Annotated in this window: 41 protein-coding genes and 1 tRNA gene (2 of these 42 running past the window's edge); 41 read left to right on the top strand and 1 reads right to left on the bottom strand. The window is 40.1% G+C overall.

Going from position 1 to position 57,671, the window contains the following annotated elements:
- The 23 genes from RYH73_RS13170 to RYH73_RS13065 form a co-directional block, all read left to right on the top strand.
- Nucleotides 1-1,244 carry the 3' portion of a ComEA family DNA-binding protein gene (locus tag RYH73_RS13170; protein ID WP_335313899.1) on the top strand. The gene continues 796 nt to the left of window position 1, outside the view, so only the last 1,244 of its 2,040 coding nucleotides appear in the window; the start codon falls outside the window, past its left edge; its stop codon occupies nt 1,242-1,244.
- 5 nt (nt 1,245-1,249) lie between these two features.
- Complete coding sequence (locus tag RYH73_RS13165; RefSeq protein WP_335313898.1) at nt 1,250-3,358, top strand: ComEC/Rec2 family competence protein; 2,109 nt, start codon at nt 1,250-1,252, stop codon at nt 3,356-3,358.
- Nucleotides 3,359-3,369: 11 nt separating this feature from the next.
- Nucleotides 3,370-5,274, top strand: a complete 1,905-nt coding sequence (locus tag RYH73_RS13160) for a RecQ family ATP-dependent DNA helicase (protein WP_335313897.1) — start codon at nt 3,370-3,372, stop codon at nt 5,272-5,274.
- Nucleotides 5,275-5,387: 113 nt separating this feature from the next.
- Nucleotides 5,388-5,969 carry an RNA polymerase sigma factor gene (locus RYH73_RS13155; protein ID WP_335313896.1) on the top strand — a complete coding sequence of 194 codons (582 nt, stop codon included), beginning with the start codon at nt 5,388-5,390 and terminating at the stop codon, nt 5,967-5,969.
- 149 nt (nt 5,970-6,118) lie between these two features.
- Nucleotides 6,119-7,141 (top strand): FecR family protein, encoded by a 1,023-nt coding sequence (locus RYH73_RS13150; RefSeq protein ID WP_335313895.1) that lies wholly within the window; start codon nt 6,119-6,121, stop codon nt 7,139-7,141.
- A 163-nt stretch (nt 7,142-7,304) separates the two neighbouring features.
- Nucleotides 7,305-10,820 (top strand): SusC/RagA family TonB-linked outer membrane protein, encoded by a 3,516-nt coding sequence (locus RYH73_RS13145; protein WP_335313894.1) that lies wholly within the window; start codon nt 7,305-7,307, stop codon nt 10,818-10,820.
- Nucleotides 10,821-10,830: 10 nt separating this feature from the next.
- A complete protein-coding gene (locus RYH73_RS13140; protein WP_335313893.1) occupies nt 10,831-12,549 on the top strand; it encodes a RagB/SusD family nutrient uptake outer membrane protein in 1,719 nt (572 codons plus the stop codon).
- A 123-nt stretch (nt 12,550-12,672) separates the two neighbouring features.
- Nucleotides 12,673-13,977, top strand: a complete 1,305-nt coding sequence (locus RYH73_RS13135; protein WP_335313892.1) for an MFS transporter — start codon at nt 12,673-12,675, stop codon at nt 13,975-13,977.
- A 153-nt stretch (nt 13,978-14,130) separates the two neighbouring features.
- The gene (locus RYH73_RS13130; protein WP_335313891.1) at nt 14,131-14,859 is read left to right on the top strand and encodes a (Fe-S)-binding protein; all 729 of its coding nucleotides are present in this window, start codon (nt 14,131-14,133) and stop codon (nt 14,857-14,859) included.
- Between the two features lie 92 nt (nt 14,860-14,951).
- A tRNA-Thr gene (locus RYH73_RS13125) sits at nt 14,952-15,024 on the top strand.
- A 125-nt stretch (nt 15,025-15,149) separates the two neighbouring features.
- Complete coding sequence (locus RYH73_RS13120; RefSeq protein ID WP_335313890.1) at nt 15,150-16,052, top strand: sugar phosphate isomerase/epimerase family protein; 903 nt, start codon at nt 15,150-15,152, stop codon at nt 16,050-16,052.
- A 229-nt stretch (nt 16,053-16,281) separates the two neighbouring features.
- Entirely contained in the window at nt 16,282-16,710 is a 429-nt protein-coding gene (locus tag RYH73_RS13115) for an RNA polymerase sigma factor (RefSeq protein ID WP_335313889.1), read from the top strand.
- On the top strand, nt 16,698-16,877 hold the full coding sequence (locus RYH73_RS26685; RefSeq protein ID WP_442946086.1) for an RNA polymerase sigma factor: 180 nt from the start codon (nt 16,698-16,700) through the stop codon (nt 16,875-16,877). The genes RYH73_RS13115 and RYH73_RS26685 overlap by 13 nt, the downstream gene beginning before the upstream one ends.
- Nucleotides 16,878-17,372: 495 nt before the next feature.
- Nucleotides 17,373-18,068 (top strand): FecR family protein, encoded by a 696-nt coding sequence (locus tag RYH73_RS13110; protein ID WP_335313888.1) that lies wholly within the window; start codon nt 17,373-17,375, stop codon nt 18,066-18,068.
- Nucleotides 18,069-18,387: 319 nt separating this feature from the next.
- On the top strand, nt 18,388-18,615 hold the full coding sequence (locus tag RYH73_RS13105; protein WP_335313887.1) for a hypothetical protein: 228 nt from the start codon (nt 18,388-18,390) through the stop codon (nt 18,613-18,615).
- A gap of 85 nt (nt 18,616-18,700) precedes the next feature.
- On the top strand, nt 18,701-20,128 hold the full coding sequence (locus RYH73_RS13100) for a TlpA family protein disulfide reductase (RefSeq protein ID WP_335313886.1): 1,428 nt from the start codon (nt 18,701-18,703) through the stop codon (nt 20,126-20,128).
- 75 nt (nt 20,129-20,203) lie between these two features.
- Nucleotides 20,204-20,644, top strand: coding sequence for an adenylyltransferase/cytidyltransferase family protein (locus RYH73_RS13095; RefSeq protein ID WP_335313885.1), 441 nt, complete (start codon nt 20,204-20,206; stop codon nt 20,642-20,644).
- Nucleotides 20,645-20,775: 131 nt separating this feature from the next.
- Complete coding sequence (locus RYH73_RS13090) at nt 20,776-21,885, top strand: LicD family protein (RefSeq protein WP_335313884.1); 1,110 nt, start codon at nt 20,776-20,778, stop codon at nt 21,883-21,885.
- A 41-nt stretch (nt 21,886-21,926) separates the two neighbouring features.
- The gene (locus RYH73_RS13085; protein ID WP_335313883.1) at nt 21,927-22,586 is read left to right on the top strand and encodes a hypothetical protein; all 660 of its coding nucleotides are present in this window, start codon (nt 21,927-21,929) and stop codon (nt 22,584-22,586) included.
- The gene (locus RYH73_RS13080; RefSeq protein ID WP_335313882.1) at nt 22,573-23,196 is read left to right on the top strand and encodes a hypothetical protein; all 624 of its coding nucleotides are present in this window, start codon (nt 22,573-22,575) and stop codon (nt 23,194-23,196) included. Before RYH73_RS13085 ends, RYH73_RS13080 begins: the two co-directional genes overlap by 14 nt.
- 73 nt (nt 23,197-23,269) lie before the next feature.
- Entirely contained in the window at nt 23,270-24,898 is a 1,629-nt protein-coding gene (locus tag RYH73_RS13075; RefSeq protein ID WP_335313881.1) for a vitamin K epoxide reductase family protein, read from the top strand.
- A gap of 679 nt (nt 24,899-25,577) precedes the next feature.
- On the top strand, nt 25,578-27,770 hold the full coding sequence (locus RYH73_RS13070) for a peptidase domain-containing ABC transporter (RefSeq protein ID WP_335313880.1): 2,193 nt from the start codon (nt 25,578-25,580) through the stop codon (nt 27,768-27,770).
- Between the two features lie 11 nt (nt 27,771-27,781).
- Entirely contained in the window at nt 27,782-29,056 is a 1,275-nt protein-coding gene (locus RYH73_RS13065; protein ID WP_335313879.1) for an HlyD family secretion protein, read from the top strand.
- Nucleotides 29,057-29,555: 499 nt separating this feature from the next.
- Here the strand turns inward: RYH73_RS13065 and RYH73_RS13060 are convergent, their stop codons facing one another.
- The gene (locus RYH73_RS13060; protein WP_335313878.1) at nt 29,556-29,786 is read right to left on the bottom strand and encodes a hypothetical protein; all 231 of its coding nucleotides are present in this window, start codon (nt 29,784-29,786) and stop codon (nt 29,556-29,558) included.
- A gap of 515 nt (nt 29,787-30,301) precedes the next feature.
- Here RYH73_RS13060 and RYH73_RS13055 point away from each other — a divergent pair.
- From RYH73_RS13055 to rplT, 18 genes are all read left to right on the top strand, one after another.
- Nucleotides 30,302-33,574, top strand: coding sequence for a SusC/RagA family TonB-linked outer membrane protein (locus tag RYH73_RS13055; protein ID WP_335313877.1), 3,273 nt, complete (start codon nt 30,302-30,304; stop codon nt 33,572-33,574).
- Between the two features lie 19 nt (nt 33,575-33,593).
- Nucleotides 33,594-35,258 carry a RagB/SusD family nutrient uptake outer membrane protein gene (locus RYH73_RS13050; RefSeq protein WP_335313876.1) on the top strand — a complete coding sequence of 555 codons (1,665 nt, stop codon included), beginning with the start codon at nt 33,594-33,596 and terminating at the stop codon, nt 35,256-35,258.
- A gap of 64 nt (nt 35,259-35,322) precedes the next feature.
- Nucleotides 35,323-36,282, top strand: a complete 960-nt coding sequence (locus RYH73_RS13045) for a sugar phosphate isomerase/epimerase family protein (protein WP_335313875.1) — start codon at nt 35,323-35,325, stop codon at nt 36,280-36,282.
- 378 nt (nt 36,283-36,660) lie between these two features.
- Complete coding sequence (locus RYH73_RS13040) at nt 36,661-37,932, top strand: Gfo/Idh/MocA family oxidoreductase (RefSeq protein ID WP_335313874.1); 1,272 nt, start codon at nt 36,661-36,663, stop codon at nt 37,930-37,932.
- Nucleotides 37,933-37,966: 34 nt separating this feature from the next.
- Nucleotides 37,967-41,362 carry a DUF1080 domain-containing protein gene (locus RYH73_RS13035; protein ID WP_335313873.1) on the top strand — a complete coding sequence of 1,132 codons (3,396 nt, stop codon included), beginning with the start codon at nt 37,967-37,969 and terminating at the stop codon, nt 41,360-41,362.
- Nucleotides 41,363-42,471: 1,109 nt separating this feature from the next.
- Nucleotides 42,472-43,056, top strand: coding sequence for an RNA polymerase sigma factor (locus RYH73_RS13030; RefSeq protein ID WP_335313872.1), 585 nt, complete (start codon nt 42,472-42,474; stop codon nt 43,054-43,056).
- 116 nt (nt 43,057-43,172) lie between these two features.
- On the top strand, nt 43,173-44,201 hold the full coding sequence (locus tag RYH73_RS13025) for a FecR family protein (RefSeq protein WP_335313871.1): 1,029 nt from the start codon (nt 43,173-43,175) through the stop codon (nt 44,199-44,201).
- Nucleotides 44,202-44,375: 174 nt separating this feature from the next.
- Complete coding sequence (locus RYH73_RS13020; protein ID WP_335313870.1) at nt 44,376-47,762, top strand: SusC/RagA family TonB-linked outer membrane protein; 3,387 nt, start codon at nt 44,376-44,378, stop codon at nt 47,760-47,762.
- Between the two features lie 20 nt (nt 47,763-47,782).
- Nucleotides 47,783-49,330, top strand: a complete 1,548-nt coding sequence (locus RYH73_RS13015; protein WP_335313869.1) for a SusD/RagB family nutrient-binding outer membrane lipoprotein — start codon at nt 47,783-47,785, stop codon at nt 49,328-49,330.
- A 14-nt stretch (nt 49,331-49,344) separates the two neighbouring features.
- Entirely contained in the window at nt 49,345-50,604 is a 1,260-nt protein-coding gene (locus RYH73_RS13010) for an amidohydrolase/deacetylase family metallohydrolase (RefSeq protein ID WP_335313868.1), read from the top strand.
- A 40-nt stretch (nt 50,605-50,644) separates the two neighbouring features.
- Nucleotides 50,645-51,100 (top strand): RidA family protein, encoded by a 456-nt coding sequence (locus RYH73_RS13005; protein WP_335313867.1) that lies wholly within the window; start codon nt 50,645-50,647, stop codon nt 51,098-51,100.
- Entirely contained in the window at nt 51,093-52,037 is a 945-nt protein-coding gene (locus RYH73_RS13000; protein ID WP_335313866.1) for an RraA family protein, read from the top strand. The genes RYH73_RS13005 and RYH73_RS13000 overlap by 8 nt, the downstream gene beginning before the upstream one ends.
- A gap of 24 nt (nt 52,038-52,061) precedes the next feature.
- Nucleotides 52,062-53,183: a bile acid:sodium symporter family protein gene (locus tag RYH73_RS12995; protein WP_335313865.1), complete on the top strand. Its 1,122-nt coding sequence runs from the start codon at nt 52,062-52,064 to the stop codon at nt 53,181-53,183.
- Between the two features lie 10 nt (nt 53,184-53,193).
- Nucleotides 53,194-54,411: an aminotransferase class V-fold PLP-dependent enzyme gene (locus tag RYH73_RS12990; protein WP_335313864.1), complete on the top strand. Its 1,218-nt coding sequence runs from the start codon at nt 53,194-53,196 to the stop codon at nt 54,409-54,411.
- Between the two features lie 238 nt (nt 54,412-54,649).
- Entirely contained in the window at nt 54,650-56,575 is a 1,926-nt protein-coding gene (gene thrS / locus RYH73_RS12985) for a threonine--tRNA ligase (protein WP_335313863.1), read from the top strand.
- A gap of 15 nt (nt 56,576-56,590) precedes the next feature.
- Nucleotides 56,591-57,160: a translation initiation factor IF-3 gene (gene infC / locus RYH73_RS12980; RefSeq protein WP_335313862.1), complete on the top strand. Its 570-nt coding sequence runs from the start codon at nt 56,591-56,593 to the stop codon at nt 57,158-57,160.
- 91 nt (nt 57,161-57,251) lie between these two features.
- A complete protein-coding gene (rpmI, locus tag RYH73_RS12975) occupies nt 57,252-57,452 on the top strand; it encodes a 50S ribosomal protein L35 (protein ID WP_309013660.1) in 201 nt (66 codons plus the stop codon).
- Nucleotides 57,453-57,556: 104 nt separating this feature from the next.
- A protein-coding gene (gene rplT / locus RYH73_RS12970) for a 50S ribosomal protein L20 (protein ID WP_335313861.1) crosses the window boundary here: on the top strand, nt 57,557-57,671 show its start. 230 nt of this gene lie beyond the right edge of the window; 115 of the gene's 345 nt are visible here — the first part of the coding sequence; its start codon is at nt 57,557-57,559; its stop codon lies beyond the right edge, outside the window.

Raw genomic sequence — 57,671 nt, 5'->3', positions numbered from 1 at the left:
ATACATCGTCCAACGAATTTGCGTTCTTTCGGGGAATGGCAGCAAGCTATGCTGTAAGAAATTGGACCGTGACCCCTTTTATATCCTATAAAAAGCTGAGCGCTACTTTTGTAGATAGCACTTCGGGCAGATCCTACTACAGTGCGATCATTGAAAATGGTTTGCATAGAACACCAAATGAGGTGTCGAATAGGCATAACTTAACCCAGTTGCTGTTGGGAACCAATATTCAGTACCAAAAGAATGCATTCACATTAGGTGTCAATGTGCTTCATACAGAACTGTCGGGAAATATCATGCCCCGTGCTCTCCCATATAACCGCTATGCATTTGTAGGCAGTGATTTATCGAATGCGAGTATTTATTATCATACGTATATTCACAATATGTATCTCTTTGGAGAACTCGCTCATAGTTTTGGTAGCGGTTTAGCTTATACAAATGGCCTCATAGCCTCCTTATCACACAAACTATCCTTGGTTTTACAACAACGGGATTACCAAAAAAATTATCATGCATTTTATAATCAAGCACTTGCTGAAGGAAGTCATGCGGTGAACGAAAAGGGTTTCTATACCGGGCTTATTTTTCAACCCAGTAAAAAAGTGCTTTGGGTGGCTTATGCCGATTCTTTTCGATTTCCATGGTTAAGATATCGTGTGGACGCGCCATCGAGCGGCCAAGATCTGTTCAGCCAACTCAACATAACACCCAATAAAAAAGTAAGATACCTGCTTCGTTATCGCTTCCGAAACAAAGCCGAAAATGGGGATTCCATCCATCCGACAGCGATACTCGAACGGGTAAAGAGGCAACAGGTCAGGGCCGAAAGTCAATTTCAGCTCAGTTCAACACTTACCCTCCGGAATCGAATTGAGTTTGGACATTATAAAAAAGCGACAGAAGTAGAGAAAGCGTATCTGTTCTATCAAGATGTAATTTATAAATCCCGTGGTATGGTTTCAGGGAATATACGAGTCGCTTTATTTAAAACCGATGGCTACAATTCACGTATATATGCTTTTGAAAACGATGTATTGTATGCATCGTCTTTTCCTTTTTATAGCAACAAAGGAATACGATATTATCTCAATTTACGCTGTCGAATAAAAATAGGCGTGGATTTTTGGTGCCGTTATGCTGTAAGTCGCTACCCTGCACTCCATGAACTGGGGTCGGCTTTAGATAAAATTGAAGGTAACCGCAAATCGGAACTCAAATTGCAAATGCGGTTTCAATTTTAATAGCTATGTCGATACGTACCGGTTATCATACGCGAGCCCCCTTCGTTTCCTTTTTGATTGCGCTAATTACAGGAATTGGGATCGCTTACTTCGTTCCTATTTCTGTCCGTATTTATCATATTACATTGGCTATATGTCTGTTGTTAACGCTCTGTTTTTTTTGTCTCGGCATGATAACAAGGTGGAAAGTTCGACGATTCTATGGACTTGCTTTTGCTATTTTTCTGGCAATTCTTGTTTGTGTTGGGGGATTGTTAACATGGAAAAATCATCCTATCATTGAGCGAAGACATTTTAGCCATATTAAGAGTACGCATTTGCTCGGTTTTGTATCCAGCGAACCCAAATCAAAAGGGAAAGTTGTTAGTGCCGAGATGACAATTACCCATGCAAAGGTGAACGAAATCTACCGACCCGTTAAAGGGAAACTACTGTTAAAAATTAAAACGGATGAGCGTAATTTTTTCTTGAGCTACGGAGATGAACTGGGTATTGTTAGCAAATACCAGCGCATCGCCCCATCCTATAACCCATACGAATTTGACTACGCAGCTTATATGGCTAAACACCAAGTTTGGTATGAATCTTTTCTGTCTTCCCATGCATTCAAAAAAACCAGACGTAACAAGGGAAATCCGTTTATCCGATGTGCTCTTAAAACAAGGAGCAAAATGGCCGACAAATTTGATCGGTACTTTAAAAATAAAGATCCGGCTGCGCTGCTTTCCACGCTTGTTTTAGGATATCGAGCATCTTTAGATAAAGAATTGGTGAAAGCGTTCTCCGCTACGGGTACCGTGCATGTGTTAGCCGTTTCAGGTATGCATGTTGGGATTGTGTTTGCTTTTCTTGCATTCAGTTTACAATGGATGGACAAAAATGGTTGGATAAGGTACATACGTCTTTTTCTATTGTTGTTATTCGTATGGAGCTATGCATTAATTACAGGTTTTGCACCTTCGATTCTCCGAGCGGCTTTCATGATTAGCATTTTTATTGTTGGCAACACACTTCGACGCACCAACAATAGCTATAACAGCCTTGCTGTTTCGGCGTTTTTCTTATTATTATACAACCCTGGATTTCTTACAGACGTTGGTTTCCAATTATCTTATTTGGCGGTGATTGGCATCATCTGGTTGACGCCCCTTTTGTCGAAATTATTTGTATTTAAATATAAAATACTGAACAAAACCTGGTCTTTTATATCGATGTGCTGCGCCGCACAGTTGGCCAACTTTCCTCTAGTGCTCTATTATTTCCATCTTTTTCCTGTTTACTTTCTACCCGCCAACTTATTCATCACCTTTCCGGTTAGCCTCATTATTTATGCGGGTTTCTTGCTTTTGGCCTTGCCGATCAATGAATGGACATTGGGTATCGCTGCCATCCTCGAACAGTTTATTCTTTTTGTCAATAAGGTATTGATTCAAATAGAACAATGGCCTTTTGCTACGGTGCAATCGGTTTGGCTGACAAGCTATGATTACCTGATGCTGTACCTAATCATAATCAGTATGGTATTGGCTTTTCAATTTTCCCAACGATATCTGCTCTACACATCCATTTTTGGTATTCTCATTTTAGGACTCATGACCAATCAACAGGTTTGGGCTAAGTATAACGGTCGTCGACTCATTATTTTTAATGTGAGAAATCAGCTAGCTATCGGAATGATGAATCGAGCAAAACCGATTATATATAGCAGTGCTGATTCGGAACGAGAACCTTTCATTCGATATGCTGTAATTCCGGCGCTTGAGGCATATTCATCGATTCAATATTTATCTTTTATCAAAGAACCGGTGAAATTTAGCGTTCCTGAGACATACATTTCCAATCAATATATTCAATTTATGGGGAAGCATTTGCTAATTTTAGACGGTCGAAAAAAGTATTCATTTCCTGCCGTTCCCGATTGGTTACTAGTACGGAACAATCCGGAAAAATCCTTGGATCACCTGATAAGTAAGTTAAAGAAAAGTACGCTTCTCATAGTAGATGGGTCTAATAGCCAGGCTACAATTGACAAATGGCAGACGGATGCGAAACGCTTGGGGCTTGCGTTCTACTGTCTAAAGGATAATTTTGCTTATGTTTGGACCGCAAAATAGCGGTAAATGCTATGTCTATATACGAAATTTTAGAACGCTATTGGAGTTATCCGCATTTTAGACCTCTTCAAGAGGAGGTTATAAAACATGTTTTGGCGGGGCATGATACCTTAGCGCTCATGCCAACCGGTGGGGGCAAATCACTCTGCTTTCAAGTACCGGCAATGGCGATGGAAGGGATCTGTATTGTAGTAAGTCCTTTAATTGCCTTGATGAAAGATCAGGTAGAAAATTTAAAAGCACGAAATATCAAGGCGGTCGCCATCTTTGCGGGAATGTCTAAGCGCGAGGTGGATATAGCATTGGACAATTGTGTATATGGTGATATTAAATTCTTGTATCTATCACCCGAGCGCTTGATGAACGATCTTGTGAAAGAACGGATTCGTTATATGCAGGTTAATTTGTTTGCCATTGATGAAGCGCATTGTATTTCACAATGGGGTTATGATTTTAGGCCACCTTATTTACATTTGTCAGAACTACGTGATCTGCATCCGCAGGTACCATTTTTAGCGTTGACTGCTACGGCGACATCTAAAGTAGTGGATGATATTCAAGAAAAGCTTAAGTTTCGAAGAACAGCTGATCAAACGGTATTTGTTAAAAGTTTTTCACGCGAAAATCTGGCCTATATAGTGATTGAGGAGACCAATAAGACAGGACGTCTCATTAAAATCATAAAAAAAATAAAGGGAAGTGGTATTGTTTATGTTCGGAATAGAAGAGAAACACAGGAAATTGCCCGTTTCCTACTTATGCAGGGTATAAAAGCAGATTTTTACCATGCTGGTTTGTCTACACCGGAACGATCAAAAAAACAAGAGGCGTGGAAGGTTGATCAGACGCAGGTCATTGTAGCTACAAATGCCTTCGGTATGGGTATTGATAAACCGGATGTTCGCTTTGTAATTCACATGGATATTCCGGATACTTTAGAGGCTTATTATCAGGAGGCTGGTCGTGCGGGACGGGATGGAAAAAAAGCCTATGCCGTACTATTGTATCACGACGAAGATAAGGCGCGACTAAAAAGAAACTTTGAGCTAAGTTTTCCGACGATCAAGGAGATTACACAAATATACTATTACCTAGGGAACTATTTTCAGCTGGCTTATGGTGCAGGACAGTACGTCTGTTTTGATTTTGATATCGGCGCTTTTAGCAAAAGATATCAACTGGAACCTTTAAAAGTAATAAGTGCCTTGAAATTTTTGGAACGCGATGAATGGTTGTCGGTTACAGAGAATGTGTACATCCCTTCGAGATTCCGTTTCGAAATCGGCTCCCAGGATTTATACAGTTTTCAAGTAGCCCATGCTAATTTGGATGGATTCATTAAAGCAATCCTTCGGGCTTATGGGGGCGCTTTTGACTATTATGTTCCCTTTCGTGAAGCAGATTTAGCGCGCAAGGCGGGTCTCTCAACCCCGGAAACTCTTAACCATTTAAAGCAGCTCGAACAATATCAGATAATCAGTTATTTATCGCAAACCGATAAACCGCAAATACAATTCCTACGGCCACGAAGTGATTCACAGCACTTGCATATCGATAAAAAACATATCGATGAGCGAAAGGAAATAGGCGCGGAACAACTGCAGGCTGTACTTAATTTCTTACAGCTTGATTCTTGCCGCGCACAACAACTTTTAGCCTATTTCGGTGAAAAAAGCGAGAAACTTTGTACGCTATGTGATTATTGTTTAAAAAGACAAAAAAAATCAAAAGAAGAAGAACTGGAAGACCGGATCATAACGGAAATTACCGATTTATTGGCAAATAGCCATTTAACCCTGGACGCCCTGGTTGACGGCTTGAAAACGGGTGATGAAGGTGATCGGATTGCCTGTATCCGTAATTTGGTGGACAGTGGGCAGGTAAAATTTAATAACGGTAAGTACTACCTTTCTTGATATGTTTTTGTTACAAAAAAATGTGAAATAACCATATTGGAATACAATTAACGAAGTTTGTTTGCTTAATTAAATGTTGTTTATATATTTGTGTTAACCACCTTATAAACGATATGGAATACTGCTACTCTACGGATGCTGAATTACTAACGAGAATAAAGGAAAATGACCACCAAGCGTTCAAAGAGATTTACAAGAGATATTGGAAAGTGTGTTTTTTACAATTATTCAAAAAATCGAGCAGCAAAGAATTAGCAGAGGAATTAACCCAGAATATTTTCATATCCCTGTGGGAGCGCAGGCAAGTAGTTGAGATAAGCAATTTATCAGCTTATCTAATGTCGGCGGTCCGATTCAGTTTCATCAATTACTTAAAAAACGTTTTGCAATTTGATCAATACTCGGCGTATAAAAAAACGCAGGGCGAAATTGGTACAAACAGTTTAGAGGAACAATTAGCCGTTCGTGAGCTTTCTGTGTCTATCGAAAAGGGGATTAATCTGTTACCACGCAAAACGCGGGAAGTGTTTGTATTAAGTCGCCTCGAATATAATTCGGTAAAGGAAATAGCTGAAAAACTAAAAATTTCAGAAAAGGCCGTAGAATACCACATTACCCAATCATTAAAAACCATGCGATTGGCCTTGAAGGATTATATGCTTATTATAACTCTTGTTTTATTACTAGTTGAGTAGGGAAATAGTTACTCAACCACTTAACTAGTCAACGTCTCAACTAGTCCACGTCTCAATCAAAAAAAATAAAAAAAAATTAGGGATCAGGCTTTCTTGTTTTACTATAGTTATGTAAGGCCTTCATGAGGCTTATACTAACCAGTATCATTATGAGCCGTAAAGCTTTTCAAAGTTTATTAGAACGCTATTTAAAGGGTAACTGCACACAAGAGGAGCAGGAAACCGTTTGCCGTTGGTATGATTTATTAGATAGCGATGTCGATTTAAATTTAAGCGAATTGGAGTTCACCGAATTGGAAGATCGGTTATGGGATAAAATTAATCAGGAAACACAGTCGAATGACGACAAAAAAAAAGGTCGTTCGACGGTGATTAAACCGTCCGGTAAATTTTATCTCTCGGCAGCCGCAGCAGTTGCATTGTTCATTGTCGGTTCTATTTGGATTTATACGCGACTAAAATGCAATCCCGTTGAACCTACTTTTATAAGTAAAAAAGAGCATCTAGTTACCAGGATCGACAATCCGAACGATGAACCATTGGAAATTTCTTTGCCGGATTCATCGCACGTCAAACTATTTAAAGGAGCTGAGTTAAGCTATGCGACCCGTTTTGACAAAAGGGAAGTGTCTTTAACCGGTAATGCCTTATTTAATGTACAAGCAAATTCTTCTAATCCTTTTGAGGTGTTTCATCAGGGGATGATTACCCGTGTGTTGGGAACTTGTTTTAAAATCCAATCAGATAAAGATTCAGGTAAAGACGAAGTCATTGTATATACCGGTAAAGTACAAGTCATACGGAGTGCCAAAAATAACCTGGTGCGCCGAATTATCGAAACTCCGAAGACCTTGAATCTAACGATGAATCAGCGTGCTGTATTGGAAGAGCAAAAGGATAGTTTTAGTGAAACCTTGGTAGAAAAACCCATTCCGGTTGAAACAAAAAGAACACTATTGGAAGAGGTCGTATTCAAAGAAATCCGTTTAGCGGACTTAGCTAATAAATTGGCCGATGTTTATCATATTGACATCAAAGTAGCCCCAGAAGCGAGCAAAATTACCTTTCGGGGAGATTTGAGTAATATGGAATTATTTGATCAACTCGATCTCGTTTGCAATGTGACAGAAACGAATTATCATATACTCGGTAAGACAATTGAAATCCAATGAACCCAATCAACAAATAAAAACCAAACATGAATTGCTTATGAACATAACGTAGACCAAACCAAACAAAGACCGGCAATATGGGGGTATTGCCGGTCGGAGATTAAATCATGATTCAGGGTCGGCGCTTAAACCGACCCTTCACAAACCAAAATTTTTCGAATTTATGAAAAAAGAACGAATTATTGCTTTAACAAAAACAGCGATGAGAATATCCTTTATTCATGCTCTTCTTATCTCCGTAGGGACTTTTAGTACTTATGCCCATACGGCCGATGCACAGGGAGCATTGAACAAAACGATTAGTATAACGAAAAAGCGGATGACTTTAAAGAACTTTTTAGAGAATTTGGAAACTCAATCTCAAGTAAAGTTCGTTTACAGTCCCTCGATCTTAAAAAGCCATCGAATAGTAGAAGTAGGTACTTTGCAGAGCAATTTAGCGGATGTGCTGGAGGAAGTATTAGCGCCGATGGATATCAATTTTAAGGTGGAAAATGAGAAGATACTACTTGTTCATAATCGACAAGAATTAAAGATTGTCGGCAGAATAACCGATGCGGCAGATAATGCACCTTTACCCGGTGTAAGTGTATTGGTAAAAGGCTCTTCAAACGGTATTTTAACAGATGCCCAGGGGCAATATAGCTTAACCGTAAAAGCGAATGATATATTGGTTATTTCCTATGTAGGTTATACAAGTCAGGAAGTGCGTGTTAGCAGTGGAAAAACAACTTATAACATCAGTTTGCAATCAACAACAAGCGATTTGGATGAGGTGGTTGTTACAGGTTACTCCTCGCAACGTAAAAAAGATTTGACGGGTGCCGTAGCGGTGGTTGACGTAGGACAATTAAAGAGCCAGCCAGCAGCAAGTGCTGTTGAAGCTTTACAGGGTAAGGCTCCAGGGGTGCAAATTATCAATGACGGTGCGCCAGCTTCAACACCTCAGATACGGATTCGTGGTTACAGTACGATTAACAATAACGATCCGCTTTATGTCATTGATGGGGTACCTTACGAGGGAAAATTAAGCTGGTTGAATCAAGCCGACATCGAAAGTATGCAAGTGCTGAAAGATGCTTCTGCGGCGTCAATTTATGGTTCCAGGGCAAATAATGGCGTTGTCATTGTAACCACAAAAAAAGGAACCACCGGAAAACCCAATATTACCTTGGATGCCTATTATGGATCGCAACGCCCCAGAAATGGTTCGTTCCCAGAAATGATGAATCCAAGTCAGTATGCAGAAAATTTGTTGCTTTCTTTCCAGAACGCCGGTGCAGATCCGGGATCTTCATTTACCAAATTATACGGAAATGGCGCAACACCTGTTTTACCGGAATATCTGTTAGCCGGTTCCAAAGTGGGGCTTGAGGTAACACCTGCTGATGCCGATCCTAGTTTGTATAATTATACACGCGATAATAGTACCTTTTATCAAATTACACGCGCCAACCAGGCAGGGACAAATTGGTTTGATGAAATAACCGAAAATGCGCCATTGCAATCCTATCAACTGGCTGCAAATGGTGGAAGTGAAAATGCTACTTATGCTGTTTCAGCGGGTTATTTTGGACAAAATGGTACCATTAAACACACGGGTTTTGATCGCTTTAATTTCAGATCAAATACGCAAATTTCAGCTTTTAATAACCGCTTCCGTTTTGGTGAAAATGCACAATACAGCTATTCGGAAAATTACGGATTTGGAAGTAATGTAAACACACCCGGAACTTATCAGGATGAGGGCAGTGCTTTGGGTTTCGCTTATCGGATTCCTACCATTATTCCCGTTTATGATGTTATGGGTAATTTCGCCGGTTCAAAGGGTGGGGCTTTAGGAAATGCCCAGAATCCATTGGCGATGCTTTATCGTGCTAAAGATAACAAGAACAAAAGCAACTTCTTCTTTGGAAATATATTTGGCGAAGCAGATATCATTGAAGGGTTAACCGCACGTACAAGCTTCGGTATACGGTATGAAAATTATAATGGTATCGAAATTATCTATCCGAACTTAGAATTCTCAGAAGGAAGTAATGCGAATGGAATAAGAGAAAATCAAGGTTACAGAACGGAGTGGACATGGACTAATACCTTGAATTATAAGAAAAACTTTAATGACGAGCACAACTTAAATGTATTAGTGGGTACGGAAGCAATACGTAGTAGGGAGAGACAGTTAGATGGCGGGAGAAATGGTTATTTTATCCTCGGTAATCTTGATTATTATTATTTGAATCCCGGAACCAGCAATATTACAAATGCAAGCACTGGTGTCGTAGGGTCCTTATTTTCCATTTTTGGAAAAGCAGATTATTCCTTTAAGGACCGTTACTTATTAAGCGCTACCGTAAGAAGAGACGGTTCTTCAAACTTCGGTTCTGAAAATCAGTATGGGGTATTCCCGGCGGGAAGCGTAGCCTGGCGTATATCACAGGAAGACTTTATGAAAAGTGCCTCTTGGCTAACCGATTTAAAGATACGTGCAGGTTATGGTATTACAGGTAATCAACGGATTCCAGCTTTCCAATACCTAGATCGGCTTCAATCATCGATCGCCTCTTCTTCCTATCCCATTGTTGATGGGAGCGGCTTAGTGACCGGGGTAAGACAGAACGCTTTTAAAAATGAAGCGGTTAAATGGGAAGAGGTGAAATCGTTAAATATCGGTCTCGACTTTACCTTATTGAATGGCAAGTTTGACGGTACCTTTGATTGGTATAATAAGAAAACAAGCGATATGCTTTACCCTGTTCCTTTGCCGTCTGTTTCAGTGGGCGGTGGTGCGTCACCTTTTGTGAATATTGGCGATATGCAGAATAAGGGTATTGAATTGACGCTGGGTTATCACTATGGAAGAGAAGATGACCGTCCTTTTAAATTCGATGTGGTTGCGAATATCTCGCGAAATGTCAATGAGGTTGTACGTTTAGCTCCTGGCGTATCACAACAAATCTATGGTAATTTTAGGAGTATAAGTACCACGGTATTAAAACCAGGAGAACCCTTTGGATCGTTCTTTGGCTACCAAGTAGCGGGTATCTATCAAAGCGAAGAAGATTTAGCTAATTCACCGACTTATACAGGTGCGCGGGTAGGGGGATTAAAATACGCAGATATTGATGGGAATGGCTCCATTGGACCGGAAGATCGGACTGTTATCGGGAATCCACATCCTGACTTTATTTATTCACTTGGTTTGAATGCTTCTTATAAAAATTTTGATATTGCCTTGTTCTTCAATGGTTCGCAAGGAAATGATCTGTATGAGGCCACTCGCTATTTCACCGACTTTACCACCTTTGACGGGGCTTTAAGTACGAGGTTATTAGACGCATGGAGCCCAAGCAATACGTCAAGCAATATTCCGTCTCTTTATCGTGGAGCATCTGATTTTGAATATGCTTCTTCGAGCTATTATGTGCAGAATGGTAGTTTTTTCCGATTAAAGAATTTCCAAATCGGATATAATCTGCCTACAGAGCGCTTGTTCGGTAAAGCAATTTCTAAAATGCGGGTGTATCTCGGGGCAACCAATTTGTTCACGATAACGGACTACACGGGATTAGACCCCGAAGTAAGTCAAGAGGATAGTACCTTCCCCGTTCTTGGTGTAGACAGAGGAATTTATCCAGTGTCAAGACAATTTATAATTGGTTTAAATGTTGGCTTTTAATGTTACGATCATGAAAATAAGAAGAATAAAATATTTTGTATACGCGACGCTGGTTTTTTCTACGTTTTCTTGTAGTAAAAGCTTTTTAGAGCGTAATCCACAGGCTGAATTGACTTATCCGCAAATAGAAAGTAAGGATGGGGTGGAAGGTTTGTTAATAGGTGCTTACGGTCTTTTAAACGGGAATATAGATGGTACTTGGGGAAATTATGCCTCAGCCCCCAGTCAGTGGTTACTGGGTGAGGTAGCAGCGGATAATGCGCATAAAGGAAGTAATAATGGCGACCAACCTAATATGAACCTCATTGAGCAGCATAAACCGACCAGTACAAACGATAATTTACAAGTGCTGTGGAATCGCTCTTATGAAGGAATCGTAAGATGTAATAACACCTTGCGTATGCTTGCGCAGTTGCAAGCGGGAAGTGGAGATAAGTTTGATGAAACACGTGCTGTGCAGGTTCAAGGTGAAGCGCGGTTTCTACGTGCCCATTTTTATTTTCTTTTGAAACGCGCCTTCGTCAACGTTCCATATGTGGACGAATCTATTTCTGCCGCGGACGCGACATCGCTTCCAAATGATACCGACGTTAATCCAAAAATTGAAGAGGATTTAAAATTTGCTGTAGAGAATCTGGGTGACAAATATAATGGAGAAGAGGGGCGGATCGATAAAGCAGCTGCGCAAGCGTATTTGGGAAAATTTCTACTTTATCAAGATCGATATGCGGAAGCACTTCCCTTATTGCAGGCAGTAATTGACGCGAAACCGGGCCTTCAGTCTTTAGCCTTTACGGACAATTTCGATATAGCCAAAGAAAACGGACCTGAAAGCATTTTTGCTGTTCAACATGCCATCAGCCCAGATGGAACAGGTGATAATGGAAATGTCGGCGATATGCTTAATTTCTTTTACGGTACCGCTCCGATCTCATGCTGTGGATTTTTCCAACCTTCTTTTGATTTAGTTAATTCGTTCCGAGTAACAGCAGACGGTTTGCCAATGTTAGATGGTACATATCGAGATAATCCTTACTTGTCAGACTTTGGCCTAAGTGGAACGGACAAAACGAATTATACCGTCAACAAGAATTTAGCGGTAGACCCACGTTTAGATTATACCGTTGGAAGAAGAGGTGTCCCTTTCCGTGACTGGGGGATTATGCCGGGCGACGGTTGGATTCGTGATCCGGGTTTTGCGGGGCCTTTTGTGGCGATGAAACATACGATTGAACGTTCTCAATTTGCTTCCAATACGGTGGCAGGTACCCAGCAGATTACGGGTTTGAATGTCAATGTGATCCGTTTGGCTGATGTTTATCTTATGGCAGCAGAATGTCAAGTGGAATTAGGTAACTTGGGTGGGGCGCTCACTTTAGTCAATGCCGTTCGAGAACGCGCTGCGCTATTGGAACCGAAACAAGTAAGTGGGCAAGATGTTGCGACCTATAATGTCAAGCCTTATCCTTCCTTTCCAAATGCGGAATATGCACGAAATGCAGTTCGATTTGAAAGACGACTGGAATTAGCATTGGAAGGGCATCGTTTTTATGACTTGGTTCGATGGGGTGTTGCCAAGGATGTGCTGGAAAGCTATTCGGGATTTGAAGGTAAGTACTTAAGCATATCACGAAATATAACCTTTCAACCACAAAATGAATATTATCCCATACCGCAAGATGAAATTGATAGAAGTGGTGGTGTGTTAAAGCAAAATACCGGTTATTAATTTTTACATGATTTCTAATGAAAGGGCTGTTTCTGTCAAGGAAACAGCCCTTTTTGTTTAAAATTTGACACTGTCTTTAATTTGAAAAAGAAATATTAGGTTTGTGGTGAAGCAAAAAATTGCATGAAACAAAACGATAAATCTATTATTAGGGCCTGGGCCATGTTCGATTGGTCGAACTCCGCTTATAATTTGGTAATAACCTCCACTATTTTTCCAGCCTATTATACCGCCATTACCACCACGCAGGATAAAGGTGATCAGGTTTATTTTTTCGGCTTTCAATTTATCAATACTGCCTTAGCGAATTACTCGCTTGCTTTCGCTTATTTGGTAATGGCTATGATCCTTCCCGTTCTCTCGGCGATTGCTGATAATAGAGGAAATAAGAAGTCGTTTATGAAAGCGTTTACCTACTTAGGGAGTTTGGCGTGCATCGGATTGTTTTTCTTCAAGTTGGACACCTTGGAATGGGGGATTATCTGTAGTACATTCGCTGCCATGGGGTATATCGGGGGGGTGCTTTTCAATAATTCCTACCTTCCTGAAATAGCAAGTATTGACGAGCAAGATCGTGTGAGTGCACAAGGCTTTGCTTACGGCTATATTGGAAGTGTGTTACTGCAAATCATTTGTTTCGTATTTGTTCTTAAACCGGAGTGGTTCGGTATTCAGGATGCTACCTTTGCGCCCCGTCTTTCCTTTTTGTTGGTAGGGCTTTGGTGGATGGGGTTTGCCCAAATACCTTTTAATAAACTTCCATCCGGGAAAGCAAAGCCTAAAAAAATAACCACACATGTTCTTCAAAATGGTTTTAGGGAATTGAAGTCTGTTTGGACAAAAATCAAGGGATTGCAGGACCTAAAGAAATTTTTGGGAGCCTTCTTTTTCTACGCAATGGGTGTGCAAACTACCATGCTGGTGGCAGCGGCCTTTGGCGAGAAAATATTGCAGTTGGGCGCTTCCAAATTAATTAGTACCATTCTGATTATACAACTCGTAGCCATTATCGGAGCCTACTTAATGTCAACTTTGGCGAAACGCTTGGGCAATGTTCAAGTGTTGATTATCGTTGTGCTGCTCTGGATAAGCGTATGCATCTGTGCTTTTTTCATACAAACAGAGGTACAATTTTACTTCTTAGCTGCACTGGTAGGATTGATCATGGGAGGGATTCAATCCTTATCTAGATCCACTTACTCGAAGTTAATACCTACCGAAGAAGAAGATACGACCGCCTTTTTTAGTTTTTACGATGTAACGGAGAAACTCGCCATTGTCATTGGGCTTTTCTTCTTTGCTTTTATTGAAGAACAGACAAAGAATATTCGGTATTCTGCTTTATCATTGGCTTTGTTTTTTGCGATCGGATTGGTCTTTTTGATTCGTTTACTTCAGTATCATAAAGGGAAAGGTCCTTTAAATTAATGAGGTAGGATCAAAGGAGAGTTTATTTTAGTTAATTTTTCATTTAATATATGTTCTTTTCCTTGGATGAGAACCACAAATTCAATTCTCGCTTTGATAACCAGAATAGAACCTATCAAAAACAATTGTTACCTTTGAAACAAATAAATACCTATGCAAGTAAGCTTATTTATACCCTGTTTTATTGATCAATTGTATCCTACAACAGCCTTTAATACGGTAAAGGTACTGGAAAAGGCAGGGTGTAAAGTGAACTATAATCCTGAGCAGACCTGTTGTGGACAACCTGCCTACAATGCTGGTTTTTGGGATGAAGCCAAAATTATTGGCAATAAATTTTTAGATGATTTTGCGGAATCGAAGTACATCGTTTCTCCTTCAGCATCTTGTACGGGGATGGTAAAGAATGCGTATAATGATTTGTTTACCAATTCAATGGTGCATAATCAATGCAGAAATATCCAATCGAGTATCCATGAACTTTCCGATTTTTTAGTGAATATCATAAAGAAAGATTACTTTGGAGCAGAAATGGAAGGCAGGGCTGTTTATCACGACTCGTGTTCCGCATTACGGGAGTGCAGAATTAAAGAAGAACCGCGTCAGTTGTTAGGAAATGTGGACGGATTGGAACTCGTTGATATGCGGGATCAAGACACTTGTTGCGGTTTTGGAGGAACCTTCGCGGTTAAGTTTAACGGTATTTCTTCTGCCATGGCGGAACAAAAAGTGAATAATGCATTGGCTATGGATGCCGAATATATTATTTCAACCGATACCTCCTGCCTGATGCATCTTCAAGCTTATATTGATAAACAAAAACTTCCGATAAAAACGATGCATCTGGTTGATGTATTGGCTAACGGGTGGGGAAATGTGTAAGGTAAGCTTATAGCTCTAGGAGAGAAATAAGGGGTAATTGTAAAAATGATTTGGCAATAAGGTTCCAATCCAATTATTTTTGTCTTACAAAAGCCGACGTAGCTCAGCTGGTAGAGCAACGCATTCGTAATGCGTAGGTCGCAGGTTCGAATCCCGTCGTCGGCTCTATTTTTATGAGAAGCCCATTATAATGGCCTTTATACCTTGCCGATTCGCATTAATATTCTGCGCTAACCAAGAATCTTTCCTATTTTTTTTCTAAATTGCCTGCCTATACAAACCAAAAAATCATGAGTAACAGAAGAGAATTCTTAAAGCAAATGGGGGCAGGAGCTTTAGGCCTGACCGCTTTATCTAATTTACCGTTGGACCTTTTCGCATCTTCGAAGGGGAAATACTTTTTTGATATATCATTAGCGCAGTGGTCGCTTCATAAGACCTTGTTCGCTAAGCAATTGGATAATTTAGATTTTGCAGAAACGGCGGCAAAAAAATATGGTATTTACGCAGTAGAGTATGTGAACCAATTTTTCAAAGACAAAGCAAATGATAAGGCTTACCTGAATGAAATGATAAAAAGAGCAAAAGATAATGGGGTGAAAAATGTGTTGATCATGATAGATGGTGAAGGTGATTTAGGTGATTTAGACGATACGGTAAGAAATAAGGCGGTTGAAAATCATTACAAATGGGTAGAGGCTGCAAAATACCTAGGATGTCATGCAATTCGTGTAAACGCAAGGGGAGAGGGCACACCGGAAGAAGTAAAAGATGCGGCGGTACAAGGTCTTGGGAAATTGAGTGATTTTGCTGCTAAATCAAAGATTTCGGTAATTGTTGAAAATCACGGAGGTATTTCTTCCGATGGACAATGGTTGAGTTCCGTTCTAAAGCAAGTAGGTAAGAAAAACTGCGGCAGCCTCCCGGATTTCGGTAACTTTTATGAATACGATCGTTATCAGGGTGTCACGGATTTAATGCCGTTAGCTAAAGGTGTAAGTGCTAAAACGCATGATTTTGATAGCGAAGGCAATGAAACCCAGATTGACTATCTGCGCATGATGAAAATTGTAAAAGACGCTGGATACAAGGGACATGTAGGGATAGAATATGAAGGAAGCAAGTTAAGTGAAGATGAGGGAATAAAGAAAACCAAACTGTTATTAGAGAAAGTGGGCGTTGCTTTAAGCTAGTTCGTTTACACTAGAGGTAATGAAGATACTTTCTGTTGCGAAAGCCGGGAAGTATCTTTACTTTTGAATAAGACTTGATGCCTAAATTAGGGATTATAGGGTATCAAGACTCGAATAACCAATTAATATAAAAATAACCTTCGCATAATATCTGAGGATTTTTTGTTTGCTATTTTGGCAAAATATTTTTTTCAAGCTGTTTGATTGGATAATCAAACTTGATATGGAGATGGATAATCTAAAAGAGCGCACATTTTGGAAAGCATTTATCAATGGCAATGACCAAGCTTTTGAAAATATTTATAAGCTTTACGTAGACCGACTTTTTGCTTTCGGCTTGAAGTACCATTCCGACGGGGATGTGGTCAAAGACTGTTTACATGATCTCTTTGTCAACCTCTTTCATTACCGGAGCAACCTGAATCCAGCGGCTAATCCGCTTTCTTATCTTTTTACTTCTTTACGAAATGGTGTTTTGGCTCGATTAAAAGCAGATTCTAGAAATCAAACGCTCGCAGGGCGATTAGATTATCCCTTTGATCTAGAATGGAGTCCAGAAAGCGTATGGATCAAAAAAGAGGAAGATCGGCAGCTTGTTGTTAAGCTTCAGCAGCTGATCAAACGACTGCCGGCACGTCAAAGGAAATCATCTACCTGAAATTTAATGAAGAGCTGTCATATGAGGAAATAGCAAGTATGCTTGATATTTCTATCGCGAGCTGTCGCACGTTAATATATCGTGCAATCAAGCAATTGCGAGAGCATGTAGAAGACATACCACTAGTGCAGGTATTTTGCCTTCTGTTATCTAATGTTCGTTATTAGCTGCTTCTTGATTTTAGTTATATTGATCCAGCAATAAATTTGTTTAGATTTGTCTTAGTGTTTTTAATCGCTTCTGAGATCTCTTCTCCCCTCTGTAATCTATCCCAACACCATAATTGTACTTTTCAGGTAATTGCTTCGAGTTTACTACAAATACTATCTATCTGCTATCCAGGGTGAGTCCAGGTTTTTACCTTAAAAACCTGGACTCACCCTGGACCCAATGTGGACTCACCCCGAAGAAGTACCTAGCATGTCTTGTCCTGTGTCTTGTTAAAATAGGCTGGTGGTTGTTTAATTCAAAAGAAATTCTTGACTTTAAAGTTCGATGAAAGGACGCAAACAAGATAACGATTTACAAGCTAAACTTGAAATTTTTATGATAGTATGCGTCTCATTATTTGTCAAATATTAAATCGTTTTTTTGAAAAAAAATTAAAAATTTAGTCTATAAAAATTAACTGCTTTACTCTTACCTATAAAAGACAATCTTAAATGGGAAAGAAAAAGGCCGAAGATATTTTGAATGAGGATAAACCAGACGTGAACATGCCTAGCGATGATAAGCAGGCATTTTTGGCCAACGCGATTGTCGATACAGTAAAAAACGTCAAGAATGCATCTTTTTCGGAAGAGGAAAATGCAGCGCTTTGGCATGAAATTCACCATACGATCGAGCCTCGGAAAAATACAACTCCCTCTCTACGAAAAGGCTTGATGGCCGCTATCGTGCTTTTTCTGATCGGTGCTGCTCTTTACTTATATCATGTCAATATACCGGAGGTTGATATTCAAAAGGTTGCGATTATTAATAAAGGATACCTTTCGAAATCAGATGATGTGCAATTTATCAACGCTGATAAAAAAACACGGGTGCTTCACGATACATTGGTTGTTTACAAACAATTTGTAAAACAAGAGCATGTTTCACAAAACGAGCAGGTGGGTTATAATTCAATTGGCGTACCTTACGGAAAACGGAGTGAAATCGTTTTGGAAGACGGAACAAAAGTTTGGCTGAATGCCGGCTCCATATTGACGTTTCCTGAAAAATTTAACGAAAAAGACCGAGCCGTTTATCTGGAAGGTGAGGGTTGTTTTGAGATTGCTAAAGATGCCAACAGACCTTTCTTTGTCTTATCAGAGGTGATGAAAAAAAAATACATGTCGCTCACTCCGTTTTTTATTTGAGTACTCATTAGTCCTGTTATTATGCCTTTATATTTTTTTACGGAAATAACAATGTTACACAAGCAGAATGAGCCTATAACTAATATATATAAACAAATGTTTTGAATTGTCTGAACTAATTGTTAAATTGTGATGATTAAATAATAAAAACCAAAAAAAGCTATTGTTAATTACTAATATCCCTTAATGTGTAATGAAGTGATTTTCTTTCCTTAAAGTTCTTAATAAAATTTCAGACGCGACTCGAGGAGTTACTAAAGAAAAGGCTGATCTACTTGACAGATCTAATGAATAGTGTTAAATTTAAATTATTAAAAAAATGGAAAAACTTAAATTAGATTTACTTGAATTTAAAGAGATTTTGACGAGAGAGCAATTACAACGAATTGTGGGAGGAGATAATGGTAGCGACGGAAGCAGTAGCAATTGTGAAGTAAGTTGCACAGATGATGGATCTTGGAGCGATATCGATTCGTGTGAGTTGTCAGATGTTTTGAATGCCTGCGGATCAACTGATGAAAGGACAAGATGTTTTTGCACTACTTAACGGAAAATGTATAGTTTACTCCTCACTTTAATAGAATGGAGTGAGGAGATTTTTTACCGAGATACTTGAAGTTGTATTATCGATTATGTCTCTAAAGAAAATACTTTTTTTTATCTTAACTTTCGTTTCAATCGAGGGGGCATGCACAGAAGTTAAATTGGTAGGAAATATAACCGATCCCAGAGTTAAATATGCTCGTATTGTCTCTTTTCCCCCTGTATATGGATTGACGCCAATTTCAGAGAAGTTGGTTGTCCGAAGTGAAGTGCGAAATCAAAAGGTTTATTTGAAGTTTAATGTTGACTCGTCTACTTGGCTTCAATTTAAAATATCAGGTTTAACTACAGAAATATTTGTTGTTCCAGGTGATTCTTTAGATTTCTCAGTTGTTTCAGTCAAAGGTCGAAGCGTTGTACGTTTTAGTGGCAATAAAAGCGATCGTTATAATCTCCCTTTCCTATTGCAAGAAAAGTTTGTCATGAAAGAGCGTACTTTTAAATTTAATGAGGGTGACTCATTTATTCTATATTGCAATAAAATTGATCGATGGTATAGTTCGAAAGTTGCTTTTATAGAACATTTCTATGAGACTAAAGAAATACCGGAAAAATTTTATCAGTATCAACTTAGGGAAGCTTTTTATCAAAAAGTATTTTATATTTTGGATGCGTTAGCAAAGTCTAATGAGGCAAACGTAGATTTCAATAAAATTTTTGTTGATCAATTTGAGCAACAGATGCTCGCTGAAAGCTATTGCTCACGATCTTTCATGCTAGCACTAGTAAGCTATTACACTTTACTTGAGAAGAGACAATTAGGGTTAGATAATATTTATCTCAAGATCAATAGTGTAGAAAACAAGCACGTACGTGACTTTATGCAATTGAACATGTTAAGCCTTTTTATAAAGAAAAGCGAGAATTTGACAAATTCTAATGAATTGAGAAAAAATTTGCTTCGTATAAGAAAGGAGATAGGGAAAGAATCGACTTGGTTTAAATTTGTGGATTCTTTTTATAACGATTTTTTTCTCGTAGGAAATTTAATACCATTAGATGTTTTAAAGAAAACGCAACTTGTAAAGTTAAATACCAAAAGTGTCATTTCTCTTTTTGACCTTTTTGTTCTTAACAAGAATAAAGGTTTGTATATAGACTTTTGGGCAAGCTGGTGCGCTCCATGTAGAAACGACAATTTGTTATCTTCTGAGTCTAGACGTAGTTTACAAAATGAAAGCTATGTGTATATATCGATATCTGTTGATAATAATTTGAAGAATTGGGAAAGAGCATGTTTTGAAGACGGCGTGACATCGAATCAATATGTTTTGACAGATGGTACTCAATCTCCTTTGACTAAATACTTCAATATTAGAGAAATTCCTAGATATCTGATCCTAGATAATGAACATGTTGTTAGAGATCTTAATGCTCCTAGACCTATTCCTGACCAAAATAACAAATTGATAAATAGAATTCGGGAGGTCAGTCGTAGAAAACAGAATTCTAATTAAGATACACATAGGTTACTGTTCATTGTTAAGTTATGTGAGTATAAAACTGCTTATTTAAATAGACTATAGAATAACGTGAAAAAAATAGAAATTGCTGCTAATATGAGCGCCGAAATTTTCCACGCCGGTCATATTAATTTTCTACGAAGAGTTAAAAATCACTTCGGTGAGGATAATGTTTACGTTACTCTTACTGTACTCTTATCAACCAACAAACAAATCAAAGAATTTAAGAAAAGAGAACCTTTAATAGATTATGATCTTCGAGAAATTGTAGTTTCGTCATGTTTATATGTTGACAAGGTAGAACCTCACCCAGATAAGATTACTTATGATCTTGTGGATAGATTTGACTACCTTTTTCACGGTGATGATCTCTTAGACTGGGACTCGGCACATATAAACAAAGGAATGAACCTATTCATTGAAAAAAATAAGCTAATCTTGTTACCTTACACCAAAGGGATTTCAACTACCATAATAATAGAACGAATTAAAAATCTTTCAAAGATATAATGCACATTTTTAGAATAACTTATGATAATATATATTACGAAAAATCTTCAAAAAGTAGCTTTAACCAACTGATTTTTCGCCGTTCGGATATATTAGATTCTCTTCCTTTCATTAAAACAGACACCTCGTATATGAGAAAGCAATTTGGTTTCGATTTGTCTACAGATGAAAGTTGGAGTTATGCTAAGCATTGGAATATCTGGAATTATATACATAAAAAAAAAGTACCATATGCCGTCATTCTCGAAAGAAATGTCAGTATTTCAGTTCCTTTACAGAATATTAATCAATATATAAGAGAAAAGAGAACTATGGATTGGGATGTAATATTCCCTTTTGATAAACTTCAACATGTAAATATTGAAATGCCAAAACCTTGTTTTCTCGGTATTCATTGGGGTATGGATGTGTATTTTATCAGTTTAAATGGTGCTAAAAAATTAATGGAAAAAGCTGTATTGAGACAGGGGGTTGACGAGGAGGTTTTGAAACTTTCCGCTGATAATGAAATAGATGTTTATATAGATCCATTGAATTTTTTTGATATAAAAGATGTTTCTTTAGATATCCCTTTTTGCAGGAAGCAGGAGATATTTAAATCTTTGATGACTACACCAAGATTTTCGGATCGCGATCTAAAACTTGTTAGGGAGATTTTGACGTCTTTAAGCTCCCTTGCATCTAGATTTGACTTTAAACTTATTTTATTTGCTGGCTCGTTGTTAGGCCATATTCGTCATGGGGGTATCATACCCTGGGATGATGATGTCGATTTAGCGCTGGATATCATGGATCTTCATAAATTATTGACGGCACTTGAATACCATAATGATTTGATTTTAAAAGAATTTACCTTTGGAAAGCAAAAATGGAAATATTACAAAGTATGGTCTAAATCTGGCATACCTATCGCAGGCTATAAACATACATTTCCTTTCGTCGATATTTGGTTGTTTAATAGAGATTCACATAGTATTAAATATGTAGGAGGGGAAATTTTTCCTATGAGTTATTGCGAGCCATATAAGAAAGTTTTATTTGAAAATGCTGAATATTTTATCCCTTTTGACTCACTATCATGCCTAGATATTCATTTTCCCAAGTGGCGAGAAATTATAAAAAGAGATTCTTTTTGCCACAGAAATGAAATTAAAAGATATCTTCCTATTGAATTGGATATTTGTTGCAACGACGAAGGGCAAATCATCGGTTTACAAAAGGGTTCTAATGAGGCGACATAGTTTTAGCCCTAGTCTTTGTTTTTTATAAATGTCAATTAATAATGAAAATTAAAACGTTTATCATTAATTTGTCGGAAAGAACTGACAGAAGAAAAAGTGTAGAAAGCCAATTTCAAAGCCGAGAGGAGTTTACTGTTGAGTTTGTTAATGCTTTCAGGCATGAGGTTGGGGCTGTTGGATTGAACCAGACACTGTTTTACATATTTACAGAATTAGTTAAGCCTGAAGACGATTACATCTTAGTGTGTGAAGATGATCATTTTTTTACTGACGATTATAATCAAGAAGCATTATTTCGATCTATTGAGACAGCTAAACGATTGAATGCCGATGTTCTATTGGGAGGAGTAAGTTGGTTTAGTTTTGCCGTTCAGGTAACTAATAGTCTTTTTTGGATTGATAAATTCAATGGACTTCAATGTACAGTTTTCTTTAGAACTTTTTTTGATCGTCTGATTGATTGTTTTAGAAATACAAAAGGGAACGCCGATATAAAAATTTCTAATTTAAGTACGGGAATATATTTAATGTATCCTTTTGTGTCCATACAAAAGGAATTCGGTTATTCTGATGTTACAAGTAAAAATGCTATCGAAGGCTATGTTGAGGGAATCTTTAAGCATTCCTTAAATAGATTAGGTAATCTTGTGCAAGTTAATAAGTATTATAACAGAAAATTCAGATTAGATGAAGAAAAATAAAGATAGGCAGCTAGATGATCTTAGTATTCCAGTTTATCAAATAATTACCGATGATTTTGAGGAGCGAGCAATGGAAAACTTCTCAGATAAGCCAGAATTTGATGTAACTAGGTTTTTTTTTAAGAACAAAACACAGTCCTTCTCTCAACGTATGTGGAATGGCATGATAATGGCAATTCAAAGTGCAGGTGAGCACGACGATGTTATCGTTGTATGTAGCCAAAAGCACCTCTTTACCGAGGTATATAATAAAGACTTTTTGGTTAATTGCATTATAGAGGCTAACACAAGTGGTGTTAATTTGCTGTTTGGAGGTATTGGTTCATTTACGAATGTCGTGCCAGTGACTGAAAACCTATTTTGGATTGATTCTGTAACTTACTTTGACTTTTTTATTATATATCGTAGTATCTTTAAAAGTATTTTGGAAGAGCAGTTTGTCGAAAATGATGATTTCTTTTCCAAGGTTTGTTCGATTACAAGCAATAAACTTACAATGTATCCTTTCATCACCAATATACCAACGAATAGTTATTCCCCAAAAATGAATAGCTCAAATAATAATTTACGAAAAGTGCAAAGTATTTATTGGAGCTATATATTAGAATAGCGAGGTATATTGAAGCACTTTTGAATTAAATATGGCCCATCGAAACTTTATCTGTCGTTTCATCAAAATAAATATGTTTCAGCTTTATAAAAAATTAGTTTATTCTGAAAAAAATATTGTTACAATTGGTAAAAATTTTGCAGAATTGCTACGTGTTCCTATAACAACAGGTACTTTAAGGAACTCTTTAGAAAATCATCCTAGTTACCCTAGCTTGCTGAGTCTAAGTGATGTATTAAACAGCTTTAATATCCCCAATTGGGCATTTAACTTGCCACTAGATAAATTAAATGAACTTTCCGAACCTTGTGTAGCGCTAATCAAAGACCCCATTTCGGGAGCAGATGTGTTCAGTATTATTAGGAACTCGTCTAATAATCATGTCACTTATTTTGAGCCTGACAAAAATAAATATGTTACAGTAACTCAAGAAAAATTTGCTTCAGTTTATAAGAACGTCGTCTTGGTTGCAAATGTCAATGTAAATTCTGGACAAAAAAATTATCGTCAAGCTTTACATAAGGAATTTCTAACTAAAGTTTCCTTGAGTTATAGTTTGTTTATCATTCCATTTTTAGCTATCATCTATTGTATTTTAACACTCATTAGAGGAGAAGGGAATGCTTTACTTTCCATATCCCACTTTTTATTTAGTCTAATCGGCATGGGCATAGCCGGTCTTTTAATATGGTATGAGATTGATGATCAAAATTCAGTATTACAAGAAGTATGTGGTAAAAAGTCAAAAAAAAGAAATTGTAATTCAGTCCTAACTTCAAATGGCTCTTCAATATTCGGGTTTAGCTGGAGTTTATTAGGGTTTTGTTACTTCTGTTGTTTGTTGATAACCCAAATTATGGCCGATGTGATGGGAAAGGACGCACTTTTCTTTTCCTCGTGGATTCATATACTTGTGGCAGGATATATTCCATTTTCACTTTACTATCAAAAATTTATTGTGAAAAAATGGTGTGTTTTGTGCTTGGGCGTACAAGGCGTATTATTTATGCAGTTACTTATTATTTTGCTATGGAGGACAAATATAGCAGCTACTAGTTTTTCTTGGCCTATTTTTGTGATGTTATCAGTCAATTTTTTGTTACCATTGGCGATTATCGTCCAATTAATACCGTTGCTTAAACAGAATCAGCTGCTTAAAAGACAAAAGTTTGAATTAGCAAAACTCAAGTATAACGAAGACGTTTTTAATGCTATATTGAAAAAACAACGGCAAATTATAGGTGACACAAACGAATTAGGGATCACCATAGGAAATCCAGACGCAAAAAATACTATAGTAATGATATGCAACCCATATTGTAGACCATGTTCAAACGCTCATATCGATTTAGAACGACTTATTAGCAGTAATCTTAATGTAAACGTTCAAATTATTTTCAGCGCAGCTAACGAAAGGAGTTCTTTTCCAGTCAAACATATACTGGCCATAGCAAAAAATGAAAACGAGAAGACTTTAAAAAAAGCACTAGATTACTGGCATAATGCAAATGTAAAGAATTATGAAATATTTGGTAAAGAATTTCCTGTTAAAGAAGATCTGGAAAAACAAAACGATGAAGTCGATAGAATGAACAGTTGGTGTAAGTCGATGCAAATAAGGTTTACTCCTACATTTTTTATCAACGGATATGAAATGCCCGAAGGTTACCAGTTAAAGGATATAGAACATTTCTTTTATTAGTTCTTGATTTGTGATTTTTCGCAGTGTAGCAATAATAATTTATGTTGTGAAGAATTAGAGGCAATGATAAAAAGTTGTAGGAACATTAGTGCCAGCAGTCACACTTCAAGACCGTGATAATAGTTATCAAAATATCTATCCCATCGGCCTAGTTTGTTTTCCTAGAGGGTAAATATATGGAGATTGAAGCTTTCCGGTTGAAACAGATAAAGTATATGAAACGCCTAAGCAAAATACAAGGAGATAGCAGCCGAACAAAGGCTTCGGATCACCATCGAATGATGTGATAGAAAATGTTTTAGAGCTTGTCCTGCAAAAGTCGGAGCATGTGTTGGTTAAGTACGTAAAAGCTTTGATTTAAAGTGTTTCTCGAGACATGCATGATATTTATATAAGCACGAAAGTGGCTTATGAACCGCTATTCCTGCGAAGGCTACAATTTGTTTTAATATCGCAAATGAGGAGGAGTTTTGAAGTAAAGGAAAAGTGGATCTTGATGTTCAGAGACGAATTGTAGTTGTTCTAAAGAAAGAATGATGATTGGTTGCCTATTTAACGCGTATAAAATCCATCGATAAAATCCAAGCAAAGATAATGGCTTGACTGATTAGTTTTTAGATTAAATATAGTATTTAAAGTATTGATTATAGCCGTTAAGATCTGATTCGAAATCACTTTTATGTTGAACAAATTCCCTTTTTTTCACCAACAGGACATAATGGATTGCGGTGCAACCTGTTTGCGGATGATATGTAAGTATTATAAACGTAATATTCCCATTCATTATATCCGACAGTTGACACAGACCCATAAACGCGGGGTAAACCTGTTGGGGATCAGCGAAGGAGCGGAAAAACTGGGTTTCAGGACTCAGGGTGTGCGCCTGACACTGGAACAGCTCCGGGAAATTGACCTGCCCTGCATCCTGCACTGGAGACAGAACCATTTCGTGGTGCTATACAAAGTTAAAAAGGGAAATTATTACATTGCCGATCCTGCACGGGGACTCCGGGAATTGACAACAAAAGAGTTCACGGACGACTGGTATGCGCATAAAGAGCTCCACAGCGGCATATCCCTTTTACTGGCGCCGACTCCCGCCTTCTATGAGAGTGATCCGGATGAAAACGTTCCCGGCGAAGGCCTCCGATGGGGATCGATGCTGCAGTACTTCTACCGTTACAGACAACTGATTGTTCAGCTCTTCTTCGGATTGCTGGTGGGAACCATTCTCCAGCTCATCACCCCTTTTCTTACACAGTCCGTAGTGGACATTGGCATCAACACCAGGGATATCCACTTCGTCTATTTAATACTGATAGCTCAGTTGATGCTTTTTGTAGGGCAGACAGGTGTTTCGTTCATCCGTTCATGGATTCTTCTGCACATTAGTGTCAGAATTAACATTGCCGTTCTTACCGACATGCTGATCAAACTCATGAAACTGCCGCTGAGTTTTTTCGAGCTGAAAACCCATGGAGATATCATGCAGCGGATGGCCGATCAGCAGCGGATCGAAAGCTTTCTGACGGGTTCTTCACTGAATACCCTGTTTTCCTTTGTCAATCTCTTCGTCTTCAGTTTTGTGCTGGCCTATTACAACGGCACGATCTTTTTGATCTTTGCCGGTGCCGCCATTCTTTACACGGCGTGGATACTGCTGTTTCTGAAAAGGCGACGTGCATTGGACCAGAAGCGGTTCGGAATCGGTTCGGACAATCAAACGGTGACCGTGGAACTGATCCAGAGCATGCAGGAGATCAAACTCAACAACAGCGAAAAACAGAAGCGTTGGATGTGGGAAACCATCCAGGCAAGGCTCTTTAAATTCAAGGTGGCGAGCCTGGCATTGTCCCAGTATCAACAGGCCGGTGCCATGGCCATAAACCAGCTGAAGAATATTTTTATCACCTTCATAAGCGCCAAAGCCGTTATCGACGGCGATCTTACGCTGGGCGGGATGATGGCCGTACAGTACGTGGTCGGTATGGTCAACAGCCCGATAGAGCAATTGCTGACTTTTATCCAGCAATACCAGGACGCCAAAATCAGTCTGGAACGGATCAATGAGATTTTTACACAGGAAGACGAGGAATCTCTTGACCGGGATTGGGTACAGGAAATACCTAAAGACCGTTCGCTGTACCTCAGAAATATCACATTCCGCTATTTCGGTGCGGGAAACGAGCCTGTCCTGCGCGATATAAGTCTGGATATCCCCGAAGGTAAAACAACAGCCCTGGTGGGCATGAGCGGTAGTGGCAAGACGACTCTACTGAAGCTTATCATGCGTTTCTATAAAGCAGAAAAGGGAGATATACTCCTCGGTTCCACAAAACTGGATCAGGTTTCGCACCGGGTATGGCGTGCCGGCTGCGGGATGGTGATGCAGGACGGATTCATCTTTGCCGATACCATTGAAAACAATATAGCGGTCGGAGAGGAGTTTCCCGATGTGGAACGTGTCCGCTATGCCATCCGCATGGCCAACCTGCAGGACTTTATAGAAGAACAGCCATTCGGACTGAAAACCAGGATCGGAACAGCGGGCAAGGGAATCAGCCAGGGACAGCGGCAGCGTTTGCTGATCGCCCGTGCCGTGTACAAAGACCCGCAGTTCATTCTTTTCGATGAGGCAACCAATGCTCTGGATGCACGGAATGAACGGGTGATCATCGATAACCTGAAGGAGTTTTTCATTGGCAGAACGGTCATTGTCGTGGCACATCGCCTGAGCACCGTGAGCCATGCAGATAACATTGTGGTGCTTGAGGGGGGAACCATTGCTGAACAGGGTACCCATGCCGAACTGGTAAAGCTGAAAGGCGAATATTATCGCTTGGTCAAGAATCAGTTGGAGCTTGGCAATTAAAAAAAATCGGGATGAAAAAAAATAAAAGATCGGAAGAAATCCATACCGAAGATTTACAGGACATCATATCCAAACCTCCATCGTGGCTGCTGAAATGGGGCATCTCCCTGGTGCTTTTCATATTATTGGCAATTGTGGCCATGTCGGCCTTTATCCGATATCCCGACATTGTACATGCCGGTATCAAGGTCAATGCCATAAACGCTCCCAAAGCAGTCGTACCCAGGGTATCGGGCACATTGTCCAAGCTTCTTGCAAAGGAAAGGACAAAGGTGCGGTCCGGGCAGGTACTTGCCTGGATGGAAAGCTCGGGCAAACATGATCAGGTGCTGGATCTCTTAGAAAAGCTCGTAAAGCTAAGGAACGGACTGGACTCCTCCTTCTTTTCGCTCGACGCACCTCATAATCTTGATCTGGGAGAACTTCAGGGTTCTTACCAAACTTTTTACAGTGCATATACCAATTACCAATCGGCAATTAAAGGAGGCTTATATCTGCAGCAAAAGAGTTATCTGATAAAGGAAATGGATTACGAGAAGCAGCAGCAAAAGAGGCTGGGCGAGCAGAAAGCTCTATACGAAAAGGATTATCGTTTGGCACAGAAAGAATATCAGGCATATAGCATATTGGCAGAAAAAAAAGTTATTTCACCGATGGAAATGCAGAAGCAGGAATCTGCATTGCTATCCAAACAGCAGCCGCTTCAGCAGATAAGTTCTAATATATTGGCAAGCCAGGCCAATCTGACGGCCCGTAGTAAAGAGCTTGTCGAGCTGGAAAATAAAATACGAACAGAACAGACTTCCTTCGTACAGGCCTTGAACAGCATTATAAGCGAGATGGAAAAATGGAAGCAGCAATACGTGTTGATCGCTCAGCAGGACGGGGAATTGGTCTTTTCGGGTATTGTACAGGAGAAACAGTACATAGAGGCCGGACAACCGATCTTCTATATTAATCCGAAAAGCACGAACTATTTCGGCGAAATGCATGTGGGGCAGAACAATATGGGCAAGGTCAGGAACGGACAACGTGTATTGATAAGCATGAACAGTTATCCGTACGAAGAATATGGCAAGGTTGAAGGGAAGATCCTCATGATAACCGATGTGCCTTACCGCGACAGCACCTATATATCCAGGGTGCAGCTCTTTTTAAGGGGAGAAAATACCGGGATCAGACTTAAAATAGGGATGACAGGGAATGCCGAGATCATAACCGAAGATGCAAGTCTTCTGAAGAGATTGGGAAGAAATATTTCAAGAGCGGTAATGCGGGGGAATTGACAAAATTTAACAGGTATTAATCGCTTATAAAATATCGATATACCTCGCTTACAACTTTTTTATGTAATAAATGCGCTGTCGTCATGGACCATATGACAGCCGAGTGTACATGGAATAATAAACGTTATCGGAAGTTCACTTTGTTTTTTGATATAAAATTACTAAGTAGTTGGATTGCAAATAATGAATGTTTTGGACAATTGTATGTTTTTTTGTAACTCCTTTTTAGGTTATTAACTAGAACAACTACAGTAAAGATGCAAAAGGTATATACAACTTACAATTTAGTCTTTTGTGCCCAAAAAATATTTTGGATAGTTATGATTTACTTTAACAGATAAACTTGAGTGGTGATAGTAAAATCTGATCTGATTAGATATATTGCTGTTTCAGAGGTAATTGATTGGAATATAGGCACTCTTACGGCTTTTAGGGAACGGTATAAAGCCATCCTAAAAATAGATATGATAGCCTTATACCGAAATTTTTTGACAACTTGTTAGTCAATGCAATAGCAATCGTGAAAATAACCATCAGAACATACGTCCGTATAGTGATAGCCACTACAATCGGCAATTTTTTTATACTCGAAATCATCGAAATTACATTTAATGAAGCAACGTTGGTCACCTCCGCTTCCACCACTACCATTACCACCCGTGATCTCTTTCAATTGTTCTCGTGTTAAAATCTCGCCAAACTGGGGAAGATTTAATTTTAGCTTTTGCATGATAAAAGAATTAAAGTTTAAAACGTTATTGATAGATTCTTAGATGTTATTGCGCTATTGGTTCAAATATAGTAAAATATTGTTTTAAAGACCGCGGTATTTTATCTTTTTTCTTGGAGAAAATTTGCTCTTAAGATCACTTAAATTTCTTGCTATTAAGTAAAAAGCGATTTGTCTTGCATGCGATAATAAAATCGCTATATTTGTTTTCGTCAGATTCTACTGATTTAACCAATTATGCCTGGTATTAGCTACGGGATAAAGCAATGGTGAAAAGTTCGTGAGGGCTTTTGCTGATTGTTCAACAAAAAATTTACGATAGGGATTCAAAGGAAATAGATCTATTTCCTCAGTGAGTTACTATGCTTCAAAATCCCTATTGAGTGCGTTTGAATCGTGTTAATTATCATAATTACATGTTTATTTATAAGTTTCAAGAAAGGAGGTCAAAACGTAACAAAACGTCCGTACTAAAACTCAATTCAAACATTTTATCACTTATAAGCTAAAACCGTATGAACAGAACACATTTAAGATCCCGTACCTTTAAATGGATCTGCTTAAGCATCTCATTGCTATGCTGTCTATTTAATTTTTCATTCGTTATCGCGCGTAATCACGCGTTTAATCGGCCACAAGATTTTGTGATTAAAGGAATTGTAAATGATAATGCCGAACCGCCTAATCCGATCCCGGGCGTGAGCATTCGTGTAAAGGGGAGTAGTAGAGCAACCGCAACCGATGCGAATGGCACTTTTACCCTGTCTGTCAAAAAAGAGGACATATTGGTCTTTACCTCCGTTGGCTATCAAACGCGAGAAATTGTCATTAGTAACCAAACAAGTTTGAATGTCACACTCAATCAAGACTTAAATACCTTGGAAGAAGTGGTGTTAACAGGTTATTCGACACAAGTTAAAAAGGATATCACAGGAGCTGTTTCCGTTGTGGATGTGAAGGAACTTACCAAAGTGCAGGCACCCAATGTGGCGCAACAACTGCAAGGAAGAGCCGCAGGTGTTACCGTAACCAACAACAGTACACCAGGAGGTGAAGCCACCGTTCGGGTTCGGGGTTTCAGTACAATCAATAACAATGACCCACTTTATATTATTGACGGTGTTCCCACAAAAGGAGGGCTAAATAGCATTAATCCGAACAATATCGAATCAATGCAAGTATTGAAGGACGCCTCTTCCACCTCCATCTATGGATCGCGGGCCGCCAATGGGGTTATTATTATTACAACCAAAAAAGGAAGCACGGGCGATTCCAGGATAACATTTGATACGCGAGTAGGTGTACAAACGGGGCATGTTAACCTAGGGTTGATCAGGGATCCGTTGCAGTTTGGTCAACTGCTATGGACGCAACGTCGGAATGCAGGGATCTTGACCAATGGCAACCCATCGCATCAACAATATGGCAATGGTCCGAATCCGGTTGTACCCGATTATATCCTGGCTGGTTCCAACTATGGTTTATTTGAAGGAGATCCTCGGGTAGACCCTTCTTTATATAGCTATGATGCAGATAATTTCTACCAAATCGTCCGAGCCAACAAAGAAGGTACCGATTGGTACAAGGAAATACTTCGACCCGCCCTTGTACAAGAATACAATCTTGGTGCTACAGGGGGCTCTGATAAAGGTCGCTACGCCTTATCACTCAATTATCTAAATCAAGAAGGTGTACTTGAACACACCTCGTTCGACCGATATTCACTCCGCTCCAATACCGAATTTAATATCAAGAAAATTATTCGTTTAGGGGAAAATTTAGAGGTGAGTTATACGCAGAATAAAGGATACTATTATAACAATGGAACGGCAAGCACTACCAATAACCAAGATGGTAATCCTATTGGGAATGCGTATCGAATTCCATCTATTATACCGGTTTATGATATCATGGGGAATTATGCTGCGACGAGAGCTGCCGGCTTAGGGCCGGCTACGAATCCGGTTGCACAGCTTTATCGCACAAAAGACAATCAGGCAAAAACACTCAGGGCTTTCGGTAATGTTTTCGCAGAAGTAGATATCATTGAAGGGCTCACCGGACGAACAAGTGTTGGCTTTGATTACACCAACACCAATCGGGTGAACTACGTACTGATGGATCGAGAAGAAGCGGAAATTGAGGCGGCAAACTCCATGACCAAGGCCAATATCAATGATATTAATTTGACGTGGACCAATACATTGAATTATAAGAAGGTTTTTAATGAAATCCATAGTTTGAATATTTTGGCAGGCACAGAAGCGATAAAAGGATTTGGTGAGGATTTTTCAGCGATCCGAACAACCTATTTTTCAGAAGATCCGGATTTTATGGACCTTAATTCCGGTACAGCGGGGATTAACAATAGCGGCAGTCGGTACGAATGGGCTTTATTCTCCTTATTCGGAAAAGTAAATTACAGTCTTAAGGATAAATATTTATTAGAAGCCACGGTAAGAAGGGACGGTTCTAGTCGATTTGGAAGTAATAATCGCTATGGGACATTCCCCGCCTTTAGTGGTGGTTGGCGAATTTCACAGGAAAGCTTCTTATCGGGTTTGAAATGGTTGGATAATTTGATGATTCGCGCAGGTTGGGGCCAAACCGGTAATCAAGAAATCGGGAATTATAATGGATTTAATACTTATCGTTCTACACTCAATGAATCCTCTTACGCCATTGACGGATCGAACAATGCCGTAAAACCTGGTTTTGATACAGGTGCTTTCGGAAATCCTGACGCGAAATGGGAAACAACAACGCAAACGAATATAGGATTGGATATGACGATCTTAAACGGAATGCTGGGCTTTAATTTGGATGTTTATAACCGAACGACATCAGATATGCTCTACCAATTGGCATTACCTGCAACACAAGGAACCGCTACGGTGCCATTTGTTAACGTGGGCGAAATGAATAATAAGGGGATTGATTTTGCGGTAAATTTCCAAAATCGTAGCCATAATGATTTCACTTACGGAGTTAGTGCTAACATCTCGGCCTACAAGAACAAGGTTGTTAAATTAAACAGCAATGAATCTGCTATATTGCTAGGCCCCAATATTCGTAGCTATGTTTGGACACGGTCCACCATTGGACAACCCCTATATTCTTTTTATGGTCATGTGATTGATGGAATTTATCAGAATGAGGATGATTTAGCAAATGGGCCAGCTTATCCCGGTTATGCTGCGGTGGGTAAATATAAATATCGGGATTTAGACGGAGACCATGTGATCACCGATAATGATCGCACATTTATAGGGAATCCGCACCCAGACTTTACATATGGGCTGAATATTAATCTAGGCTATAAGAACTTTGATCTATCTGCTTTTTTTCAGGGAGTTCAAGGAAATGATATCTTAAATATGGTAAAACGTTGGGTTGACTTCAATAATCAAGCGGGCAACCGCAGTTTGCGGATGCTAAATGATTCATGGACACCAGATAATCCTGATGCCGTATTACCTATATTAGATGCCAATGACAGTCGAAGTCAACAACCCTCATCCTATTTTATCGAAAATGGATCTTATTTCCGCTTAAAGAATTTGACGCTCGGTTATACCTTACCAGCAGGAATGCTGCAAAAGTTGGGTTTGCAAAGTGCCCGGATTTATGTGCAGGGGCAAAATTTGTTTACCATTACGGATTATTCCGGTATCGATCCAGAGATCACCTCAGTGGGGTCAACACCGGGAAGCACGACATTGGGTGTTGACCAGGGAAATTACCCGCTGGCTAAAACATATCAATTGGGAATAAATGTAGGATTCTAAGCAAATAAAAAAATGTATTATGAAAAGATTAAATTTATTGATATATACATCATTCATTCTTTTTCTCGTTCAGGGTTGCGGTAAGAGTTTCTTAGAAAAGAAGCCACTAGGATTAGCTGATGAAGAACTATTAGCTACAAAATCCGGTGTTGACGGAGTTTTGATCGGTGCTTACAGTTTGTTAGACGGTGTGGGGTCAGGATATACATTCACCTCGTCGGCGAGTAATTGGATTTATGGTTCGGTGGCGTCGGACGATGCATATAAAGGAAGTGATGTGGGGGATCAGGCACAAATAACAACCATAGAACGTTATGTTAGTCAACCCGACATTGCCGCTTTTAATGAGAAGTGGATTACCGTGTACGACGGTGTATCACGTGCAAATGATGTATTAAAGTTGATTAAGCGAACCACCGACATGACGGAAGAGGAGGTAGCACAGGCTACCGCTGAGGCGAGATTTTTACGTGCCTGGTATCATTTTGAGGCAAAGAAAATGTGGAACATGGTGCCTTACGTCGATGAAAATGTGACCGACTTTTTTAATTTACCAAACGATCAGGATATCTGGCCTATGATCGAGGCCGATTTACAATTTGCAGTGGAGAATTTGTCGCCCAACAAGAAAGAGGTAGGAAGGGCAAGTCAATGGACAGCAAAAGCCGTACTGGCTAAAATTCATATGTTTCAGCAAGACTATGAGGCTGCCAGACCCTTGTTGGATGATATTATAAATAATGGACCTTTTGAATTAGTTGCCAATTTTCATGATAATTTCCGGGTGGCGACTGAGAACAATGTGGAATCTATCTTAGAAGTTCAAATGTCCGTTGGTGATGGCGGAAATGGGCAGAATGGTTTCTGGGGCGATAATTTGAATTTTCCTTATGGTTCGGGGCCTGGCGGTTGCTGTGGTTTTTTTCAACCTTCCCAAAATTTAGTAAATGCTTTTAAAACCGATGAAAACGGTTTGCCATTATTAACTAATTTTAACGAGGTAGATGTTAAAAATGACGAGGGGTTGGCATCTTCTGATCCTTTCGAACCTTATACAGGTAATTTGGACCCTCGTTTAGATTGGACAGTGGGTAGACGCGGCATTCCTTTTCTTAACTGGGGCGTTCATCCTGGCAGAAATTGGATACGTGATCAAAGTTTTGCAGGCCCGTATACATTCAAAAAATTCTTTGCCGCAGATGGAGATAATGCAGGTGCAGAATCACCCAGGGCGAATTCAAATAATTATCGGGCCTTAAGATATGCAGAAGTATTATTATTACGGGCCGAAATTGCTGTTGAGGATGGCGATTTGGCAAAGGCACTTGAATTGGTGAATCAAATTAGGCGACGAGCGGCAAATGAAGTTGTAACAACAGATAATGGCGCACCTGCAGCAACCTATGTTATAAAAGAATACCCTTCATTTCCAAACCAGGATTATGCACGTCAAGCTGTTCGATTTGAAAGAAGGCTTGAGCTAGCTTTAGAAGGGCATCGCTTTTTTGACTTGGTGCGCTGGAATATTGCTGCCGAAACATTAAATACGTATCTTGAAAAAGAGAAGCAGAAAAGAACGTATTTACAGGGTGCTAGTTTTACTGCTGGAAAAAATGAATACTTTCCCATTCCGCAAACACAGATTGATATCATGGGCGCGGATGTTTTAAAACAAAATCAATAAAAGTTTTTTTTACTGATGAGAGGCTGTTTATAGAAGCAGGCCTCTCATTTTTAAACCAAAAATCATGATAAAAAATAGGCATACACATCAAGAGAGAAGAAATTTTTTAAAGAAGGCTTCGATGGCTGGACTAGCGACATTTATGGGCCCTTATGCCCCAACTAAATCAATGATCCAGGAATCGGGCGGTATTAAACGTAACCCCATGAGCGTTTCTACTTATTCTTATTGGCATTTTAAACAGAAAAAATTTCCGATTGAACAAGTCATAGAACAGGCTGCGAAGTTAGGCTTTGATGGTGTAGAAATATTACACCGGCAAATGGAAAGCGAATCGATTGGTTACATGAATAAATTGAAACGTCTTGCTTTCGAAAGTGGTTTGGCATTGCCCATGTTATCTATTCACCAGGATTTTGTATCACCTGATAACGAAGAGCGAAAAAAACACATCGCCCATACCAAACATTGTATTGACCTTGCTGTGCAAATGGGTATTCCCTGTGTTCGATTAAACTCGGGTAGATGGAATACGGCAGGAACTTTTGATGAGTTAATGGCCGTGAAGGGAAAAGAAGTTCCGTTAGAAGGTTATACAGACGATGATGCATTCAAATGGGTGATTGATGCTACGGGAGAATGTCTGGTAAAAGCAGAACAAGAAGGTGTCATCTTAGCCATTGAGAACCATTGGGGTCTTACAACACAAGTAGATGGATTGTTGCGAATATACAATGCGCTAAAAAATTCACCGGCAATGGGGTTGAATCTGGATACCGGGAATTTTGCCGGTGATCCATATAGTCAATTTGAGCAGTTAGCTCCTTATGCAACGATTGTTCAAGCAAAGACATATTATGGAGGAGGAGAATGGTATACATTAGATTTAGATTACCAACGTATCGCTGACATACTACGCCGAACGAACTTTAAAGGGTATATTTCCTTGGAAATGGAAGGAAAGGAAGATCCCTTAACGGCTGTTCCGAAAAGCTTGGCAGTTTTACGAAAGGCTTTTTATTAACGCAACCGTTTGCGTGACGAATAAAATTGGTAATCCTATGAATTTATTATTAAATTGACAGCCATTATGGTCGGACATGATCGTTTTATTGATTGACAGCCTCGACATTTCGCTAGATCGATACGTCGTATTATGAACCATCTAGCTTTTTATTGGTGCAATAAATCGTATCCTTGATTTATCGGATAAGCGGAGCTTTGTTCAAACTAATCTCCGTTAATCGGTCTGATAATTTAATAAAAGACAAGTTAAAAATTTCCTTGAACGCGAAGAATATCATAACGAATAGTCAATACTTGAAACAATAAATCGAATGGATTTTCTTGAGATCAAATTTGTTTTTGAAAGAGAATTCCTGAAACCAAAATTAGAGCACAAATGAAAGAAAAAAGTACCTCGAGAAGGGATTTTATCAAAAAGTCTGCCTTAGCAGCGGCAGCATTTAGCATCGTCCCGCGGTTTGTACTGGGAGGACAAGGATATTTGGCCCCGAGTGACCATTTAACAAAAGGTATTATCGGTGTTGGCGCTATGGGACGCGGTCACTTTTCTTATGCCGGAACCAAGACAGTTGCTATCTGTGATGTCGATACACGACATTTGGCTATTGCAATGAAACAGCTGAATGACACAGGAGTCAAACAGCTTTCCGACTTTCGCGAATTGATCCAACTTCCGGAAGTTGATATCGTTCACATCGCCACACCTCCTCATTGGCATGGTATCATGGCAGCGGAAGCCGCCAGAGCGGGTAAAGATATCTGGTGCGAAAAACCCATGACACGCACAATAGGCGAAGGAAAACGAGTGAAAGAGGCTGTGCAGCAGCATGGAAGAATTTTTAGATTAAACACCTGGTTTAGGTTTAAGGATAACTTTTACGGAATGGCCGTTCCGGTAAAGAAGATAAAAAAACTAGTGAATTCGGGTATGCTTGGTTGGCCACTCAAAGTTACGGTTAGCAGGCATACGGGTTTTGATTGGAAATTTTATTGGGTTGGAAAAGAAAACCTGGTACCCGAGCAGGTACCTAGTGAACTGAATTACGATATGTGGTTGGGACCTGCCCAGTATAAACCCTATAATGCCCATCGCGTACATCAAACCTTCCGTGGTTATTGGGACTATGACGGAGGTGGTTTAGGCGATATGGGCCAACATTACTTAGATCCGATACAATATTTTTTGGGTAAAGATAATGAAAGCCCTGTCTCTGTTGAAGTAGATGCACCGCAACAGCATAGCGATGCCGTTGGTACCTGGAGGCGGATTGAATATACTTATGCTGATGGATGCAAAATTATTTTAGATGGTGAAGGGAAAGACAAAGACGTACCTTATATTGATGGCCCGAATGGGAAGTTATACCCCGGGTTTAAATCAGATATTCCGGATATGGAACGCAAGCTCGCCACTTATCCCGAACCGGAGGAGCAAGTAGTTGATTTCGTTGAAGCCGTGAAAAAGAGACAGAAATTTGCTTTAAACGAAGATAATGGTTATCGTTCTTGTACCTTGGTGAATATGGGCTTGGCATCGGTTAGGTTGGGAAGATCGTTAAAATTTGATCCCGAAAAGCAGCTGTTCGTTGACGACGAAGCCGCGAATCGTCTTATTGATCAGCCCATGCGTGGGCCATGGACCATCTAACATAAATTAATTATCACGAACTATTAAAACCAATATGAAGAATTATATATATGCCTCCATTCTTGCTTTCATGCTCGCCCATCCACCGGCTTCCGCACAGCAAGATGATCGGCGTACTACCACTACTAAGATCGCCGATTTGTTGGCGACACAGCCTGCTCCGAATGCTGATAAACTTCAAGCAGCAATGGCGCAACTCGATCAATTTACTGCTGATGATATCAGCACCCTACTTTTACAGCTAAAGCCGCAAGGAGAAGACAATGCTAAGATTGAATATGCAACGAACAGTTATTCCTATTTTGTTATGCAAAATGGAAAAGAGTCGATGCGCTCCAAATTTGTACAAGGAGCATTAGCCGCTTTAGAAAAGCTGCAGGATAAAAACAATAAAGGATATGTTCTGAACCTGCTTACGAATGCTGGAAAAGACGAGGCTGTAGCTGCTGTTTCAGCTTATCTTCAAGATGAGTATCTAGGTGACCGTGCCGCACGTACGTTAGCGCGAATTCGCACTGGTGAAGCGGGAAAAGCCCTTAGTGCTGCGCTACCTTCCGCAAAAGGCAGAAACATAACCTACATACTCGAAGCCATAGGGGATGCGGATTATGTGCCGGCAGCATCTGCCATCGCACCCTTTGCCGGCTCCGAAGAACTGAATGTTAGAAAAACAGCCTTGTACGCATTAGCAAAATTGGCCGACCCTTCTTCAGAAGAACTATTAAAGGCATCGGCGGAAAAAGTTAGCTTCGGTTACGACGAATCAAAAGCGACCGCTTCCTATATTAATTATGCAAACAACTTACTTGTTAAAGGGAATAGGGAATTGGCCGAAAAAGTGGCAAAAACTTTGTTGAAAGTAGACGATGCACATACCCCCACGCGTATTGCGGGACTGAATATTTTAACACACATATACGGAGAGGAATATGTGCCTGATTTAGTAAAGGCATCCAGGGATGAGAATAAAGCGTATAGTATTGCCGCCTTAAAATTAGCACAACCTTATTTAAAAGGCACGTCCATTGAGAAGTGGGGTAAAGTGAGTAAAAAGACGACTCCGGAGACACAGGCTGCCATTATAAAAGCGCTAGCTGACACAAAAGAGGAAGATGCGCTTCCCTTTGTTGAGAAAGCGCTAAAAAGTGATGATACACTTGTTAAGATAACGGCGATTAAGGCTTACGGAAAACTAAAAGAAGTAGCTGGAACATCGGAGTTATTGAAGTTGTTGGCCACTTCTAAGGATAGTGAAAGAGAAGCGGTTAAAGAGGCTTTTTTCACCATGAATGGCGAAGGATTGACCAATCAATTGATTACGCCCTTGGCAACTGCGACGCCGACTGATCAGATCACTATTATGCAAGTACTGGCCAATAGGGGCGCAAATGAAAGCTTTTCTGCTGTAACGGCCTTGTTGAAAAGCACTGAACCAAGTGTAAAAGAAGCGGCTTATGGTGCCTTACCTGCCATCGCTAGATCTGAAAACCTGACTGTATTAACCTCTTTGTTATCAGCAACAACCAATGAAAAAGAAGTCCGGTCGGTGCAGCAGGCAATCGTTGCTGCCGTTCAGGGAAGTCAGCAAAAAGAGCAAGATATACAATCTTTATTGACAAGCTATCAGTCGGCAAGTCCAAACGAAAAGGCGCTTTATTTAAATGTTTTCTCAGGAATAGGAGAGGGGAAGGCTTTGCAGCCGGTGCTTGAAGTACTTAATGGAAATGACGCGAAGCTGAAAGCCGCTGCTATTGAAGCACTCGCCAACTGGAACGATAATGGTGCCTTACCCGAGCTGGTAAAATTGAGCCGCGTAACGAATGATGCAAAACAATTGGATCAAATTTTAAGCGGTATCGTACGCCTAACGACGCAAAGTGACTTTCCTGCAGAGCAAAAGGTGTTGCTTTTACGTGATGCCATGGGGGTTGCACAAAGCGTTCAACAAAAAAGAATAATATTAGGTGCACTGAGTAACAACTTTACCTATAATGCACTCATTTTTGCTGGGAAGTATTTGGACGATCCCGATTTGAAATCCGCTGCCGCCATGGCCGTATTGAATATCGCTTTATCAAATCCTAGTCTCTATGGTGAAGAGGTAAGTGTTATTTTGGCTAAAACAGTAGATGCACTAAGTGGACAAGACAGTGATTATTTAAAGCAAGCCTTAATTAAACACATCAATGAATTGCCGAAAGGGCGAGGCTTTGTGTCACTTTTTAACGGAAAAGATTTAACCGGTTGGAAGGGCCTGGTAGAAAATCCCGTTAAACGTGCAAAAATGACAGCCAAAGAACTGTCCGGTGCGCAGCAAAAGGCCGATGAATCTATGCGGAGTGGTTGGTATGTGAAAGACGGAGTCCTTTACTTTAAGGGTAAAGGTGATAATATCGCCACCATGAAGCAGTATGGTGATTTTGAAATGCTAGTGGATTGGAAATTGAGCCCCATAGGTAAAGAAGGTGATGCCGGTATTTATCTACGTGGAACACCACAAGTTCAGATTTGGGATACATCAAGGGTAAATGTCGGCGCCCAGGTAGGTTCCGGCGGTCTCTATAACAACCAGCAGAACGAAAGTAAACCCCTTAAAGTAGCGGATAATGCATTGGGTGAGTGGAATACCTTTCGTATTATTATGAAGGGGGAAAGGGTTACGGTATACCTTAATGGTCAGCTAGTAACCAAGGAGGTTCCATTAGAAAACTATTGGGATAGAAATCAACCGATTTTTCCAGTAGAGCAAATTGAACTGCAAGCACATGGTACAGAAGTTGCTTATCGCGATATCTATATCAAAGAGATGCCCAGAAAAGAGGTGTTCACGTTAAGCAAGGAAGAAAAAACAGCTGGTTTTGCTGTTTTATTCGATGGTTCAAACTTAGATCACTGGACCGGAAATACAAGCGCTTATACCATCAGTGATGAAGGAACATTAGCGTGCTATCCTGTGAAGGATTCCGGTGGAAACTTGTATTCAAAAGAAGAATTCAGCGATTTTATCTATCGCTTTAGCTTTCGATTGACACCCGGTGCAAATAATGGTATTGGTATCAGAGCACCTTTAGAAGGTGATGCGGCCTATAAAGGCATAGAAATACAAGTGTTGGACAATGAGGCTGCTATATATAAAGATCTCAAGAAATATCAATATCATGGGTCCGTGTACGGTGTAATTCCCGCTAAGAGAGGTTTCCTTAAACCGATGGGCGAATGGAATGACGAAGAAATCTACGTGAAAGGGAATAAGATTAAGGTGACCTTGAATGGAACGGTTATCTTAGATGGAGATATCGCTGAGGCTTCAAAAAATGGTACCCTCGATGGACGTGATCATCCTGGCCTTAAACGGAAATCCGGCCATTTTGGGTTTTTAGGACATGGATCAGAAGTACATTTTAAGAATATACGCGTGAAACGACTGTAGCTAGTCGGTTATTAGCTATCAGTTACTCATTATTCATTACTCGTTCGTTCTGTGTTATTATTTATCTGTGTGACGTATAAATAATGATTCGTAAAACAAATCCTTCCGCTGGTTGTTTTATCAATAAGGTTTAGGTTGGATAAAAGCAGAAAGCCCGACGTTCCCAAGCGTTTGGGCTTTTTGCATTTTTTAATGTCCAGATCAGGACTAGTGTCATCTGTCATGAATGACTCGTAAAAAATGTGGAATTATTTATCTAGCTACAGGGAATTCGCCTTTGGCCTACAGATGAAGGCGTATATATTGAAAGAACGTTTATTTTTGTCACTTTCTTCCGCAGACCACGATTAGCTTGAATGCCATTGAAAACTAACAAATGATGAAAAAAGTAACCAAAACCGACCGTAGGGAGCTCATGAGCGCCAAAATGGACAAAACGCGAATAAACTCGTCACTTGGAACTTTGCTTTAAACGGTAGTGCATCAACATGCAAACCGCAAATTTCCTATGCGACATTTTCCAAAGCCAACGGTTAATGCTTTTAACCGTACGTATCATTTCTTCAGCTCTAAATATAGCCCTGTGCCTAGGTTAAACGGCCTTGGAGGATACCGAAGCAACGAGTAGCGAAGTATTTGCACGCTTGTTCATCTTGCAATACCCAAGCGGATTGAGGAAGTGAGACGGCTCCAATACGTGCCATGAATGCTTTGCCATCAGATGCAAGGTAGCCTACACCGCCTTGATTTATTTACTTTTGCTTGTTTTCAAAGGTGTGCATGAACTCATCACTACGTTCTTCGGTTTTGGTTCTCTTTTCATCCAAGGAAAAGAACATATATTAAATGAAAAATTAGCAAAAATAAAACTTCTTTTTTAAAGAGATTTCCCTAATCTAGCTAAAGTAATTTGCATTTAAACAGCAATTTATCTAAGTTTGTTAAACTCATTTTATAGTCTTCCAAAAAATAATACGCTGACCAATTATTTATCATATATAAGCGTTGCGGGACCTTCGTGTTTAATAGAAAATAATGTAAGTAAATATCATTGACTTCATATGGGAGCATGGTGACGTAACGGAATTTTTATGGTTTAAAGCTTGATTATGAAAGATTTAAAAAAGTTTTCAGATGAAGAACTTTTCCATGCCTGTATAGAGGGAAGCGAATCATCCTTTGAAGAGCTATATAATCGTTATTGGTATAAATTGTATACCGAAGCCATCAGGCGAATAAGAAAAGCCGAATTAGCGGAAGAAATTGTCCAGGATTTATTTACGAGTATATGGCTCAATCGGAAAAAAATACAAATCCACAGCTCAGTAGCGGCCTATTTATTTACTTCTGTACGATACTTGGTAATAAGTTCTTTGCAAAAAGAAATCGTACGGAAAAATTATAGAGAGTTTTATAAAGGCCATTTTAAAGACTTCGACAATTCAACCGAAAAACGAATAGCTTTTAACGAATTGCAAGATCAGATAGAAAATCATGTTCGATTATTGCCCGACCGTTGCCGTTATATCTATGAGTTAAGCAGAAAGGAATTTAAGAGTAATAAGGAAATAGCTGATTTATTGGGAATATCTGAAAAAACAGTTGAGAATCAGCTGACTAAGGCGCTTAGCAGGTTGAAAGTGGCGATGAAGCTTTATTCGTTTCATCTTTTATTGCTGTATTATTTATGTTAGGTCGCAGTTAAGCTTATAGCATAAAAAAATATTTTTTTTACAACAGCGTAGGGGATGGCGGAGTTTGAAACGACTATACAATTGGAAGCTATTATAAATAAAAGATATACTATAAAATGAAGAGCGAAATTTCCGAGGCTTTACTAAAGAAATACCTTGACAAAAGATGTAGTGCAGAGGAAGCAAAGCTGGTTGAGGAATGGTATGAGACGATGGGAAACTCATTATCTGCTGAGGAATTCGACCAGATACGGGAAAATAAGCTTTTGAAAGCACGAATGTTGCAGAACATTAAAACGAGAAGCGGCCTTTCTTACATAACGAACGAAGATGGGGAGCTCATTACGAAGAGCTTAGGTGGAAGGAGCCAAATGTTTAAAATTTGGGTAGCCGCTGCAACGATTGTGTTGACTGCTTTTACCTGGTTTTTACTAAGTGGACGGTTGGAGAACTTTTTCCGAGCGGATTCAATGGTGTTGGTTAAAAACGAAAATAGAACCATTTTGAAGCATCAATTGCCGGACGGTAGTGTAATTTGGTTGGCACCGCAATCGTCTTTGCAATATACGAATACCTTTAATAGCAATCTTCGAGAGGTGACGATGCGGGGTGATGTATTTTTTGAGATAGCAAAAGACCCAAATAGACCTTTCCTTATCAATAGTGGCGAGCTACGAACAAAAGTTCTCGGGACAAGCTTCCGAATAAGGAGCGGAGGGAGTAGGGAAGAAGAAGTATCGGTTGTGACGGGCATGGTGGCAGTTAGCCGTATCGATGAAAATGTCAGTATAACTGAAAAGATAAAAGGTAAGCAAGAAATTCTACTGGTAGCCGATCAAAAAGTACGCTTTAACAAGAATGAGGCCTATCTGATAAAAACGAAAGAAGCACCCCGGTCATCTGTAAAGATGTGGAAGAAAAGAAGTATGTCCTTTGAAGATAAACCGCTCAAAGACATTGCCCGCCTGCTGGATAGTACGTTCAATGTGCAAATCAATTTTCAGGAAAAGAAACTCGAAAATTATACGTTAACAGCCGATTTTAATCAGCTCAACTTAATTTCTATCATGGAAATAATCAGTCAATCGCTCAACCTTCAATATGAGATTTCCGGAGATCGCATCAGGTTGATTAAGAATAAATAACCTATCATCGCATTAATTACTACCCATATGAAAACTTAGCAAATCACAATTAACTTATAATTAATAATTAAGCTTTATTAAGACAGTGGCTGTATTTTAGATTAAAAAACATCAAATATAAGCAACTGTACCGGGCGCTATTTGCCTATATTTTAACCATCAAACAGCAATTATATGAGAATCAACCTTAGGACATTCATAGCGAATAGGTCCTGTTTATTTGGGCTATTGGTTGTGCTTACGATTCATGTTCCTACGTTTGCAAAGCAACCCGAAAACACATTGGACCTTTCTAAACGCATTAACCTCACCATAAAGGGACAGGATCTACTGCAGGTTTTAAAACTGATAGAGGAAAAAGCTGCCATCAAATTTATTTATAGTAAACAAATTATCGATTTAACACAACGCGTATCCATAGAAGCCCGTCAGGAATCATTACAGAAAGTGTTTGATCAGCTGTTTACATCGAAGAACATCCAGTACAAAATTATTGAGAACCGGATCGTGTTGGGCAGGCCCGCAGCGAATCTTCATCAAGAGATAGAGGTAAAAGGGCTCGTAACGGATGCACAGGGACAGGGGATTCCAGGTGTTAGCGTTCGTTTAAAGGGAAGTACGAAAGGAACAGTAACAGCAGCAGATGGAGCTTATATTTTAAAGGCAGCGGGAAGCGGTGAACTAGAATTTAGTTATATGGGTTACGTAACCCAAACGGTAGCAATCAACAGTCGTAATGTCGTAAATGTACAGTTAGTAGAAGATAATCAGGCATTAAATGAGGTAGTCGTTACCGCATTGGGTATTTCACGTGAAAAAAAGGCTTTAGCGTATTCGGTGGCTGAAGTTGGTGGGGATCAATTAACGCAAGCTAAAGAAGTGAACGTTGCTAATGCGCTGGTAGGAAAGGTTGCAGGGGTAGATGTTTCGGGGATGTCAACAGGCCCAGGCGGTTCAAGTCGTGTGATTATACGGGGTAATGGATCGCTGAGTGGAAATAATCAACCCTTATATGTCATCAATGGAATGCCAATGGACAATTCGACACCAGGGGGCAATACAAGTTCTACCGGCATGGGATGGAATGTCGATCGAGGCGACGGTATTGCCGGCATTAATCCGGACGATATTGAGAGTATTAGTGTTTTAAAAGGGGGGCCGGCATCTGCCTTGTATGGATCACGTGCAGCTAATGGTGTGGTCTTGATTACGACCAAGAAAGGAGTTGCTCAAAAAGGACTGGGAATAGAATTTAACAGTTCCTCTACATTTGAACGTCCATCAATGTATCCCGAATGGCAGTATGAATATGGCCAAGGTATTGATGGGCGTAAACCGGCTACTCAGGAAGAAGCCATTGCAACTGGCAGGTTGTCTTATGGTGCACGGATGGATGGGCAACCCACTGTCCAATTTGATGGCGTTGAAAGACCCTATTCACCGGCTAAGAATAACCCACAACAATTTTATGAAACCGGCCAGACATATATTAACTCATTGGCTTTGACCGGGGGAAACGAAGATTTGCGCTATCGGGCCAGTGTTTCCAATACGGATGCGCAGGCACTCCTTCCGAACTCTACCTATAAAAGGTGGACTACCAATTTATCGGTGAATGCTAATATCGGGAAAAAATTGCATTTAGAGGCGGTATCCCAATTCAATTATGACGAGGGAAAAAATCGTCCTAAAGTTGGTTATGCGAATGATAACCCTTCCTGGGCGGTATATATGTTAGCCAATACGGTAGATATTATGTCGCTATATCCGGGATACGATGCGAATTTTAATGAAGTGCGCTGGAATCCGGTAGCGGAAGCTCCTAACTCGTGGTTTGTGGTCAATCGATATCAGAACAATGATCATAAAAATCGTTATATCATGCAAGGGAGCTTGCAATATGATATCATGGATGGTCTTTTTATTAAAGGTAGCGCCAGTCGGGATTATTACAACTCTTCTGCTGAATATGTTCAGCCTACGGGAACTGCATTCCGTCCGTTAGGGTCCTATCAAAATATGGCGGCCACCTCTTCTGAAACGAACTATATGTTGAATCTGAACTATAATAAGAGCTTTCAGGATTTTAGTGTTTCGGCTATGTTAGGAGGAAATATACAACGAAATGTATATGATTTAACAACTATCGAGGGAAGTGAATTTACGGTACCTTATTTTTATAGTTATACCAATCTGAATATTCTCACGACGACACCTTTATATCAAAAAACAGGTATTAATTCGATTTTCGGATCGGCTGATGTAGGTTATAAAGGCTTGGCCTATTTAACCTTTACGGGTCGCCAAGATTGGTTTTCGACATTGAGTCCGCAAAACAACCATATTTTTTACCCATCTGTAGGAGGAACCTTTGTGGTATCGGAGGCTTGGACGATGCCAAAAGCCGTAAGCGGTTTAAAGCTTCGTGGATCATGGGCGCAAGTAGGAGGCGCTACACCTACCGCTTATATACTCAATGAGAGTTATCGAATGGTTCAAGGAGGCCACAACGGTCGCCCGGTTCAGGAACTGACTTCAGATTTGGTAAACAATCCTGATTTGAGGCCATTGACCTCTACGACCTACGAATTTGGTGTAGATGCACAATTTCTAGACGGTCGTCTTGGTGCTGACTTAACCTATTATAATCGTAAGACAACAGATGATATTGTAGAATCTAATATATCTCAAGCCTCTGGTTATAACCGTGCCTTGTTAAATGTGGGTGCCTTGAACAACAAAGGTATTGAAATGATGCTTAGTGGCAATCCTATAAAAAAGGAAAATTTTAACTGGGATATTAGTTACAACATGTCTTACAATAAAAGCGAAATCCGGCAATTAGCAGAGGGTTTAGATGCTATTGTAGTGGGGGACGGTGTTGGAGGAGGAAGTATCCGCAATGTAATAGGTAGGCCTTATGGAACGATATGGGGTTATAGAAAGCTAACGAATGAAGAAGGCCAGGTTGTTTATAATTCGGCCAGCGGTTATGCGATGAGAGGACCATTGGAGGAGATTGGTCAAGGTGTTTCACCTCTAATTATGGGGCTTAATAATACGTTCCGATATAAAAATTTCTCTTTGAATGTGCTGATTGATGGTAAGTTCGGTGGCACAGTTTATTCGAATCTGTATCAGTACGCTTACCGTTTTGGCTTACCGGAGGAAACGCTTCCTGGTCGTGAAACTGGCTTGACCGTGACAGGTGTAGATGAAAATGGCAATCCGTTTAGTAAAACGTGGGCACCGGAAGATATTGATACCTATTACGATAATGACAAAAATTACACCTCGATGTTTATGTTTGATAATGATTTTGTGAAACTGAGACAGGTTGTTCTTACCTACAATTTACCAATTGAGAAACTTAAATGGACCAAATTACAAAGTGCCAGTATCTCACTAACCGGCCGTAACCTTTTAATACTATACAAGGATAAGCGGAACAAATATTTTGATCCGGAGTCGAGCTATTCCAATGGAAATGCACAAGGACTGGAAGCCTTTGGTATTCCGCGTACCCGGAGTTTTGGTGTTAATCTTATCGTGAAATTCTAACCGCTTAACTATTTGAAGATATGAAAAGTCTTTTTCAATACATTTTCTCCGGTTTATTTCTTCTGACCCTTGCTTCTTGCGATAAAGGCTTTGAAGAAATGAATGTGAATCCCAATGCTTCGGAGACAGTTGTGCCTGAGTACATGTTTACAAAAGCCTTATTAGATGGCGTTAGTACTAATTATGTTGGTGCTGCTTATTTAACGATTGGAGGTTCTATGCAACAAACGGCAACCTATAAGGAGGTTCCCGCTGCTGGTGATAAATATTTTAACGAAACATATTCTTATACTAGTTGGGAGGCCTATTCAACTTCAGTGATTGAGATTAAGAAAGTGATCGACGTTGTGCGTGAAGATCCTGAGAATATAAACTTGTTATCTATTGCCAGGATATGGCGTGCTTTTATCTTTCACCGTTTGACAGATCTGTACGGAGATATTCCCTATACTGAAGCCGGTTTTGCTTCTGAAAATCAGAATTATACACCCAAATATGATGAGCAGTCTGCTATTTATACCGATCTCCTAAAGGAACTGGAAGAATCTGCCAACGCATTGGATGCATCCAAATCGACTTTTGGAGACGGTGATTTAATTTACAGTGGGAATATTACCAAATGGAAACAGTTTGCGTATTCGCTGATGTTGCGTCTTGGAATGCGTTTGACCAATATTGATGCGAGTCTTGCCGAAAGTTGGGTAAAAAAGGCAATTGCGGGAGGTGTGGTATTGAATAATGCGGATGTAGCAAGTATTCAGTACGTAGATGCTTCGCAGGTTGCACAGCGTAATTTTATTGCTACAAGTTTATTGAATACCGATTATCTTGATCCGCAAAATGTGGATAATATTGAAGGGGGGAAATTAGCGAAAACCTTTATTGACTACCTAAAGAATACGAACGACCCACGTTTGAACAAAATTGCCGTGGTATGGGTTCGAAACGCAACAGGAACTTATGTGGCCGATACGACGGCAGCCTTGCAAGAAGGCATGCCAAATGCACGCTATAATTCTTTTCCAAGCAATTTTGCCGTATTTTCTGAACCTAATCCGAATACAATACTTCGCTTTGACTCACCGCATTTAGTGCTTACAAATGCCGAAATGTATTTATTATTGACAGAAGCTGCTTTGCGAGGATGGTACAGTGCCAACCCTGCTGAAACGTACCAGGCAGCAGTGCGTGCCGGAATGGCTCAATGGTCTTTATGGGGAGCCTACGGACAGATTAGCGATGCGAAAGTTGATTATTACCTGTCAAAAAACCCATTTAACAATGGCGGTAGTTTTGATGAGAAATTAGAGCAAATTTATACGCAACTGTGGGTATCGCTATTCTTACAAGACGAGTACGAGATTTTTGCCAACTGGAGAAGAACAGGCTATCCGCAATTGACACCAACCAATTATCCCGGAAACTTAACTGGGGGGACGATTCCGCGGCGTTTTGTCGTGCCCCTTACCGAAGAAAGTTATAATAGAGAGAACTTCAGGGAAGCGATGCAAAGGCAGGGGGGGACCAACGCCTTAACAAGTCGTGTATGGTGGGATCCCGCGAACTAATTAGCAAAGATATTATGTACAGAAAAGTTATACTTTTTGCCATGCTAACGCTGTTTAACACAGCCTTGTGGGCACAAGAGTACACGATACTCATAAAAGGTGGCCATGTAATTGACCCGAAGAATGGAATTAACGAAGTAATGGATATCGCCATTGCCGATGGCAAGATCGCCAAGGTAGCCAAAGAAATTCAGGCGAAAGCACAGCAAGTCGTTCATGCAGAAGGTTTATATGTTACACCGGGCTTGATTGATATCCATACCCATCATTTTTTTGGAACGGAACCAAATAGTTACCTCAGGAATAGCTTTACCGCTATTCCACCGGACGGCTTTACTTTTCGTAATGGTGTTACCACGGTTGTAGATGCAGGAAGTCCGGGATGGAGAAACTTTCAAATTTATAAAGATCAAACCATAGATCATGCTAAAACAAGGGTACTTGCATTCTTGAACATTATTGGTGAAGGAATGCGTGGAGGTGCTTACGAACAAGATTTAAACGATACAGACCCGAAGATGGCCGCCTTAGTTGCTAGACAATTCCGTCCTTATATCGTTGGGTTTAAGATTGCGCATTTTGAAGGACCTGATTGGACCATCGTTGACCATGCCGTAGAAGCGGGGAAGCAGGCTGGCGATTTACCGGTGATGGTCGATTTCGGTGGCAGTATGCCGCCTTTGCCCTTAGAAGAATTGCTGCTGAACCATTTGCGGAAAGGCGATATTTTGACCCACTGTTTTGCGCAGATCCAAGGGCGAGAGTCAATCGTCGATCCCACCACAAAAAAAGTGAAATCCTTTGCATGGAAGGCGCGAGAGGAAGGGCGGTACTTTGATGTAGGCTATGGTGGTATCAGTTTTTCTTTCAGCCAGGCTATTCCGGCCGTTAAAGAAGGCTTTTACCCAGATGCGATCAGTACCGATATCCATACAGGGAGTATGAATAATGCCATGAAAGATATGCTGAGTGTGATGTCTAAATGTTTGGTAATGGGCATGCGCTTAGAACAAGTAATTGCGGCAAGCACCTGGCAGCCGGCACAAATGATAAAAAGGCCCGAGCTGGGCAGCTTAAGCATCGGTATGGAAGCTGATATTGCCATTTTAGGTGTACGCGAAGGAACTTTCGGGTATTTTGACTACACCGGCTATAAGGTGAAGGGAGATCAGAAACTGGAATGTGAAATGACCGTGCGAGGAGGAGAAATTGTTTACGATCTGAATGGCATCAGCGATCCCATTGTTCTCGCTAAAAAACGAACAGAACATTAACAAAAACCATATAACAGTTTAACAATCAAATTTATTCATTATGAAAACAGAAAGAAGATCAGTCATTAAAAGACTGTTTGCCTCGATGGTAGGTTTGTTGGGTGCCAATGCAATTGCCCAAGCAGGAAGCAATTCAACCGTAAAGGAAACCTTTAATGTAACAAAACAAGACGAGGTGCCTTTATTCTCCGGATCCACCAAGTATAATGGCTTGGTATTCGTCGCCGGCAAGGGTGCGCATTTTGATGGTGATATAAAAGCACATACAGACCATGTACTTAAGGAGCTTGAAGCGGAATTAAAAAAGGCTGGATCATCGATGGAAAAGGTGTTGAAGGTAAATGTTTATTTAGCGGACTTAGGTGATTATAAAGCGATGAACGAGGTGTATCAGGGACGGTTTGGTAGTAAACCACCTGTGCGGACGACGGTAGCAACTTATGGAGGTGTACCAGGCGATTCACTGGTGGAAATGGATTGTATAGCCTATGTTTAACGTGAATGAGCGGTGCTGTAGAAGAGCGTTCATCGTTCTCTGTGTGTTACTCTTCTTCGCAATCGGTAGTGAAGCCCAGCAACTATCAAAAGAAGAGCTTCACTTTCTTACCGCATCCTGGAAAGGCGAGCGTTACAGCGATGGGCGTCCTAAAATACCTGACACACTTCTTTTGCGTGCAGAACGTATTGGTTTTGATGATGCCTGGACGATCCTAAGAAATGCGGGTTATTATAACCAATATGCGGATGGCTGGAAGACAGTTCATGAAAATGGAGTATTTGCGGGGCGCGCTGTGACAGCAGCTTACATGCCAAAAAGGCCTGATGTAGAAGATGCTGTGCTAAAACGAGGCCATGAGAAAGGCTTTCAGGGAAATACCAATGCTTGGCCTATTGAACTGTTGCAGAAAGGAGATGTTTACGTTGCAGACGGTTTTGGAAAGGTGGAAGGAGGAACGTTGATCGGACAAACCCTGGGAACAACCATCTTTCAACGCACGGGAAAAGGGGTTGTTTTTGACGGTGGTGCGCGTGATTTTGATGGTCTGGCCGATATCAAAGGTTTTAATGCTTTTGTACGTGATTTCCATCCATCTTTTTTAGAAGAGTCGATGTTAATGGGACTTAACACACCAATACGTATCGGTAGTGCGATCGTGTTACCCGGCGACTTAGTCTTGTGTAATAAAGAAGGTGTCCTTTTTATACCTGCCCATTTAGCCGAACAGGTTGTCGTCACCGCCGAATTTATCCAACTGCGAGACGCTTTCGGAAAGGAGCGAATTCAAGAAGGGAAGTACAGTGTAGGACAGATTGATAACCAATGGGATGACCCTATAAAAATCGATTTTTTAAGCTGGTTAAAGGGACAGAAAGAGGAAGTGAAGCTAACGAAGAAACAGCTAGATCAATTAATGGAAAAAAGAACCTGGTGAGCATTATAAACTTAACTTATTGATATGAGGCAATTTTCATTTTACAAAGTTATTCTGCTAATGGCAATAGTAGCCGCTTTGTTGAGTATATGGGCTTATTCGACCGCACGACAAAGCATATGGGCTCCAAGTCTTATCATTTGTTTATTGTCGACTGCCATCTCTTTCCGTGCTACTAAATCTTTACGCGGATATGCTTATTCGATGATGATATTTGCTATGGTAGCCACTGCGCTATGTTATCCGCAATACTTTGTAAGCGTTAAGGGTTTTCCATTGGCAGAGTTGATAACACCGTTAATCCAAGTGATTATGTTTGGCATGGGAACGTCTATGAGTGTACAGGATTTTGTAGGCGTCATTAAACATCCAAAAGGTGTATTTATTGGTGTGGTTAGCCACTTTATTATTATGCCCTGTGTAGGCTTTTTACTAGCCAATGCCAGCGGATTTTCTCCGGAAATAGCCGCGGGAATAATTTTGATCGGTTGTTCGCCAAATGGAATGGCCTCAAATGTAATGTCTTATATGGCGAAGGCAAATCTGCCATTATCTATCACCATAACAGCGGTATCTACACTATTATCACCATTGGTGACACCGATGCTTATGAAAATGCTCGCCGGTGCGTTCGTAGAAATTCACCTACTCGACATGATGTGGGATATTCTGAAAATGGTTATCCTTCCTATAGGTGCAGGCCTATTATTCAACAGATTATTCCATGGCAAAGTAAAGTGGTTGGACGACTTTATGCCCAAGATCTCGATGGCTGGTATTGCCATTATTATCGCCATCATTACGGCCGCTGGCAGAGATAGTTTATTAACCATTGGTCCGCAGTTGCTTTTACTGGTCTTAATACACAATCTAACAGGGTATTTCTTAGGTTACAGTTGTGGCAGACTCTTCCGTATGTCTGAACGTGATTGTCGAACGATGGCAATTGAAGTAGGTATGCAGAATGGGGGATTGGCTTCCGGTATTGCAAAGGAGATGGGGAAATTAGCCACTGTAGGATTGGCACCTGCCATTTTCGGTCCCTTAATGAACATCACGGGCTCGTTATTGGCTTCCTATTGGCAACACAAGCCATTACCTAATTCAGATGTTGACCCGGAAACCCTAGCTGAGGTAAAAAATTAAAAAAATTATCATGAGAAGAAGAGAACTATTAAAATATTTGTCCATGTTGCCTGCAGGTGGATTAATTACACCTTACGTTGATGTCAATCAACTTTTATGGACAGGAAAGCAGCGCGCAGGTCGCGAGTTGTTCAAAGAATTGGGGGTACGGACTTTTATCAATGCTGCCGGTACTTATACGGCGATGACAGGCTCGTTAATGCGTCCCGAAGTATTAGAAGCCATTAACTACAGTGCACAAGATTTCTGTATGTTAGACGAGTTGCAGGACAAAGTCGGTGAAAAAATTGCGGAATTGGTGCATGCGGAATCTGCCGTTGTAACAGCGGGCTGTTTCTCTGCCATGACCCTAGGGCTTGCAGGCATATTAACAGGCATAGATGAAGAAAAGGCGACACAATTGCCCCATTTACAAGGAACTAATATGAAATCAGAAGTGATCTGTCAAAAAGGGCATGAAATTGTTTACACCCATGCACTCAAAAACACCGGTTGCAATATTGTCATGGTAGAGACACGTGAAGAGCTTGAACAAGCAATCAATGAAAGGACGGCCCTTATGTTTTTTCTTAATGTACAAGCAGATCGTGGTCAGATTATGCACAAAGAGTGGGTGGCTATTGCTAAGAAACATGGTGTTCCGACAATGATCGACATAGCGGCCGATGTACCTCCTGTTTCTAATTTGTGGAAATTTCATGAAATGGGATTTGATTTGGTATGTGTATCAGGAGGAAAAGCTATTCGCGGACCACAAAGTGCCGGTTTGCTCATGGGAAAAAAGAATTTTGTGCAAGCTGCCAGATTACACATGCCTCCTCGCGGTTTTAACATTGGCCGTGGAATGAAAGTCAATAAAGAAGAGGTATTGGGAATGTACGTTGCCTTGGAGAAATTTGTGCATCTTGATCACCAACGAGAATGGGAATTGCAAAAACAGCAGGTTGACTTGATTGCCATGGCAGCAAAGACCGTTGACGGTGTTACCACTGAAATAAAAACGCCTCCCTTGGGAAATGTGACACCAACTTTGCATATTCATTGGAATCCGGAAAAAGTTAAGATTTCAGGAAAGGAATTGCAGCAACGCTTGCGGGCCGGAAATCCGTCGATAGAAATAGGTGGAGCAGAAGATAAATCGCTGGTTTTAACGGCATGGATGTTAAAACCAGGCCAGGAAAAAGTAGTAGCCAAACGGCTACGAGAAGAACTTTCGACTGTGGTTTAGTCGAGAGAAGTGTTGCTTAAAGGGCATAAGCAACAGGATAATTTGGTTGAAAGTCCGGCATATGCTATGCCGGACTTTTTTATAGAATCGGGCAGAGATCTATCTTGTGAACAAAGCGATCAACTAATTAATTTTTTGACTTTTTCCTTTTTAATTTTTAATATCTTTGTCGTCACAAAAATCACATTGTAGGTGATTTAGAAAGCAATATTTTTAAAATAGTAAATCATAGTTGTAAATGATTAAGATCACACTTCCCGATGGTTCGATCCGTGAGTACGAGAAAGGAACCAATTCGTTACAGATTGCACAATCTATTTCTGAGGGCTTGGCCCGTAATGTTTTAGCCGCCGAAGTTGACGGACAAGTATGGGATGCTACACGACCCATTGAAAAGGACGCATCCGTACGATTGCTGACTTGGAACGATAAAGAAGGTAAGTCGACCTTTTGGCATTCTTCTGCTCACTTAATGGCCGAAGCGTTGGAAACCTTATACCCCGGAACCAAATTTGGTATCGGTCCGGCTATTGAAACCGGATTTTATTACGATGTTGACTTTGGCGATCGGCCGTTTTCTTCTGATGATTTTAAGAAGATTGAGGACAAAATGCTGGAATTAGCACGCACCAAATCGGATTACATCAGAAAACAAGTATCCAAATCAGACGCAACTGCTTATTTCTCCGAAAAAGGGGACGAATATAAGTTGGATTTGATCAAGGATTTAGCGGATGGATCGATCACATTTTATACCCAAGGGAACTTTACCGATCTTTGTCGGGGACCACATATACCGAACACCGGCTTTATAAAAGCCATTAAGTTAACCAATGTGGCAGGAGCCTATTGGCGTGGTGATGAAAGCAGGAAGCAGCTAACACGGATTTATGGTGTTACCTTTCCGAAAGCAAGCGAATTATCTGACTATCTTCATATGATCGAAGAGGCGAAGAAGCGAGATCACCGGAAGTTGGGTAAAGAGTTGGAACTGTTCGCTTTCTCAGAAAGAGTAGGCATGGGGCTCCCCCTATGGTTACCAAAAGGAGCCGCACTACGCCAGAAACTAATTGATTTTTTGCAACGCGCGCAAATGAAGGCTGGATACGAACCGGTAGTAACACCCCATATCGGCCATAAAAACCTCTATGTAACCTCTGGGCACTACGAGAAATATGGGGCGGATTCTTTTCAGCCGATCCGTACACCACAGGAGGGAGAAGAATTTCTGTTGAAACCGATGAACTGTCCGCACCATTGTGAAATTTATAAAACAAAACCTCGTTCGTACAAAGATCTTCCGGTACGTTTTGCTGAATTCGGTACGGTGTATCGTTATGAGCAGAGCGGCGAATTACACGGTTTGACTCGGGTAAGGGGGTTTACACAAGATGATGCCCATCTATTTTGTCGTCCGGATCAAGTAAAAGATGAATTCAAAAAAGTTATTGATCTTGTTTTATACGTTTTCAAAGCGTTAGGCTTTGACGACTACACTGCACAAATCTCGCTGCGGGATCCCGAAAACAAGAGCAAATACATCGGCAGTGAAGAGAATTGGCTGCTTGCAGAGGCAGCTATTGTGGAAGCCGCTGAGGAAAAGGGGCTGAAGACGGTGACTGAACTTGGCGAAGCGGCTTTTTACGGGCCAAAGTTAGATTTCATGGTTAAAGATGCACTGGGACGTAAATGGCAATTAGGTACCATCCAAGTTGATTACAATTTGCCGGAACGTTTTGAACTGGAGTATACCGGCAGCGATAACCAGAAGCATCGTCCTGTTATGATTCATCGTGCACCCTTTGGTTCCTTGGAGCGTTTTGTAGCTGTATTAATAGAACATTGTGCCGGTGAATTTCCGCTATGGCTGACACCGGAACAATTTATCATATTACCCGTGTCCGAAAAATACGAAGAATATGCAAAAAAACTTTTAGAATCGTTAAATAATACCGATATTCGCGGGTTGATTGATTTGCGAGATGAAAAGGTGGGCAGAAAGATACGAGACGCTGAGATCAAAAAAATCCCTTATATGCTCATCGTAGGTGAAAAAGAGGTTGAAAATGGCACGATTTCTGTTCGAAAACATGGCGAAGGTGACCTTGGAGGTATGACTGTAGAGGCCTTTAGCAAACAATTAATTAAAGAAATAACAGTTTAAAATTAAAGGAATAATTTGGCATTAGGAAAACCAGGAATGAGGGGACCGCGTCCTCCTTTTAAAAAGAAAGAACCCGATCATAGAATTAATCAGCACATTAGAGCAACTGAAGTGCGTTTAGTTGGTGAAAATGTGGAACAAGGTGTTTATCCAATCAGGCAGGCTTTAGCGATAGCAGATGAGTTGGAGCTAGATTTGGTGGAGATTTCTCCAAATGCGAATCCACCTGTGTGTAAGGTTGTTGATTATAGCAAGTTTGTTTACGAGCAGAAGAAGAAGTTGAAAGAGATTAAGGCCAATGCGAAGCAAACGGTCATTAAAGAAATCCGATTCGGTCCGAATACAAATGAACATGACTTTGACTTTAAACTTAAGCATGCCATTAAATTCTTAGAAGCAGGGGAGAAGGTGCGTGCTTATGTACATTTTAAAGGTAGGGCGATTGTGTATAAGGACCGTGGCGAGATTCTTTTACTGAAATTTGCGCAGGCCTTGGAAGAGATAGGTAAAGTAGAATTGCTGCCTAAACTAGAGGGAAAACGGATGTTCATTACCGTTGCACCTAAAAACCCGAAAACAAAATAACTGTTGAGTTATGGAGAGTCGTTGTGGGCGCATTTTGCACCCATCGGCCTATAAATAAGAGACTAATAGATAGATAATAACAGATAAGATTATGCCAAAAGTAAAAACCAATTCCAGTGCTAAGAAACGTTTTAGCCTTACTGGAACCGGTAAAATCAAGAGAAAACATGCATACAAAAGCCATATCTTAACCAAGATGAGCACGAAACGTAAACGTAATTTAACACGTTCAGGTTTAGTATCCGATGCTGATTTGGGAAATGTAAAGCGTATGCTTGCTATCGGTAAATAACAATTGTTTTAACAAATTTTTAACCGGGTATTGGGTTGTAAGTTTATTGCCTGAAGGAATTTCAGAAGACATAGCGCCTTATACCAAACTAAATTTAATTTATTATGCCACGTTCGGTTAACGCAGTAGCTTCGAGAAGAAGAAGAAAGAAGGTTCTTAAATTAGCAAAAGGCTATTATGGATCACGCAGCAAGGTATATACCATTGCTAAGAATACGG

Origin of the sequence: Olivibacter sp. CPCC 100613, assembly GCF_036959255.1 — a bacterium.
Classification (GTDB): Bacteria; Bacteroidota; Bacteroidia; order Sphingobacteriales; family Sphingobacteriaceae; genus Olivibacter.
Note: the sequence above shows the minus strand (reverse complement) of the source record. Positions and strands in the feature narration are given on the sequence as shown.

Coding starts and splice junctions, on each gene's coding strand:
- RYH73_RS13165 (WP_335313898.1), top strand. CDS start 1,250: ATGTCGATACGTACCGGTTATCATACGCGAGCCCCCTTCGTTTCCTTT.
- RYH73_RS13160 (WP_335313897.1), top strand. CDS start 3,370: ATGTCTATATACGAAATTTTAGAACGCTATTGGAGTTATCCGCATTTT.
- RYH73_RS13155 (WP_335313896.1), top strand. CDS start 5,388: ATGGAATACTGCTACTCTACGGATGCTGAATTACTAACGAGAATAAAG.
- RYH73_RS13150 (WP_335313895.1), top strand. CDS start 6,119: ATGAGCCGTAAAGCTTTTCAAAGTTTATTAGAACGCTATTTAAAGGGT.
- RYH73_RS13145 (WP_335313894.1), top strand. CDS start 7,305: ATGAAAAAAGAACGAATTATTGCTTTAACAAAAACAGCGATGAGAATA.
- RYH73_RS13140 (WP_335313893.1), top strand. CDS start 10,831: ATGAAAATAAGAAGAATAAAATATTTTGTATACGCGACGCTGGTTTTT.
- RYH73_RS13135 (WP_335313892.1), top strand. CDS start 12,673: ATGAAACAAAACGATAAATCTATTATTAGGGCCTGGGCCATGTTCGAT.
- RYH73_RS13130 (WP_335313891.1), top strand. CDS start 14,131: ATGCAAGTAAGCTTATTTATACCCTGTTTTATTGATCAATTGTATCCT.
- RYH73_RS13120 (WP_335313890.1), top strand. CDS start 15,150: ATGAGTAACAGAAGAGAATTCTTAAAGCAAATGGGGGCAGGAGCTTTA.
- RYH73_RS13115 (WP_335313889.1), top strand. CDS start 16,282: ATGGATAATCTAAAAGAGCGCACATTTTGGAAAGCATTTATCAATGGC.
- RYH73_RS13110 (WP_335313888.1), top strand. CDS start 17,373: ATGGGAAAGAAAAAGGCCGAAGATATTTTGAATGAGGATAAACCAGAC.
- RYH73_RS13105 (WP_335313887.1), top strand. CDS start 18,388: ATGGAAAAACTTAAATTAGATTTACTTGAATTTAAAGAGATTTTGACG.
- RYH73_RS13100 (WP_335313886.1), top strand. CDS start 18,701: ATGTCTCTAAAGAAAATACTTTTTTTTATCTTAACTTTCGTTTCAATC.
- RYH73_RS13090 (WP_335313884.1), top strand. CDS start 20,776: ATGAGAAAGCAATTTGGTTTCGATTTGTCTACAGATGAAAGTTGGAGT.
- RYH73_RS13085 (WP_335313883.1), top strand. CDS start 21,927: ATGAAAATTAAAACGTTTATCATTAATTTGTCGGAAAGAACTGACAGA.
- RYH73_RS13080 (WP_335313882.1), top strand. CDS start 22,573: ATGAAGAAAAATAAAGATAGGCAGCTAGATGATCTTAGTATTCCAGTT.
- RYH73_RS13075 (WP_335313881.1), top strand. CDS start 23,270: ATGTTTCAGCTTTATAAAAAATTAGTTTATTCTGAAAAAAATATTGTT.
- RYH73_RS13070 (WP_335313880.1), top strand. CDS start 25,578: ATGTTGAACAAATTCCCTTTTTTTCACCAACAGGACATAATGGATTGC.
- RYH73_RS13065 (WP_335313879.1), top strand. CDS start 27,782: ATGAAAAAAAATAAAAGATCGGAAGAAATCCATACCGAAGATTTACAG.
- RYH73_RS13060 (WP_335313878.1), bottom strand. CDS start 29,786: ATGCAAAAGCTAAAATTAAATCTTCCCCAGTTTGGCGAGATTTTAACA.
- RYH73_RS13055 (WP_335313877.1), top strand. CDS start 30,302: ATGAACAGAACACATTTAAGATCCCGTACCTTTAAATGGATCTGCTTA.
- RYH73_RS13050 (WP_335313876.1), top strand. CDS start 33,594: ATGAAAAGATTAAATTTATTGATATATACATCATTCATTCTTTTTCTC.
- RYH73_RS13045 (WP_335313875.1), top strand. CDS start 35,323: ATGATAAAAAATAGGCATACACATCAAGAGAGAAGAAATTTTTTAAAG.
- RYH73_RS13040 (WP_335313874.1), top strand. CDS start 36,661: ATGAAAGAAAAAAGTACCTCGAGAAGGGATTTTATCAAAAAGTCTGCC.
- RYH73_RS13035 (WP_335313873.1), top strand. CDS start 37,967: ATGAAGAATTATATATATGCCTCCATTCTTGCTTTCATGCTCGCCCAT.
- RYH73_RS13030 (WP_335313872.1), top strand. CDS start 42,472: ATGAAAGATTTAAAAAAGTTTTCAGATGAAGAACTTTTCCATGCCTGT.
- RYH73_RS13025 (WP_335313871.1), top strand. CDS start 43,173: ATGAAGAGCGAAATTTCCGAGGCTTTACTAAAGAAATACCTTGACAAA.
- RYH73_RS13020 (WP_335313870.1), top strand. CDS start 44,376: ATGAGAATCAACCTTAGGACATTCATAGCGAATAGGTCCTGTTTATTT.
- RYH73_RS13015 (WP_335313869.1), top strand. CDS start 47,783: ATGAAAAGTCTTTTTCAATACATTTTCTCCGGTTTATTTCTTCTGACC.
- RYH73_RS13010 (WP_335313868.1), top strand. CDS start 49,345: ATGTACAGAAAAGTTATACTTTTTGCCATGCTAACGCTGTTTAACACA.
- RYH73_RS13005 (WP_335313867.1), top strand. CDS start 50,645: ATGAAAACAGAAAGAAGATCAGTCATTAAAAGACTGTTTGCCTCGATG.
- RYH73_RS13000 (WP_335313866.1), top strand. CDS start 51,093: ATGTTTAACGTGAATGAGCGGTGCTGTAGAAGAGCGTTCATCGTTCTC.
- RYH73_RS12995 (WP_335313865.1), top strand. CDS start 52,062: ATGAGGCAATTTTCATTTTACAAAGTTATTCTGCTAATGGCAATAGTA.
- RYH73_RS12990 (WP_335313864.1), top strand. CDS start 53,194: ATGAGAAGAAGAGAACTATTAAAATATTTGTCCATGTTGCCTGCAGGT.
- thrS (WP_335313863.1), top strand. CDS start 54,650: ATGATTAAGATCACACTTCCCGATGGTTCGATCCGTGAGTACGAGAAA.
- rpmI (WP_309013660.1), top strand. CDS start 57,252: ATGCCAAAAGTAAAAACCAATTCCAGTGCTAAGAAACGTTTTAGCCTT.